General features: G+C 39.9%; 48 protein-coding genes and 8 tRNA genes (1 of these 56 running past the window's edge). 29 read left to right on the forward strand and 27 right to left on the reverse strand.

Annotated features, from left to right (window positions below):
- Nucleotides 1-457: 457 nt before the first annotated feature.
- The 10 genes from ubiE to hemB all read left to right on the forward strand — a co-directional run bounded on the left by ubiE (nucleotide 458) and on the right by hemB (nucleotide 9,008).
- Entirely contained in the window at nucleotides 458-1,213 is a 756-nt protein-coding gene (gene ubiE, locus BT797_RS13820; RefSeq protein ID WP_045108527.1) for a bifunctional demethylmenaquinone methyltransferase/2-methoxy-6-polyprenyl-1,4-benzoquinol methylase UbiE, read from the forward strand.
- Nucleotides 1,214-1,222: 9 nt separating this feature from the next.
- Nucleotides 1,223-1,834, forward strand: coding sequence for a ubiquinone biosynthesis accessory factor UbiJ (locus BT797_RS13825; protein WP_045108528.1), 612 nt, complete (start codon nucleotides 1,223-1,225; stop codon nucleotides 1,832-1,834).
- Entirely contained in the window at nucleotides 1,835-3,475 is a 1,641-nt protein-coding gene (ubiB, locus tag BT797_RS13830) for a ubiquinone biosynthesis regulatory protein kinase UbiB (RefSeq protein WP_075472440.1), read from the forward strand.
- 131 nt (nucleotides 3,476-3,606) lie between these two features.
- Nucleotides 3,607-3,843, forward strand: coding sequence for a twin-arginine translocase TatA/TatE family subunit (tatA, locus tag BT797_RS13835; RefSeq protein ID WP_075472442.1), 237 nt, complete (start codon nucleotides 3,607-3,609; stop codon nucleotides 3,841-3,843).
- 3 nt (nucleotides 3,844-3,846) lie between these two features.
- Nucleotides 3,847-4,224 carry a Sec-independent protein translocase protein TatB gene (gene tatB, locus BT797_RS13840; RefSeq protein WP_075472444.1) on the forward strand — a complete coding sequence of 126 codons (378 nt, stop codon included), beginning with the start codon at nucleotides 3,847-3,849 and terminating at the stop codon, nucleotides 4,222-4,224.
- Nucleotides 4,225-4,980, forward strand: coding sequence for a twin-arginine translocase subunit TatC (gene tatC / locus BT797_RS13845; RefSeq protein WP_045108532.1), 756 nt, complete (start codon nucleotides 4,225-4,227; stop codon nucleotides 4,978-4,980).
- A complete protein-coding gene (locus BT797_RS13850) occupies nucleotides 4,958-5,761 on the forward strand; it encodes a TatD family hydrolase (protein WP_075472446.1) in 804 nt (267 codons plus the stop codon). The genes tatC and BT797_RS13850 overlap by 23 nt, the downstream gene beginning before the upstream one ends.
- A 118-nt stretch (nucleotides 5,762-5,879) precedes the next feature.
- Entirely contained in the window at nucleotides 5,880-7,328 is a 1,449-nt protein-coding gene (locus BT797_RS13855; protein ID WP_075472448.1) for a coniferyl aldehyde dehydrogenase, read from the forward strand.
- A 1-nt stretch (nucleotide 7,329) separates the two neighbouring features.
- Nucleotides 7,330-7,920 carry a TetR/AcrR family transcriptional regulator gene (locus BT797_RS13860; RefSeq protein ID WP_075472450.1) on the forward strand — a complete coding sequence of 197 codons (591 nt, stop codon included), beginning with the start codon at nucleotides 7,330-7,332 and terminating at the stop codon, nucleotides 7,918-7,920.
- Nucleotides 7,921-7,991: 71 nt separating this feature from the next.
- Complete coding sequence (hemB, locus tag BT797_RS13865; RefSeq protein ID WP_075472452.1) at nucleotides 7,992-9,008, forward strand: porphobilinogen synthase; 1,017 nt, start codon at nucleotides 7,992-7,994, stop codon at nucleotides 9,006-9,008.
- A gap of 59 nt (nucleotides 9,009-9,067) precedes the next feature.
- Here hemB and gppA read toward each other — a convergent pair whose 3' ends face one another.
- Together gppA and rhlB are read right to left on the reverse strand one after the other, a co-directional pair.
- Nucleotides 9,068-10,570 (reverse strand): guanosine-5'-triphosphate,3'-diphosphate diphosphatase, encoded by a 1,503-nt coding sequence (gene gppA, locus BT797_RS13870; protein ID WP_045108537.1) that lies wholly within the window; start codon nucleotides 10,568-10,570, stop codon nucleotides 9,068-9,070.
- Nucleotides 10,571-10,603: 33 nt separating this feature from the next.
- Nucleotides 10,604-11,899, reverse strand: a complete 1,296-nt coding sequence (gene rhlB / locus BT797_RS13875; RefSeq protein WP_045108538.1) for an ATP-dependent RNA helicase RhlB — start codon at nucleotides 11,897-11,899, stop codon at nucleotides 10,604-10,606.
- Nucleotides 11,900-12,008: 109 nt separating this feature from the next.
- Here rhlB and trxA point away from each other — a divergent pair, with 109 nt between their 5' ends.
- The 4 genes from trxA to fre all read left to right on the forward strand — a co-directional run bounded on the left by trxA (nucleotide 12,009) and on the right by fre (nucleotide 16,201).
- Nucleotides 12,009-12,335: a thioredoxin TrxA gene (gene trxA / locus BT797_RS13880; protein ID WP_045108539.1), complete on the forward strand. Its 327-nt coding sequence runs from the start codon at nucleotides 12,009-12,011 to the stop codon at nucleotides 12,333-12,335.
- Nucleotides 12,336-12,609: 274 nt separating this feature from the next.
- Nucleotides 12,610-13,875: a transcription termination factor Rho gene (rho, locus tag BT797_RS13885; RefSeq protein WP_045108540.1), complete on the forward strand. Its 1,266-nt coding sequence runs from the start codon at nucleotides 12,610-12,612 to the stop codon at nucleotides 13,873-13,875.
- A 108-nt stretch (nucleotides 13,876-13,983) separates the two neighbouring features.
- Nucleotides 13,984-15,450: a 4-hydroxy-3-polyprenylbenzoate decarboxylase gene (gene ubiD / locus BT797_RS13890; protein ID WP_075472454.1), complete on the forward strand. Its 1,467-nt coding sequence runs from the start codon at nucleotides 13,984-13,986 to the stop codon at nucleotides 15,448-15,450.
- A 61-nt stretch (nucleotides 15,451-15,511) separates the two neighbouring features.
- Nucleotides 15,512-16,201, forward strand: a complete 690-nt coding sequence (fre, locus tag BT797_RS13895; protein WP_045108542.1) for an NAD(P)H-flavin reductase — start codon at nucleotides 15,512-15,514, stop codon at nucleotides 16,199-16,201.
- Between the two features lie 96 nt (nucleotides 16,202-16,297).
- On the opposite strand, the gene BT797_RS13900 is transcribed toward fre, so the two are convergent.
- The 16 genes from BT797_RS13900 to BT797_RS13980 all read right to left on the reverse strand — a co-directional run bounded on the left by BT797_RS13900 (nucleotide 16,298) and on the right by BT797_RS13980 (nucleotide 28,530).
- Nucleotides 16,298-17,470, reverse strand: coding sequence for a heme biosynthesis HemY N-terminal domain-containing protein (locus BT797_RS13900; protein ID WP_075472456.1), 1,173 nt, complete (start codon nucleotides 17,468-17,470; stop codon nucleotides 16,298-16,300).
- A 15-nt stretch (nucleotides 17,471-17,485) separates the two neighbouring features.
- On the reverse strand, nucleotides 17,486-18,625 hold the full coding sequence (locus BT797_RS13905; protein WP_075472458.1) for a uroporphyrinogen-III C-methyltransferase: 1,140 nt from the start codon (nucleotides 18,623-18,625) through the stop codon (nucleotides 17,486-17,488).
- Nucleotides 18,626-19,393, reverse strand: a complete 768-nt coding sequence (locus BT797_RS13910; protein ID WP_045108545.1) for a uroporphyrinogen-III synthase — start codon at nucleotides 19,391-19,393, stop codon at nucleotides 18,626-18,628.
- Nucleotides 19,390-20,328: a hydroxymethylbilane synthase gene (gene hemC, locus BT797_RS13915; protein ID WP_045108546.1), complete on the reverse strand. Its 939-nt coding sequence runs from the start codon at nucleotides 20,326-20,328 to the stop codon at nucleotides 19,390-19,392. The genes BT797_RS13910 and hemC overlap by 4 nt, the downstream gene beginning before the upstream one ends.
- A gap of 256 nt (nucleotides 20,329-20,584) precedes the next feature.
- Nucleotides 20,585-21,067, reverse strand: coding sequence for a copper resistance protein CopA (locus BT797_RS13920; RefSeq protein ID WP_075472460.1), 483 nt, complete (start codon nucleotides 21,065-21,067; stop codon nucleotides 20,585-20,587).
- Nucleotides 21,068-21,093: 26 nt separating this feature from the next.
- Entirely contained in the window at nucleotides 21,094-24,240 is a 3,147-nt protein-coding gene (locus BT797_RS13925) for an efflux RND transporter permease subunit (protein WP_075472462.1), read from the reverse strand.
- Nucleotides 24,240-25,742: an efflux RND transporter periplasmic adaptor subunit gene (locus BT797_RS13930; protein ID WP_075472464.1), complete on the reverse strand. Its 1,503-nt coding sequence runs from the start codon at nucleotides 25,740-25,742 to the stop codon at nucleotides 24,240-24,242. The genes BT797_RS13925 and BT797_RS13930 overlap by 1 nt, the downstream gene beginning before the upstream one ends.
- 8 nt (nucleotides 25,743-25,750) lie before the next feature.
- On the reverse strand, nucleotides 25,751-27,007 hold the full coding sequence (locus BT797_RS13935; RefSeq protein WP_075472466.1) for a TolC family protein: 1,257 nt from the start codon (nucleotides 27,005-27,007) through the stop codon (nucleotides 25,751-25,753).
- A 560-nt stretch (nucleotides 27,008-27,567) separates the two neighbouring features.
- Nucleotides 27,568-27,643 (reverse strand) — tRNA-Lys (locus BT797_RS13945).
- Nucleotides 27,644-27,694: 51 nt separating this feature from the next.
- Nucleotides 27,695-27,770 (reverse strand) — tRNA-Val (locus BT797_RS13950).
- 39 nt (nucleotides 27,771-27,809) lie between these two features.
- Nucleotides 27,810-27,886 (reverse strand) — tRNA-Met (locus BT797_RS13955).
- A 48-nt stretch (nucleotides 27,887-27,934) separates the two neighbouring features.
- Nucleotides 27,935-28,010 (reverse strand) — tRNA-Lys (locus BT797_RS13960).
- Nucleotides 28,011-28,081: 71 nt separating this feature from the next.
- Nucleotides 28,082-28,157, reverse strand: a tRNA-Val gene (locus BT797_RS13965).
- A 40-nt stretch (nucleotides 28,158-28,197) separates the two neighbouring features.
- Nucleotides 28,198-28,274: transfer RNA gene (locus BT797_RS13970), tRNA-Met, on the reverse strand.
- A 39-nt stretch (nucleotides 28,275-28,313) separates the two neighbouring features.
- A tRNA-Lys gene (locus BT797_RS13975) sits at nucleotides 28,314-28,389 on the reverse strand.
- A gap of 65 nt (nucleotides 28,390-28,454) precedes the next feature.
- Nucleotides 28,455-28,530, reverse strand: a tRNA-Val gene (locus BT797_RS13980).
- Nucleotides 28,531-28,938: 408 nt separating this feature from the next.
- Between BT797_RS13980 and BT797_RS13985 the strand changes: the two genes are divergently transcribed.
- Together BT797_RS13985 and BT797_RS13990 are read left to right on the forward strand one after the other, a co-directional pair.
- On the forward strand, nucleotides 28,939-31,425 hold the full coding sequence (locus BT797_RS13985) for a class I adenylate cyclase (protein ID WP_075472469.1): 2,487 nt from the start codon (nucleotides 28,939-28,941) through the stop codon (nucleotides 31,423-31,425).
- A 943-nt stretch (nucleotides 31,426-32,368) separates the two neighbouring features.
- Nucleotides 32,369-33,010 carry a Qnr family pentapeptide repeat protein gene (locus tag BT797_RS13990; RefSeq protein ID WP_075472489.1) on the forward strand — a complete coding sequence of 214 codons (642 nt, stop codon included), beginning with the start codon at nucleotides 32,369-32,371 and terminating at the stop codon, nucleotides 33,008-33,010.
- A 650-nt stretch (nucleotides 33,011-33,660) separates the two neighbouring features.
- Here BT797_RS13990 and cyaY read toward each other — a convergent pair.
- Nucleotides 33,661-33,972, reverse strand: coding sequence for an iron donor protein CyaY (gene cyaY / locus BT797_RS13995; RefSeq protein ID WP_045108554.1), 312 nt, complete (start codon nucleotides 33,970-33,972; stop codon nucleotides 33,661-33,663).
- Between the two features lie 78 nt (nucleotides 33,973-34,050).
- Between cyaY and lptM the strand changes: the two genes are divergently transcribed.
- From lptM to BT797_RS14035, 8 genes are all read left to right on the forward strand, one after another.
- Complete coding sequence (gene lptM / locus BT797_RS14000; RefSeq protein ID WP_045108555.1) at nucleotides 34,051-34,263, forward strand: LPS translocon maturation chaperone LptM; 213 nt, start codon at nucleotides 34,051-34,053, stop codon at nucleotides 34,261-34,263.
- 68 nt (nucleotides 34,264-34,331) lie between these two features.
- Complete coding sequence (lysA, locus tag BT797_RS14005; protein ID WP_075472471.1) at nucleotides 34,332-35,588, forward strand: diaminopimelate decarboxylase; 1,257 nt, start codon at nucleotides 34,332-34,334, stop codon at nucleotides 35,586-35,588.
- A gap of 40 nt (nucleotides 35,589-35,628) precedes the next feature.
- Nucleotides 35,629-36,459, forward strand: a complete 831-nt coding sequence (dapF, locus tag BT797_RS14010) for a diaminopimelate epimerase (protein ID WP_075472473.1) — start codon at nucleotides 35,629-35,631, stop codon at nucleotides 36,457-36,459.
- Nucleotides 36,456-37,178, forward strand: coding sequence for a DUF484 family protein (locus BT797_RS14015; RefSeq protein ID WP_075472475.1), 723 nt, complete (start codon nucleotides 36,456-36,458; stop codon nucleotides 37,176-37,178). The genes dapF and BT797_RS14015 overlap by 4 nt, the downstream gene beginning before the upstream one ends.
- Nucleotides 37,159-38,142 carry a tyrosine recombinase XerC gene (xerC, locus tag BT797_RS14020; RefSeq protein ID WP_045108559.1) on the forward strand — a complete coding sequence of 328 codons (984 nt, stop codon included), beginning with the start codon at nucleotides 37,159-37,161 and terminating at the stop codon, nucleotides 38,140-38,142. Before BT797_RS14015 ends, xerC begins: the two co-directional genes overlap by 20 nt.
- On the forward strand, nucleotides 38,142-38,858 hold the full coding sequence (yigB, locus tag BT797_RS14025) for a 5-amino-6-(5-phospho-D-ribitylamino)uracil phosphatase YigB (RefSeq protein WP_045108560.1): 717 nt from the start codon (nucleotides 38,142-38,144) through the stop codon (nucleotides 38,856-38,858). The genes xerC and yigB overlap by 1 nt, the downstream gene beginning before the upstream one ends.
- Nucleotides 38,859-38,904: 46 nt before the next feature.
- The gene (gene uvrD / locus BT797_RS14030; protein WP_045108561.1) at nucleotides 38,905-41,073 is read left to right on the forward strand and encodes a DNA helicase II; all 2,169 of its coding nucleotides are present in this window, start codon (nucleotides 38,905-38,907) and stop codon (nucleotides 41,071-41,073) included.
- A 110-nt stretch (nucleotides 41,074-41,183) separates the two neighbouring features.
- Complete coding sequence (locus tag BT797_RS14035; RefSeq protein WP_244534197.1) at nucleotides 41,184-41,828, forward strand: chromophore lyase CpcT/CpeT; 645 nt, start codon at nucleotides 41,184-41,186, stop codon at nucleotides 41,826-41,828.
- A 40-nt stretch (nucleotides 41,829-41,868) separates the two neighbouring features.
- Here the strand turns inward: BT797_RS14035 and rarD are convergent, their stop codons facing one another.
- The 6 genes from rarD to BT797_RS14065 all read right to left on the reverse strand — a co-directional run bounded on the left by rarD (nucleotide 41,869) and on the right by BT797_RS14065 (nucleotide 49,673).
- Nucleotides 41,869-42,774, reverse strand: coding sequence for an EamA family transporter RarD (gene rarD, locus BT797_RS14040; RefSeq protein ID WP_075472477.1), 906 nt, complete (start codon nucleotides 42,772-42,774; stop codon nucleotides 41,869-41,871).
- Nucleotides 42,775-42,870: 96 nt separating this feature from the next.
- The gene (locus BT797_RS14045) at nucleotides 42,871-43,365 is read right to left on the reverse strand and encodes a thioesterase family protein (protein ID WP_045108564.1); all 495 of its coding nucleotides are present in this window, start codon (nucleotides 43,363-43,365) and stop codon (nucleotides 42,871-42,873) included.
- A 117-nt stretch (nucleotides 43,366-43,482) separates the two neighbouring features.
- Nucleotides 43,483-45,663 carry a hypothetical protein gene (locus BT797_RS14050; protein WP_075472479.1) on the reverse strand — a complete coding sequence of 727 codons (2,181 nt, stop codon included), beginning with the start codon at nucleotides 45,661-45,663 and terminating at the stop codon, nucleotides 43,483-43,485.
- On the reverse strand, nucleotides 45,656-46,336 hold the full coding sequence (locus BT797_RS14055; RefSeq protein ID WP_045108566.1) for a polyphosphate polymerase domain-containing protein: 681 nt from the start codon (nucleotides 46,334-46,336) through the stop codon (nucleotides 45,656-45,658). Before BT797_RS14055 ends, BT797_RS14050 begins: the two co-directional genes overlap by 8 nt.
- Entirely contained in the window at nucleotides 46,333-48,948 is a 2,616-nt protein-coding gene (locus BT797_RS14060; RefSeq protein ID WP_045108567.1) for a CotH kinase family protein, read from the reverse strand. The genes BT797_RS14055 and BT797_RS14060 overlap by 4 nt, the downstream gene beginning before the upstream one ends.
- 2 nt (nucleotides 48,949-48,950) lie before the next feature.
- Nucleotides 48,951-49,673 carry a DUF4956 domain-containing protein gene (locus tag BT797_RS14065; RefSeq protein ID WP_045108568.1) on the reverse strand — a complete coding sequence of 241 codons (723 nt, stop codon included), beginning with the start codon at nucleotides 49,671-49,673 and terminating at the stop codon, nucleotides 48,951-48,953.
- Nucleotides 49,674-49,895: 222 nt separating this feature from the next.
- Between BT797_RS14065 and recQ the strand changes: the two genes are divergently transcribed.
- Both recQ and BT797_RS14075 read left to right on the forward strand, forming a co-directional pair.
- Nucleotides 49,896-51,716 carry a DNA helicase RecQ gene (gene recQ / locus BT797_RS14070; RefSeq protein ID WP_045108569.1) on the forward strand — a complete coding sequence of 607 codons (1,821 nt, stop codon included), beginning with the start codon at nucleotides 49,896-49,898 and terminating at the stop codon, nucleotides 51,714-51,716.
- 33 nt (nucleotides 51,717-51,749) lie between these two features.
- On the forward strand, nucleotides 51,750-52,037 hold the full coding sequence (locus tag BT797_RS14075; protein WP_075472481.1) for a DUF3630 family protein: 288 nt from the start codon (nucleotides 51,750-51,752) through the stop codon (nucleotides 52,035-52,037).
- Between the two features lie 20 nt (nucleotides 52,038-52,057).
- Here BT797_RS14075 and BT797_RS14080 read toward each other — a convergent pair whose 3' ends face one another.
- Nucleotides 52,058-52,423, reverse strand: a complete 366-nt coding sequence (locus BT797_RS14080; RefSeq protein ID WP_075472483.1) for a SpoIIAA family protein — start codon at nucleotides 52,421-52,423, stop codon at nucleotides 52,058-52,060.
- A gap of 133 nt (nucleotides 52,424-52,556) precedes the next feature.
- Complete coding sequence (locus tag BT797_RS14085; protein WP_075472485.1) at nucleotides 52,557-52,688, reverse strand: DUF3149 domain-containing protein; 132 nt, start codon at nucleotides 52,686-52,688, stop codon at nucleotides 52,557-52,559.
- A gap of 724 nt (nucleotides 52,689-53,412) precedes the next feature.
- Here BT797_RS14085 and BT797_RS14090 point away from each other — a divergent pair.
- From BT797_RS14090 to BT797_RS14100, 3 genes are all read left to right on the forward strand, one after another.
- Nucleotides 53,413-54,348 (forward strand): chemotaxis protein, encoded by a 936-nt coding sequence (locus tag BT797_RS14090; protein WP_045108572.1) that lies wholly within the window; start codon nucleotides 53,413-53,415, stop codon nucleotides 54,346-54,348.
- A 112-nt stretch (nucleotides 54,349-54,460) separates the two neighbouring features.
- Nucleotides 54,461-56,092, forward strand: coding sequence for a methyl-accepting chemotaxis protein (locus BT797_RS14095; protein WP_045108573.1), 1,632 nt, complete (start codon nucleotides 54,461-54,463; stop codon nucleotides 56,090-56,092).
- A gap of 191 nt (nucleotides 56,093-56,283) precedes the next feature.
- On the forward strand, nucleotides 56,284-57,671 hold the 5' portion of the coding sequence (locus tag BT797_RS14100; protein ID WP_075472487.1) for a peptidoglycan-binding protein. 127 nt of this gene lie beyond the right edge of the window; only the first 1,388 of its 1,515 coding nucleotides appear in the window; it begins with the start codon at nucleotides 56,284-56,286; its stop codon lies off the right edge, out of view.

Genomic DNA, 57,671 nt, shown 5'->3' on the forward strand with positions numbered 1-57,671 from the left:
TTTTTGTGCCTGAAATTCAGTGATAAAGTACCGTACAGACTGTGGGGATCCTTTGTTCTTATGAGTAGTACTCAGTTGGTTAGACTCTTTATAAAAAGATAAGCGGCCTATCACGCTACCGAAGGCTTCGAGTCCCCTCCACACCGTTAACAAACAATGAAATCCTGAAATTCAGAGATAAAGTACCGAGCAGATTGTACGGATCGCTTGTTATTATGTGTAGTATTCAGTTGGACTGGAAATGCTCTCGGTATTTATCTGTACTTCTCCATCCCAGATTCTTGTTAGACTCTTGATAAAAGATAAGCGATTTATCACACTGAATACTGGATTTTCTTATGATAACTTATTCTATGTGGTATTTTTTTACCTTTTATAGATTAAATGCTTTGTTTCGTTTCAGTTGGGTCTGAGTTGCAGTAAACTATCCGCTTAAACTGATATTAAGGACAGCTCGATGACAGATAAATCAAATAACACCACTCATTTTGGCTATAAAACTGTAGAGTCAGACCAAAAGGTCGATATGGTTGCGAGTGTGTTTCATTCAGTAGCGGCTAAATATGATGTAATGAATGACCTCATGTCTATGGGAATTCATCGTCTGTGGAAACGTTTTACGATTGATTGCAGTGGTGTAAGACCTGGCCATAAAGTTTTAGATCTTGCCGGTGGTACAGGTGATTTAACTGCTAAGTTTTCGCGTATTGTTGGAGACACAGGTGCAGTAACGCTTGCTGACATTAATGATTCAATGCTAAAAGTTGGTCGTGCTAAATTACGTGATCGTGGGATTGTTGGTAACGTGACTTACGTGCAAGCAAATGCTGAAGAACTGCCTTTTCCTGATAATCATTTCGACCTGATCACGATTGCATTTGGTTTACGTAACGTAACTGATAAAGATAAAGCGCTAGCATCGATGTTCCGTGTATTAAAACCTGGTGGTCGTTTATTAGTTCTTGAATTCTCAAAACCAGATTCTGAAGCATTAAATAAAATTTATGATTTTTATTCATTTAATATTTTACCTAAAATGGGTGAGTTAATTGCTGATGATGGTGATAGTTACCAATATCTAGCAGAATCAATTCGTATGCATCCAAATCAAGAAACATTAAAGGGTATGATGGAAACTGTTGGCTTTGAAAGTGTAGAATATCATAACTTGACTGGTGGTATTGTTGCTCTGCATCGCGGTTACAAATTCTAAGGAATACTCATGCCAATCGAAATGCTAGTTACTGCGGGAATTGAAACATTATTGAATCAATTATTAAAAGCAGATACAAATACCGTAGATAAGATCGCGTCGCTAAAAGGTAAAGTGCTACAGGTAAATATTGCTGAACTACCAAAACCACTTTATTTTATTTTTTCATCTCAGATTGATGTGTTAGCCAAGTTCGATGGCGATGCAGATTGCTGTATGGATATAAAGTTATCGAGCCTTTCTCGATTACAAGATAGTTCACAATTTACTGCTTTGATTAAAGAAGGTGAATTGGATATGAGCGGCGATCCTATGGTAGCAAGCAAATTTAGCATTATCTTAAAAGAATTAGATATTGATTGGGAAGAGCATTTATCTCGTTACACAGGTGATGTTGCTGCACACAAGTTACTGCAAGGCGCAAAGTCGAGCCAAACTTGGTTGCAAAATAATATGATGATCGCACGTCATAATATTGCAGAATATTTAATTGAAGAAATACGTTTAGCACCAGGCGCTTTAGAGATTGCTAATTTTTGTGATGAAGTAAGTGAGTTAGAACAACAATGTAAGCAGTTTGAAATGCGTTTGGCATTATTGTCACGTAAGGAAGATGTATAAATGACATTAGTTGAGCTAAAGCGATTTTATCATATCCAAAAAGTTGTTTTGGAATACGGTATTGATGAGTTGTTACCTGCGCAATTGCAGCCGTTATCAGCACGGTTATTTAGAAAATCTATTTTTTGGATCAAAAATCAACATTCAGAAAAATCACCTGCAGAACGTATCAAACTAGCATTGCAGCAACTCGGTCCTGTTTTTATTAAATTTGGTCAGATGTTATCAACGCGTCGAGATCTATTACCGCAAGAGTTTGCTGAGCAATTGGCTATGTTGCAAGATCAAGTGCCACCATTCGATAGTCAATTAGCTATGCAGCAGATTGAATCTGCGCTTGGTCAATCCATTGATGATGTGTTTGATAATTTTGATCCGGTGCCGTTAGCATCTGCATCTATCGCACAAGTGCACACTGCTAAGTTAAAAAGTAATGGTGAAGACGTTGTTATTAAAATAATTCGACCTGATATAGAACCGATTATTCGTGCCGATACTCAGTTGATGAAACGACTATCGAAAGTATTACTGAAGTTAGTTCCTGAGGTTACACGTTTAAGACCACTGGAAGTGGTTCTCGATTATGAAAAAACGATTCTTGATGAATTGAATTTAGAGCGTGAAGCGGCGAATGCAATCCAATTACGTCGAAATTTCCTTGATTCTAAAGAATTGTATGTGCCAGAGATATACCCTGATTTCAGTCATAAAAATATGATTGTGATGGAACGTATTTATGGTATACCGGTATCCGATATTGCTGCGCTGGAAGCTCAGGGTACCAATATGAAACTCTTGGCTGAGCGAGGTGTTGAAACCTTCTTTACCCAAGTTTTCCGCGACAGTTTTTTCCATGCTGATATGCATCCAGGTAATGTTTTTGTTTCTTATGAAACGCCTGAAGATCCTCGCTGGATTGGGATTGATTGCGGTATTGTTGGTACTTTAAATCGTGAAGACAAGCGTTACTTAGCGGAGAATCTGTTAGCCTTTTTTCATCGCGATTACCGTAAAGTCGCAGAGTTACACGTTGATTCTGGTTGGGTACCATCCTATGTTGATGTCAATGATTTTGAATTTGCGATCCGAACTGTGTGTGATCCTATTTTTGAAAAACCATTAGCTGAAATTTCTTTTGGTCATGTACTAGTTAATTTATTTGCTACTGCACGTAAGTTTGATATGACAGTACAACCACAATTAGTATTATTGCAAAAGACATTATTGTACATTGAGGGATTAGGTCGTCAGCTCTATCCTCAACTAGACTTATGGGATACGGCTAAGCCATTTCTTGAGAATTGGGTTAAAGAACAGATGGGGCCGCAAGCAGTCTTTTCTGCAGTAAAACAACGTGCGCCGTTTTGGGCTGAAAAGTTACCAGAACTGCCTGAGTTGGTATTTGATACACTCACGAAAGCGACGAAGCAGCAAGCTAAATTAGATACATTGTTTACCCAAGCAGAGCGGTTTACTCAGCAGCAAGCGTACGCAAATAAAGGCCGTTATTTATTGAGCTGTGGTGGTGTACTTATGATTTGTGCGGCGATCGTGTACAATCCTGATACCACTTCGCTAGCAACTACGTTAGCCAGTATTGGCTCAGGGCTGTTAATCGTAGGCTGGTGTAAGCTTAAGTAGCTTGTACAACAAAATGAGTTAAGCGAAAAAAATTTATCGTAGATCAGAGTGTAGTAAATGTGTAGCTTATATACTGTATACTGATCGACGTTAACAATAACGTATTCAATTATATAAAATAAGGTTTTATCATGGGCGGAATTAGTGTTACTCAGTTAATTATCATTGCTGTAATTATTCTTTTGTTGTTTGGAACTAAGAAGTTACGTAATGTTGGTGGTGATCTAGGTGCGGCAGTTAAAGGCTTCAAAAAAGCCATGAGTGACGAGCCTAAAGATACGAAAGAAGACAATAAAGTATTAGAAGAAACTACTGCAGCAAAAACAGATGTAAGCAAAGAAACGAAAAAAGATAAAGAACAGGCATAATTTATGTTTGATATCGGATTTTGGGAAATTGTGGTTATTTCAGTGCTGGGCCTATTAGTATTAGGGCCTGAGCGTTTACCTGTCGCGATCAGAACTGTGAGCACCTGGGTGAAAACCATCAAGGGTGCCGCTAATTCTGTGAAAGAGGAATTGTCACATGAATTGAAAATTCAAGAAATGCATGACAATTTAAAAAAAGCGGAGCAGCAAGGAATGAATAATATAAGTCCTGATTTGCAAAGCTCTATTGACTCTTTACGTGATGCTGCAGCGTCGGTGACGCGTCCTTATGCGGATGATAAATCGACGTCAACATCTACGCCGAGTGTTGACCAAGTACCTAAAGTAGCAGAGCAGGTAATTGAACAGGATAAAAAATAAATGGCAGCAGATCCAAATACTCAGCCTTTGATTGCCCATTTAATCGAACTGAGAGACAGGTTATTGCGTGCGAGTGCCGCAATTATCTTAGTTTTTATTTCATTAGTGTATTTTGCTAATGATATTTATCAGTTGATATCAGCGCCACTGATTGCGCAATTACCTACTGGTACAAGTATGATTGCAACAGATGTCGCAACACCTTTTTTTACTCCAATAAAGTTAACACTGGTTGCTTCTTCATTTATTGCCATTCCTTGGGTTTTATATCAAGTTTGGGCTTTTATCGCGCCAGGTTTATATAAACACGAGAAGAAATTGATCGCGCCATTGGTGATAAGTAGTGCTTTACTCTTTTATCTTGGCATTGCTTTTTCTTATTTCGTTGTGTTTCCTTTAGCTTTCGAGTTCTTTGCGGCAGCTGCGCCAGAAGGGGTAACATTTGCGCCTGATATTAGTAGTTATCTTGATTTTGTATTGAAGATATTTTTTGCGTTTGGTCTCGCATTTGAGATTCCCATTGCCACATTAGTATTATGCTGGACTGGTGCAACCACACCTGAAAGTTTACGCCAAAAACGACCTTATATTGTCGTTGCGGCATTTATTATGGGGATGTTATTAACACCGCCAGATATTATTTCACAAACATTATTAGCGATACCTATGTTGCTATTGTTTGAGTTAGGTTTATTATTTTCTCGTTTTTACGTTAAACAGGACGAGACAAAAGATGAAGAAGCAGGAACTGATTGATATAGGCGTTAATTTAACAAACGCTGCTTTTCACAAAGATTTACCTGATGTTATTGAACGCGCCTCTGCCCAAGGGGTGCGTCGTTTAATTGTTACTGGCACGGATATCACCGAAAGCCAGTTAGCTTATCAACTTACTCAAGACTACCCACAACAACTTTATGCAACAGCAGGAATTCACCCGCACGATGCTCGACATGCTACAGATGATAGCTGGCAGCAAATTAAAGCCCTTGCTCAATATGACAGTGTCGTCGCTATTGGTGAATGTGGTTTGGACTTCAACCGTGATTTTTCTCCTCGCGCGATGCAAGAAGCCGCATTTGCAAAGCAGCTAGAGCTTGCTGCCGAATTAAATATGCCAGTTTTCATGCATGAACGCGATGCTAACGAACGTTTTATCGCAATCTTAAAAGACTATCGTTCAGCGTTACCTGCAGCTGTATTACACTGTTTTACTGGTTCTGCGAGTGATTTGGCTGCGTGTTTAGAATTGGATTTACATATTGGCATTACTGGCTGGATCTGTGATGAACGTCGTGGGTCGGAATTATACCAGTTGGTACGAGATATCCCTGCTGATCGGTTAATGTTAGAAACGGATGCGCCGTATTTATTACCGAGAAATTTGAAACCAAAACCTAAATCACGTCGTAATGAACCTTGTTATCTCCCGCATGTTGCACAAACGATTGCTACCGCGCGTAATGAGGATGTTGAGCTATTATTGCGTCGCAGTTTACAGGTGACTGAACAGTTCTTTAGGTTACCTAAGCTGTGACCACTATCACTTTATATTGCTTAGTTAATACTTCCTGTATCGAAGACTAGACAAAACCGACTAACCAGTCTATTTTGATTGACTAACTAGTCGGTTTTTATATTGAGGCATGAAAATTATGAGTGTAGCGACAATCAGAACGAATGATAGCGATAGTATCGATGATATTGTAGAAATGGAACAGATCTTTGCAACGCAAAAAGAAGCTTATTTAACCCAACCAGAATGGGATATGGCTGAGCGTAAGAAACGCTTAATATTATTTAAAGCCGCTTTCTTGGCAAACAAAGAAGCATTAGTGACGGCTGTTTCAGAAGATTATGGTCACCGTTCTCGTCACGATACTTTGTATGCTGATATTTTACCGACGACGGCACAATTTAATTATACTTTGGCGCGTTTAGCTAAGTGGATGAAGCCGACGCGACGTAGCCCTGGTTTGTTGTTAGCACCAGCAAGTGTGACGGTCCATTATCAACCTGTTGGTGTCGTTGGTATTGTCGTACCTTGGAACTTCCCGATTAATCTTGCCGTTATGCCTCTGATTACCAGTATTGCAGCTGGTAATCGTGCGATGCTTAAAATGTCGGAATTCACTCCGAAAACTAATCAAGTACTAAAGCAGATCATTACTTCGGTATTTGATAGTAAAGATGTTTGTATTGTTGAAGGTGAAATGGCCTTGTCTGCAGCGTTTACTAAGCTGCCTTTTGATCACTTATTATTTACAGGTTCAACTGTTGTAGGTAAGCATGTAATGCGTGCTGCTGCGGATAACCTAACGCCAGTGACGCTTGAACTTGGTGGTAAATCACCTGTGGTGGTTGCCCCTGATATTGATATTAAAATGGCGGTTAATCGTATTTTGTTAGGAAAAAGCCTGAATGCTGGCCAGATCTGCATTGCACCTGATTATATTCTTTGCCCGCGTGCAAAAGTTATGGAGTTTGTTAAAGAATATCGTAATGAGTTTAATCGTCGTTACCCTACTGCAATGCAAAATGATGATTATACTAATATTGTTGATGCTCGCCAGTATGCTCGTCTTAAATCATGGCTAGAAGATGCACAGCAAAAGGGGGCTAAGGTTGAAACAATGCAAGATGGTTGCAGTCTTGATGATCAAAGACACCGTATGTTACCGCATTTATTGTTAGATGTGAGTGACGATATGCAGCTAATGCAGGATGAAATATTTGGTCCATTACTACCTATTTTACCTTATGATTCGATTGATGATGCGATTCGATATATTAAAGCGCGTCCACACCCATTAGCGTTATATATCATGAGTTTTGATAGTGATATTCAGAAAAAAATTATACGTGAGACGATTTCCGGTGGTGTCGCGATCAATGATACAATCATGCACTTTGCTGCTGACGATGCCCCATTTGGTGGTGTTGGCCCATCAGGTATGGGACAGTACCATGGTATCGAAGGGTTCCGTACTTTTTCAAAATCAAAAACAATATTGAAACAAGGTAAATTCCATTCTACGCGCTTTATTTATGCACCGTATGGGAGTTTGATACAAAAAATCATTTTGAAATTTTTCTTGAGATAATATGACTAAATCTAAAAAAACATTGATCTTGGATGCCGCGTTAGCGTTGTTCACGGTCAATGGTTTTCATGGTACGACGACGGCGGCGATTGCACGTGAAGCAAAAGTTGCAACGGGAACCTTGTTTCATCACTTTGCCACGAAAGAAGCATTAATCGAAGCCTTGTATCTTGAGGTTAAAAAAGAATTTGCTCAGGCTTTATTGCAGCCGAATGATCATCATGCAGAATCTCGATTAACTGATATCTGGGTTAACGGTGTTCACTGGCTAGTTAATCACCCACAAAAAATGGCGTTTATCTTACTTTGTAGCCATTCTTTGTATTTTGATAAAAAGATCCAATTGGCTATTTGGGAAGAGGTATTAGGCTTCTTTACGCAATTACTTAATACGGGTATTCATAACGGTATAATTAAAGACTTACCGATACCATACCTTTTAACGACATGTGAGAGTTTCTTACTATCAACGGCGACTTATGTGTATGCGCTACCTGAGATAGATCAAAAGGCTGCTATTAATTCGTCAATTAATGTAATTGTTGATGCTATTTCAGTACAAGGTGCTGATATTCATTTACTCACGCGGTAAGATGACTATCTAGCCAAGTACAAAGCGTACTTGGTTTCCCAATTCGCATTCCTACCTCGCAAGGAGATATCGTGAGTAAAACTATTCTAGGTGGCTTCCCAAACCGTCGCCCTCGTCGTAATCGTAAAAATGATTTTTCTCGTCGTTTAGTTGCTGAGCATCAATTAACAGTTAATGATCTTATCTACCCTATGTTTGTACTTGAAGGTACAGGTCGTCGTGAAGCGATCGCATCAATGCCGGGTGTTGAGCGCTTATCGATTGATTTGTTACTCGAAGAGGCGGCTGAATTGGTTGCGTTAGGCATTCCGATGATTGCTATCTTCCCGGTTACCCCATTAGAACAAAAAAGCTTACTTGCTGAAGAAGCGTATAACGCTGATGGCTTAGCACAAAAAGCAGTACGTGCATTAAAATCATCATTTCCAGACCTTGGTGTGATGACTGATGTGGCATTGGACCCGTTCACCACACATGGCCAAGACGGTATCATTGATGACTCGGGTTATATTCTTAACGATATTACCACTGAGATCTTAGTAAAACAGGCGCTTTCTCATGCTGCTGCGGGTGCCGATATTGTTGCCCCTTCAGATATGATGGATGGCCGTATAGGCGCTATCCGTGAAGCGTTAGAAAAGGCGGGTCATGTAAATACGCAAATCATGGCTTACTCTGCAAAATATGCATCTAATTACTACGGACCTTTCCGTGATGCGGTGGGTTCTGCGAGCAATCTAAAAGGTGGCAGTAAGGTTACTTACCAAATGGATCCGGCAAACTCAGATGAAGCGTTACATGAAGTAGCGATGGACATCGAGGAAGGTGCTGATATGGTGATGGTGAAGCCGGGTATGCCTTATCTGGATATCGTACGTCGTGTTAAAGATGAATTTGGCGTACCAACGTTTGCTTATCAAGTGAGTGGGGAGTATGCAATGCACATGGCTGCAATTCAAAATGGTTGGTTGAAAGAACAAGAATGTGTTCTAGAATCATTATTATGCTTTAAACGTGCTGGTGCTGACGGTGTTCTGACATATTTTGCGAAACGCGTAGCGATATGGCTTAAAGAAAATAACGTATAATTATTTTACGGCAATAAAAAACCGAGCATGCGACTCGGTTTTTACTTTCTGATTGTCTATTATTTTTCTTGAACTTGTAACACTAAATTATGCTTAGCTTGTAATTCTAACTCAGATGCTAATGCGGCTGCACGTAATGGATGCCGCGCTAACCATTGTGTTGGCAAGGTGATGGTTAATGTATTTTCTTCAGCGAGAGTAAATGAAAACTCTGGGATTGTACCATCAGTACGTCGTAAGGCTAGTGTGTATGATACCCTTAAGATACGACAAAGCAGCAATGCACTTGCGTAACTGATTGCTGATTGTTGTGCTAACAAAGACAAATTTAATTCATCGCGCTGGTTAATTAATAACGCCGACAATAATTGCTTCTGCGCTTTGGTAAAACCAAGCATATCTGTGTTATCGATAATATAAGCCGCGTGTTGTGGCGCTTTCTTATAATCAATTGATAAGCCGATCTCGTGTAGAGAGCTGACATAAGCAAGTAAAGGTCCTGCTTGGGTATCGCCTTCTGAAATCGTTATTTTTAGTTGGTCAAATGCTTCTAACGCTGTACTTTTAACGCGTTCGGCTTGTCCCAGATCCAGTTGATGTTTTACCATTAAGTTATTTACTGTTTGTTGACGTACATTGTGACTTGCACGCAGCCCAGTCATTTCGTAAATAACGCCTTCTCTTAACGCACCGCCAGCTAAAAACATATTGTTGATTTCTAGGCTTTCAAATAGCGCGGTAAGAATGGCTAAACCGCTTGTAAATACGGGTTTTCTATCAGCTGCTAAGCCTTTGATGTTAAGGTTTTCAATATCACCACAGGCAATTGCTTGCTGTTGGATACAGTGTAATTTCGTCAAGGTTATCTGTTCGTTCTCACCTTGTGCGACCATAATTTCTTGTAGCGCTTGGATCGTACCAGAAGCACCTATACACGTATTCCAACCAATGGTTAAATACTTTTCTAGTTGAGGGGTCAAAACTGCTTTTGCCGCATTAATTGCTTGCGTAAAGTTATGTTGATTAAGCTTACCATCAGCAAAATAGTTATTTAACCAAGTAACACAGCCCATCTTAAAGCTATAAAGTAGTTTTGCTTGTGCTTGTTCACCAATAATGAGTTCAGTACTTGCGCCACCGATATCGACCACTAAACGATTGCCTTGGCCACTGCTGGTATAGGCAACGCCTTTGTAGATAAGTGCAGCTTCTTGTTCACCGGAAATAATGTTTACCGGATGTGCCAATATTTTTTCTGCCGTAGCAAGAAATACAGCTACATTTTTTGCTAAGCGCAATGTAGCAGTACCAACAATCCGAATGTTCTCGGCAGGAATGTCTTGTAGCTGCTCAGCAAACAAACTTAAACAATCCCAACCGCGCAGAAGTGCTGCTTGGTTGAGGTTATTTTCTGCATCAAGGCCAGCAGCAAGTCTTACTTTACGCTTCACTTTAGCAACAGTTTGTAGGCTATTGTTAACTTCACGAACGACCAGCATATGAAAGCTGTTTGAACCGAGGTCAATTACGGCATATAAATTTGACGAACTTTTTTTACTCACACTAATCACTTTATCTATAAACAAACTATTTAATTAATGGGTTTTGTTATGCGTATTATGCTGACGTTGGCCAGTACGACGCGTTTTGTTACGATCATTCATTGATCTTGAATTACCTGGACGAGCACGTTTAGTGTGGATCGGTCGTGGTAAGTCAGTTAATAGCGCTGTTTTATCGTAATGACAAACAGGGATCGTATGTTCAATGTATTCTTCAATCGCGGGTAAATTATAAATGTATTTTTCACAAGCGAAACTAATTGAATGACCTTCTGCACCAGCACGACCGGTACGGCCAATACGGTGTACGTAATCACCACAATTATCGGGTAAATCGTAGTTAAATACATGACTTACAGCTGGAATATGTAGACCACGTGCTGCAACGTCCGTCGCGACAAGAATGTCTAATTTACCTTGGGTGAATTGTTCTAGAATACTGTTACGTTTTTTCTGAGGGATATCACCTGTTAATAAACCAACGCGATGTTTATCTGCTGCCAAGTGGCCCCAGATTTCTTCACATTTATGTTTAGTATTGGCAAATACAATGGCACGTTCTGGCCATTCTTCTTCAATTAACGTTTGTAATAATGCCATTTTGTCATCATTTGATGGGTGAAATAGCTCTTGAGTAATACTGCTACCTGTTACTTTCTCTGCTTCAACAGTTACTTCTTCTGGTTCGTTCATGTGCTGATAAGCTAATTCACGAATATCCCAAGTAAAGGTTGCTGAAAACAGTAAGTTTAGGCGCTGTTTTGGTTCTGGCATTTTACGCATCAGATAACGAATATCTTTAATGAAGCCTTGATCTAGCATACGATCAGCTTCATCTAATACTAATGCTTCAACACCTGATAAATCCATTGTTTTTTGTTTTTCAAAATCAATGATACGACCCACAGTACCGATGATGATATCAACGCCTTTTTCAAGGTTTTCACGTTGAATATCGTAGCTTTCACCACCATAAACAAGACCCATTTTAAGGCCAGTTGTTTTGGCAATAGGTAACGCATCTTTATGAATTTGAATTGCAAGTTCGCGTGTTGGCGCTAAGATAATAGCGCGGGGCTTATTTTTTGGACGATCTTCGGCTGGTTTTGTTTTCAATAAATGATGAAAAATAGCGGCCAAAAATGCGATAGTTTTGCCTGTACCAGTCTGTGCTTGACCGGCTACATCTTTACCTTGGATGGCAAATGGCAAGCTAAGTGCTTGAATTGGTGTACAATATTCGAAGCCTGAAGCTTCTAACCCAGCAAGTACGTCGGCATTAAGGCCAAACTGGGAGAACTTATGTTCTGTAAGATGTTTTTTGCTCATTTATTTAGCATATCAGGTTAAGCTTGCATTAAGAACTTAAATCTATTGAAATAGGGCAATGAGTGCCACATATATGTAGTAACAAAATTATTTTTTATTGGAGTTATAAATGAGCGACAAAATTATTCAGCTAACCGATGCTGCTTTCGATATGGATGTGTTAAATTCAGAATTACCTGTACTAGTTGATTTCTGGGCTGAGTGGTGTGGACCTTGCAAAATGATCGCGCCGATCTTAAGCGAAGTTGCTGAAGAGTACGCAGGTAAAGTAACTATCGGTAAATTAAATATCGATCAAAATTCAGGTACACCACCTAAATTTGGTATCCGTGGTATCCCGACTTTATTGTTATTTAAAAACGGTGCAGTTGCGGCAACTAAAGTTGGCGCATTATCAAAAGCGCAACTTCAAAGTTTTCTAGACGAAAACCTGTAGCATGTAAAATATTGACGAGATTTTGTTTTTTAATCTCGTCAATATGCTATTATTCAGTGGACGAATAAAATTATAAATGCTACTTTCGTTGTTCGTTTATTGTTCTACGTGCCGAACCAGGCATCATAATCAATGATCCAATCATTGATTCAATAACTCAAATTATCGATTCATTACTTAGTTAATGACTCACACACTCGATCATTGATTCAAATACTTTATCCTTGGTTGACATTCCGTTACGCAAAGGTTGCATAAGCTCGAACTCATCATTATGAATTTAACCGAATTAAAAAACACACCAGTTTCTGAACTTGTAAAACTGGGCGAATCTATGGGTCTAGAAAATCTGGCTCGCTTAAGAAAACAAGACATCATTTTTTCTATCTTAAAAGCTCACGCAAAAAGCGGTGAAGACATTTTTGGTAATGGTGTTTTAGAGATTTTGCAGGATGGCTTTGGTTTCTTGCGTTCAGCAGACAGCTCTTATCTTGCCGGCCCTGATGATATTTATGTCTCGCCAAGTCAGATCCGTCGCTTTAACTTGCGAACGGGTGATACCGTTGGTGGTAAAATCCGCCCGCCAAAAGATGGCGAACGATATTTTGCCTTGTTAAAGATTGACCAAGTTAACTTTGACCGCCCTGAAAACTCTCGTAATAAAATCCTCTTTGAAAACCTTACTCCAATCCATCCAAATGAACGTCTTCGTTTAGAACGTGGTAATGGCAGTACCGAAGATATCACTTCGCGTATTCTTGATTTAAGTGCACCGATTGGTAAAGGTCAACGTGGTTTAATTGTGGCACCACCGAAAGCTGGTAAAACAATGCTATTACAAAACATTGCCTCTTCAATTGCGTTAAATCATCCTGACGCGACATTGATGGTTCTGCTTATCGATGAACGTCCGGAAGAAGTAACAGAGATGCAGCGTTTGGTTCGTGGTGAAGTAATTGCTTCAACATTTGATGAACCTGCTAACCGACATGTGCAAGTTGCGGAAATGATGATCGAAAAAGCGAAACGTCTTGTCGAGCACAAGAAAGACGTGATCATCTTACTTGATTCTGTAACGCGTCTAGCACGTGCTTACAATACAGTGACACCGTCATCAGGTAAGATTTTATCTGGTGGTGTTGATGCAAACGCTTTACACCGTCCGAAGCGTTTCTTCGGTGCTGCACGTAATGTTGAAGAAGGTGGTTCTTTAACTATTATCGCAACAGCATTGATTGATACTGGTTCGAAAATGGATGAAGTAATTTACGAAGAATTTAAAGGTACTGGTAACCAAGAGTTACACCTTAATCGTAAAATTGCAGAACGTCGTGTTTATCCTGCGATTGACTTCACTCGTTCAGGTACGCGTCGTGAAGAACTGTTAGCAGATAAAGCTGAGCTACAGAAAATGTGGATCCTACGTAAAATCGTGCACCCAATGGGTGAGATTGATGCGATGGAATTCCTGATTGATAAACTGGCTATGACGAAAACGAATGATCAATTCTTCGAAGCAATGAAGAAGCAAAAATCATAATCGCTTAAGTTAACTGTCTGTGATTAATATTTAAAATAAACGCCATACATTTTGTTTTTATAACAAATGTGTGGCGTTTTTTTTTCAAAAAATAGCGTGGAATTGTTTATGAAATATAAAGATCTGAGAGACTTTATTGCCTTACTTGAAAGCAAAGGCGAATTAAAACGTATTCATCAAGAAATTGACCCGTATTTGGAAATGACGGAAATTTGCGATCGCACATTAAAAGCAGGCGGTCCGGCATTATTATTTGAAAATCCGAAAGGCCATACTATGCCGGTATTGGGTAACCTGTTTGGTACACCCGATCGCGTTGCGATGGGGATGGGTCGTGAAAGTGTCAGTGAACTGCGTGAAGTGGGTGAATGGTTATCCTATTTAAAAGAACCTGAGCCACCGAAAGGTTTTAAAGAGTTAATGGAAAAAGTACCGATATTTAAACAGGTACTGAATATGCCCACCAAAAGGCTGCGTAAAGCACCCTGCCAAGAAATAGTGTTAACAGGTGATGATGTTGATTTAAGTCAGATCCCTATTCAGCATTGCTGGCCGGGAGACGTTGCCCCATTAATTACTTGGGGTTTAACGATCACCCAAGGTCCTTATAAAAAACGTCAGAATTTAGGTATTTATCGTCAGCAAGTACTGAGTAAAAACAAATTAATTATGCGTTGGTTATCTCATCGTGGTGGTGCTCTGGATTTTAAAGAATTTCAAGAACTAAACCCGGGTGAAAACTACCCTGTATCTGTGGCACTAGGTGCTGATCCTGCGACAATTTTAGGTGCCGTAACGCCTGTACCAGATACGTTATCGGAATATGCTTTTGCAGGTTTATTACGTGGTAGTCGTACTGAAGTCGTTAAATCTATTTCTAATGACCTTGAAGTGCCTGCAGGTGCTGAAATTATCTTAGAAGGTTATATCGCGCCGGGCGAGATGGCAGAGGAAGGCCCTTATGGTGATCATACCGGTTACTATAACGAGACTGACTCTTTTCCTGTATTTACGGTGACGCACATTACGATGCGTAAAAATGCCATTTATCATTCTACCTATACAGGTCGCCCTGCAGATGAACCTGCTGTATTGGGTGTGGCGCTAAACGAAGTCTTTGTACCGATTTTACAAAAGCAATATCCTGAAATTGTTGATTTTTATTTACCGCCAGAAGGTTGCTCTTATCGTATGGCGGTAGTGACAATTAAGAAACAATATCCTGGTCATGCAAAGCGCGTGATGCTGGGAGTGTGGTCATTCTTACGTCAGTTCATGTATACCAAATTTGTTATCGTTTGTGATGATGATATTAATGCGCGTGATTGGAATGATGTTATTTGGGCTATTACGACCCGTATGGACCCCGCTCGCGATACGACAATGATTGAACATACGCCAATTGATTATCTCGATTTTGCATCACCGGTATCGGGTCTTGGCTCTAAAATGGGTATGGATGCAACCAATAAATGGCCTGGTGAGACAGATCGTGAATGGGGCGAACCAATTGTGATGGATGAGAAGGTTAAGCAGCGAGTCGATGATTTATGGGACGAATTAGCGATTTTGTGATATAAATGAGCTAGATCATAAAAATTCGTGCTTGTCAGAGATTGAGATTGAAAGGGAATGTATGTTAAGAATTAAGTGTGAAGTGACGTTGTTAGAGTCGTATACAGATACTGTATTTAACGTGAAACTAAAACCAGAGCAGAAGGTTGAGTTCCAGGCTGGACAATATCTAATGGTAGTCATGGCAGAAGACGACAAGCGCCCATTTTCTATTGCTTCAAACCCAAGTAATGATGATGTTTTAGAATTACACATTGGTGCATCAGAGCAAAATTCATATGCAATGCAAGTAGTGGAAAGACTAAAGTCAGGTACTATAGAAGTTGAACTTCCAGGTGGTAATGCTGGTTTAAGGGAAGACTCAGAGCGTCCTTTAGTATTGATTGCTGGCGGTACTGGCTTCTCTTACACTAAGTCTATTCTAGAGCGTGCGGTAGAAGTTAATCAACGTCCTATTTCATTATATTGGGGTGCGCGTGAAGCATCACATTTATATGCATTTTCGTTGGCACAAGAATTAGCTGATGCGCATCCACAGGTGACTTTTATTCCTGTTGTCGAAACGGCTCCAGAGCAATGGTCTGGTAAAGTTGGGCAGGTGCATAAAGTAGTCATGGATGATGTTGCTAATTTAGCTGCATGCGATGTTTATATTGCTGGTCGTTTTGAAATGGCTGGTGCTGCGCGTACTGACTTTGCACCACTAGGCGTTAAAGAACACTTATATGGCGATGCATTTGAATTCATTTAATTGATAATGAATGTGCTCGTATTAAAAAAGCCGTAACGGATGTTACGGCTTTTTATTATTTAAAATATCAGGTTAGCTTAGTTGAGAAGAATATGACTAAGTTTGCTGATGATAACTTAAGCTTTTTTTGTACGTTGCATTTGCATCATTAACTAGGCCTAGTTTTTCGTAAGCGTGTGCTAATGCAGTATATGCAGAGGTCGATGGTGATTGGCTTATGCCTTGACTTAGTTCTTCTACCGCTTCGCTCCAGCGCCCTTCTTTTACCATGAGCTGACCAATGCATACAGCTAATAAACCGGAGCCTTCACGGGTCTTTTGTAGACGCTTAAGACGCTCGATCAGTGCATGGTAATCACTAATATTTAATTTGGGAGTTAAGCTGATTAACTCTGGATATAACTCATTACTTAATGCATCCATCATCAGCAGATAAGCTGACTGGTGGTCGTTACGCCCCATTAATAGATTGACTGTTTCTGCTAGATAACGCCCATCATGCTTAAGTGCTTTTGGTAGTGAACTCCAGGTATCAAGTAATCCAGTGCTGCCTTGTTGTTTTGCTACTTCTCCTAAATGTTCGAAATGACTGTGTTTACGTAGTTCATCAGCTTCACCAGAGGTCAGTAATTTTTGTTTTTGTAATGTTGGAATAAGCGAGAGTAATTGTTCCCATTCTTTTCTTTCAATACAGACAGCTTTGAACATCGTTAGCACAACCTTATGCTTTGGATGTTTATCATGTAATGCGGATAGTGATGCAAATGCTTGTTCAAATTGCTGTTGTTCAATTTGTAATTTAGCTTGCGTTATCTCGACTGCCAGGATGTTTTTATCTGCATTCTTGTGTGCTAATAATAAATATTCATCACGTTTTTCTTCATTGCCAAGACCTTGTGCAGATTGTGCAGCGGCAAGGTAATTTAACACGGGGACTTGTGCTTTCTTGGCTGCTTTTAAGGTTAACGTTTCAGCTTGTTTAAAGTCACCACTGGCTAATGCTAAGATCCCTTTTTCTGTTTGTATTTTAGCGCGAGCTTGATGATAGCGATTAAACCAACCTAGGCTGTGAATCAGTTTATTGATTAATGCTTCAAAGCTTAATAAAGTAAAGTAGAAAGCAATAATCATCACGACGGCACTACTGACCGTAGCATCAATGACATAATCACCAGCTGCAATCATTACATAACCTTTATTGCCCATTAAGTATGGGGCACCAATTGCACCAGCAAGAAGCAGCGCGATTAATACTATAAATCTAACCATTTTATCTGCCTCCGTTTATTTTGTGCTAGTACTGTTAGCTAACTCGTTGATTTTGCGATCTCTGATGGTTGTTTGGATCAGTGCCGCACTGTTTAGTTTTTCTGGATATTTTGTGGTAATAGTTGCTTTACTCAATGTATCAAGACTTGCTAGCATACTTTTCGCTGCGGGTTGGTTTACATCGTAATAACGCTTAATCCAAGTTGTTGCTGTTTTCAGTGCATGCTTAAATTTAGCCTGGTCTTGACGGTATATTGCGAGTTCAGCTTGTAATAGTTGTGTTTTTAAATTTTCAGTTAAATACCAAGCTGCTTGTGGTGATAATAGGGCGTCAACTGAATTATCTTGGCGACGGATAGTGATAAAATTATCGCTGAAAGATTGCCATGACTTAGCGAGATTCGCTTTCCAGTCTGAACTATTACTTGATAATGTATTGTCTGTCTTCACTACATCAGGACGAGTAAAGCCTGCTAATACGAGATTATCGACTTCTTCTACTTGAATCGAGAGTTTCAGTGCTAAACCATCATGATCAATACGCGGTAATTTAGTCAGTGTGGCAATATCTTGCTCAATCACTTTGCGCAGTGGTAATAAGCTCGGATCATTTAATTGCGTTAAACGACGACTGGCAGATGATAATAACGCTAAGCTAGTATCAACATCTTGTTCTAGGGCTATTTTTCGGCCAGCGATACGAATTAAGTATTCCGCTTCTGCGAGCATCCATTCATTGGGATTGCGCATTTTAAGATTCGCGACCGCTAATTGTACGGTTTCGAGTTGTGAAGTGGTTAGTTTTTCACTGTCTTGGATCTGGCTAAGCTGTTGCGTCGTTTGCTTTAATTGGTTGGCTACAGCTTTTTTGTCTTCGCTTAACTGCTGACGTAATGAATGTTGAGTATCTTTTTGATCTTGCAACTGTGCTTGTAGTTTTGTTAGCACTTGTTGCTGCAGCTGGTTTTGCTGATGGCTATGATAATAGAGACCTGCGCTAAGGCCTAGCGTTAACAGGATCGCAACCGCACCAGTGAAAATGCCCGCTTTACTTGCTGGCTTACCTTCCGTTGTAATCGTGTCTGATGAATCAACAATGCCTTTGTTGGTTGTTTTAGTATTGGCATTTTGACTATTTTTTTTCTTGTCTGTCATTTAGCTTATTCCTATCTGCATATCCAATTGCTTAACAGCATTAAATAATGAATTATTTGATGCACCACTAGCAATGGTGACGTGTTCTATTCCTAACCCATGAGCAAGTGCTGCTATTCGTTGGCTAGGAACAATAAAGTGTAAGTTTAGTACCCAAGGTAACGCTGTGTAGGGTATCGTTTTTATTAGGTTACCCAGAATTTCACCGCTAGTGATAATAACACTATTAATGGCGAATTGTTGCCACTTATTAATCAACAATTCAGGTTCGTAATCGGGGGAAGAACGTTGATAAACTTCACAATAGGTCACATTTGCCGAGCGTTGTATTAGATCTTCAGCCATTGTCTCTCGGCCCCCATTACCGCGTAGAATAACGATGTTTTTGTGTTCTACTGCCGTATTAATAAGTAGTTTTAACACCCCTTCGCTATCATGTGTTTGGGGTATTTTGGCGTGATTGATACCGTATTTTTGCCAGCGTAGTGCTGTTGTTGGACCTACGGCAATGTAATTTATATGCTGTGGCCAAGTTTTATTTTCTTGTATTAAACTGCGATTCGCATAATTTATAGCATTATCGCTTATGGCAATAATATAGTCACCAGGCTGTAATTTTTCCAGTAATGAACTGACTTTATTAAATTGCTGTCCTGCGGATATATCGATAAACGGACAACATAAGGCAGCCCCATTAGCTGCCTCAATTTGACGAGCTAGTTGCTCGCCTTTAACGCGTGGGCGAGTGATTAGCGCCCTAATTTTCATGCGTCTGCGTTATTATAAACAGCAGCTAAAATTTCTTTTGCACCTTGCGCCAGTAATTCATCTGCAAGTGTGAGTCCTAGCTGGCGTGCATTTTTACGGTCTCCACGGATTTCTGCGCGAATTACTTCAGTGCCGTCTGGTTTTCCAACCAGTCCACGTAGCCATAATTCATCACCGTCGATTAGTGCGTAACTACCGATTGGTACCTGACAACCACCTTCAAGGGCTAAGTTCATTGCACGTTCGGCAAGCACGCGATCACTGGTTAGGGCATCATTTAATGGCGCTAATAATGCTTTTACACGTTCATCTGTTGTGCGACATTCAATGCCAACAGCACCTTGTCCTACTGCTGGTAGGCTTTGTTCTGGTTCAATGTAGCTGGCAATACGGTATTCCATATCAAGACGTTTTAATCCGGCTGCAGCTAAAATTATTGCATCATAATTTTTATTATCGAGTTTGTTTAAACGTGTATTTACGTTGCCACGTAAGTCCATAATTTTTAGATCCGGACGCGCCTCACTCAACTGGCATTGACGGCGTAAACTACATGTACCAACGATTGCACCTGGTGGCAGTTCTTCAATTTTGCGGTAAGTATTTGAAACAAATGCATCGCGTGGGTCTTCACGCTCACAAATTACTTCTAAGCCTAACCCTTCTGGAAATTCAACTGGTACATCTTTCATTGAATGCACGGCGATATCGGCGCGATCTTCAAGCATTGCTATTTCTAGTTCTTTTACAAAAAGACCTTTACCACCCACTTTTGCTAAAGGCGTATCTAAAATGATGTCACCCTTGGTTACCATTGGGATTAATTCAACGGTAAGGTTTTGATGAATTGCTTCTAGGCGTGCTTTTACATATTCAGCTTGCCACATTGCTAATGGGCTTTTACGGGTTGCAATTCTTAGAGTTTCAGTAGCCATTTTATTTCCAAATTTAACTAGATTAGCTAAATATTAACAGATTTAATTCGTTAATGGTTGATCTAAGGTGGGCTTATTTGTAAAAAACACGCCTTATTTAGGCATGCGATAACATAGATAATTGGGTCTAAACAGCGCGTTATTTAGAGGGCGTTGGTGTGATAGCTAAATAAAGGGGGTTAAGATAATGATTTATATTGTGGGCTATTAGGCTGCAGCGTGTACTACTGCAGCTTAATAAATTAATGACGATTAACTAGTCACAATTAAGGCGGAATACTTTATGACTTTTTTTGATGTATTGTTTAATACTGCCAAGGGCTGTTTTAACTTCACCTTTTGATGTTGCCTTTTGCAACTGGTTAAAAAGGTGCGTTAATTTTTCCATACCTTGCTGATAAGCCATATGTTGCATATGCGTACTATGATTCATCCCTTTCATATTAGTCATATTGCCGTGGTCCATACCTTCCATTGGGGGAGTGTCTTGCTGTAGTTTTAATGGTATTTCATCTTTAGCTTTAGCACTGTTTGCCAGTAATTTTGTTAGCTGCACTTGCATTGCGGCTTGATCACCACGTTTAAAGGCGCTGACATAGGCTTTTAAATCATCACTCATCTCTGACATGACACTGCCTAGTTGGGTATCTTTACAGTGACCATCCTCATCGCCGTGGGCAAAAACCGGTGAACTGATGGCGGTGCTAAGTGCAATTGCTATTGTAATTTTCTTAAACATTATTTTGCTTCCTTAATATATTTATTTTATTTATTCGGGCTTATTACATCTTGATCATCAATCATATGGGATTTTAAGGTGATTGATTTCCACAAGTAGAAAGACGCAGGTAATACTAATAGTGTCAGAATGATCGCTGATGCCATGCCACCAATCATAGGTGCGGCAATGCGTTGCATTACCTGTGAACCAGTGCCGTCACCATACATAATTGGGATTAAACCGATGATCACGGTTGCCACTGTCATCATAATTGGACGGACACGTAAGCCTGCGCCATCCATAACTGCTTGCTGTAATTTAGCTTTAGTGAAGTTACCCGCAGCTTGTACGCTTGCTAACGATTGGTTTAAATAAACGAGCATGATGACGCCTATTTCGACTGAGACACCAGCCAGGGCGATAAAACCAACCCCGACGGCGATCGAGAAATTGTAGTTGAGTAAATATAATAACCAGATACCACCAATCATGGCTAATGGCAGTGTTCCGAGGATCAGCAATACTTCGCCCACACGTCTAAAGGCGAGATACAGTAACAGAACGATAATTGCGAGCGTTGCTGGGATCACCACGGATAGGGTGTCTTTAGCACGTTGCATATATTCGTATTGTCCTGACCAGGAAATTGAATATCCAGCGGGTAATACTAATTGTTCGGCTACCGCTTTTTGGGCATCAACCACATAAGAGCCGAGATCTCGGCCTTCGATATCCACATAAATCCAACCATTAGGGCGTGAATTTTCGGTTTTTATCATAGGTGCACCGTCTTCGACATAGATATTTGCGACATCACTTAAGGCGATTCTTGCACCAAGTGGTGTTATCAGCGGCAATAATTTCATTTGCTCAATACTGTCTCGATAAGACTGAGGGTAACGAATATTTACCGGGTAACGTTCCAATCCTTCAATGGTTTGAGTGACGTTAACGCCACCTACGGCTGTAGATATGACTTCTTGTACATCCGCAATATTCAGTCCATAGCGCGCCGCTTTTTCACGCTCGATATCAATTTTCACATAACGTCCGCCCACAACACGTTCAGCATAAGCGGATGCGGTACCAGGTACGTTAAGTAAGATTTTTTCTATCTGTTTACCGATCTTTTCAATTTCGATGAGCTTTTCACCCGCGATCTTGATACCAATCGGCGTTTTGATACCAGTGGCTAACATATCAATACGGGTTTTGATTGGCATTACCCAAGCGTTGGTTAAGCCTGGAAATTGGACTAATCTATCAAGTTCTTGACGTAAACTCTCAGAGGTAACTCCTTCTCGCCACTGCGCTTTTGGTTTTAAAGTGATGAACGTTTCAATCATGGTTAATGGTGCTGCATCAGTGGCGGTTTCGGCGCGACCTGCTTTACCCCATACGCGTTCTACTTCAGGCACTGTTTTGATTAACTTATTGGTTTGCTGTAATAACTCTCTGGCTTTACCTATGCTGATGCCGGGGTAGGTGGTTGGCATATACATGAGGTCACCTTCATCAAGCGGTGGAATAAATTCACTACCGATCTTATTGACGGGATAAAAACCGACAGCAACAAGGCCAATAACGATACAAAGTAGCAGTACTGGTGCTTTGAGAGAGAATGCCAATACCGGACGGTATAATGCGATTAAACCGCGGTTGATTGGGTTTTTATGTTCAGGTAAAACCTTACCGCGAATAAAGTAGCCCATTAAAATCGGTACTAAGGTGACTGCGAGTCCAGCTGATGCCGCCATCGCATAAGTTTTAGTAAAGGCGAGCGGGGCAAACATTTTACCTTCTTGGCCTTCCAGTACGAATACGGGGACAAAGCTGAAAGTAATGATCAGTAAGGAAAAGAATAATGCTGGCCCGACTTCTGCAGCCGCTTTACTGATGACCTGCCAACGATTCTTATCTGTTAAAGGCGTTTTCTCAATATGTTTATGGACGTTTTCGACCATCACAATAGCTCCATCGACCATAGCGCCAATAGCTATCGCGATCCCACCTAGTGACATGATATTGGCATTGATTCCTTGCCATGACATCACAATGAAGGCAACAAGAATACCTATGGGTAAACTGACTAATACGACTAATGAGCTACGAATATGAAATAGGAATAATGCGCAAACCACAATAACGACAAGGAATTCTTCTAATAACTTTCGGTAAAGATTTTCGACTGCATTATCGATTAATGTTGAACGGTCATAGGTAGGAACAATTTCAACACCTTCTGGTAGTGAAGCTTGTAATGTTTGTAGTTTGTCTTTGACTGAAGCAATAACTTCACGGGCATTTTCACTGTAACGCATGACAATAATGCCACCAACGACTTCACCTTCACCGTTTAGTTCGGAAACGCCACGACGCATTTGTGGGCCTAGGACTATATCAGCGACATCACCTAATAATAATGGTGTACCTGTATTACTGAGTTTTAAGGGGATGTTTTTTAAGTCATCGATTGAGCTGATGTAACCATTCGCACGCACCATGTATTCGGCTTCAGCCATTTCGATGACGCTTGCTCCCGCTTCCTGATTACCCCGTTTAATCGCGTTAGTGATTAATGATAATGGGATCTGGTAACTGCGTAGCTTATCTGGGTTTACACTGATCTGATATTGCTTAACCATACCGCCGACAGTCGCGACTTCCGATACTCCGGGTACGGTCTGTAATTCATATTTTAAAAACCAATCTTGAATACTGCGAAGTTGGCTTAGATCGTGATTACCACTGGTATCGGTTAGTGCGTACGAATATACCCAACCCACACCCGTTGCATCAGGCCCCAGTGCTGGTTTTGCAGTGCTGGGTAGATTCGGAGTCACTTGCGATAAATATTCTAAAACACGCGAGCGAGCCCAGTACATGTCAGTACCATCATCAAAGATAACGTAAACATAAGAGTCACCAAAGAAAGAGTAACCGCGCACTGTTTTGGCGCCAGGCACCGATAACATCGCCGTCGTCAGTGGGTAGGTGACTTGATCTTCAACAACTTGTGGTGCTTGCCCTGGATAACTGGTTTTAATGATAACCTGTACATCAGAGAGATCTGGGATGGCATCAATCGGGGTATTTTTGATCACAAAACTACCGTAGATAAGGACGATCAAAGTAGCCAGTAATACCATGACACGATTGTGTATCGACCATTCAATTATTTTTTTGATCATTACAGCTCTCCTGCGTCATCAAAGTCTAACCAAGCTAAATCATCTTTACCTTGAACTGCGGGTGTGGTTGTTTTTGATATCGCCTTATTGTCCATGCTGTCCATATTCATCGAGCTATGATCCATATCCGCCATTGCACTGTGATCTATTGCTATACTGTTCTTGTTACTTGTTGTTGGCGGACCAATACGGCTGAAATCTGCGGTTAAGCTTGATTCTGAGTCCAACAAGAATTGCGCACTAGTAACCACGTTATCGCCATCTTTAAGCCCGGCTAAAACCTCAACATAACCTGCAGACTCTCTGCCTAAAGTGATTTTGATTGATTGATATTGGCCGTTACCTTTTGCTAGTACGATACGGTCCAAGGTACCTGAGCGGATGATAGCTTCACGTGGCACCTGGATTGCTTTGGTCTGCTGTTGGCTGCTAAGCGTTAACGTTGCAAACATGTTTGGTTTTAATTGCTCATCAGGATTGGCTATTTTTATTCTGACTTTCAGCGTGCGGGTTGCTGCATTTAATTCCGGGTATATATAATCAACTTCACCTAACCAGGTTTTTCCAGGGAAACTATCTACTTGCATTTTAGCCTTGTCACCAACTTGTACTTGACCTGCTTGAGATTCAAAAATTTCGGCTTGTAACCATATTTCTGTTAATAGTCCCGCTTCTATTATCTGCGCTGAAGGCGTGATATAAGCGCCTTCACGGATCGCAAGTTTGGTTATATAACCGGATTCTGGGGCTGATATAGTGACATTTTGGATCACTTTTTTAGCACGCGTGAGCTGCTTAATCTGTGTTTGGTTAATGCCTAATGCGGATAAACGATGTTTTGCTGATGTGATGAGGGTTTTATTGCCGATACGGAGTGTGTTGAGTAACTCTTCTTGTGCTTTAATTAGCTCTGGAGAATATAAGGTTAATAGTGGTTGGCCTTTTGTGACGTACTCACCTGTATTATTGATGTAGAGTTTATCTATCCAACCAGACACACGACTATTAATTTGCCATAACGAATCTTGATTAAACTCCAACATGCCTACGGTATTAATTTGCGTAATGAAAGGGCGACGTTGTGCCATTTGTGTTCGTACGCCTAAATTATTTTCTACACGTGATGAAATTGTCACTAAGCCTGCATCGTTTTCCGTTGAGGCATCTTTGTATACTGGGATTAAATCCATTCCCATCGGTGATTGGCCCGGTTTATCGTGGCGGTAATTGGCATCCATCGGTGCAACCCAGTACAGCGGCTCTTGGGCTGCGGTGTTTTGCGTTGCTGTTGTTTGTGATTTTTTAGCATAAATGGGGACTAAATCCATCCCCATCGGTGATTTACCGGGGTTATCGCGGCGGTAATTAGCATCCATTGGGGCTACCCAATACAGGATCTCTGGTTCTGCGTTAGTTGTATTCGTTGTTGCTTGTGTACTAAACCAAGTACCTGCAGCAAGACCCAATGCTAATGTAATTGAGCTGGTAAGTAATGTTTTCATATCGGCCTCTATAATGCTTGAAAATAACGAATGCGAGCTAAGGTTTTTAAATTTTGAAAGTGCAATTGCTGATATTCAAGCGTGAGTGCTTGTTCATCCATTAATGCTTTGATGACTTGTTCAAAATCATTGGTATTGGCTTGATAACCTTGTATTGCGGCATCACTATTGGCTTTAGCTTGCACTAGAAGGGTGTCTTGGTAGCGCTGCATTCTGGCTTGGGTATTACTGAAATTAGCGATAGCACCATTTAATATGCCATTGAATTTAATCAGTAATAGATCTTTTTCTGCTTGCTTAATCCCCCTACCTTGAGCGGCCGCTATAACTACTTGATCTTGGCGGTTACTCGTGAATAGAGGAATGTTCATTGTGATGGAACCACTGATTAAATCACTACGGCTGGATCCGGACGCCATATCTAGTGCTTCACGATGACCGTAACCAATATCAACTTTAAAGGCTGGTTTATAGGATTCATTAGCGGTGGCTATATTATTTTGAGCTACGTCAATGGCTTGTTGCGCGGCTAATACCTGTGGGTGATCAGCCAGTAACCGATAGTGTTTTAGATTCGCTTGCTGTGCATATTCAAGGCTTTGCGGCCACGTTGGTAGCTGAGAATCAAATTCATCAAACGCTTGAGGCCCAATCCAAGAGACGAGTTGCCCGCGCAGCGCTTGCTCTTGCTGCGCAAATGCGGCAATTTTGTCATCAAACTTGGCGAGTTCTAATTCTGCTTTAATCAAATCTTGGTTTTGACGATAACCTAGCTCAAATTGACGGTAGAGGTTGGTAACATGCTGGCTAAATAATTGCTTATTTTTAGCGAGAATGGTTTGGGCTATTTTGGCAAAGCTAATATCAAACCATAATTCTCGGATCTGTAGTTTTAGTTCTAATTGGCGATTTTCTGCGAATTGTATGCTCTGTTGTGTTTGTAGTGAGAACCCTTTCGCTGTTAACTCCAGGGTATCACCCGCTGAAAACTGTTGTGATAAACCAAGACTAAATTGGGTCATTGGATCATCGGATAATGAGAAATTATCAACAGGCACATTGGATAAACCGAATTTAATCATAGGGTCTGCAAGCTGAGATTGGCTAATGCCTTGTGCTTTTAAACGTGCTTGTTGGGCACTGTATAAGATTGCTGAAGGATCGCGTTGTAGGGCTGTGTCTTCTGCAATCGCGAGCGTTAATTGTTGAGCATTGGCATTTATAGTCAGTAATGCGAATAGCCCCAAATAAATTTTTGATGGCATTATACTTCCTTAATTGATTGATTTTTAAATGTTATTAAAATCAGCTAATCAAAGGAGGTCGATAGAGGCTATCTTGGTGTTGTTTTAGAGGTAGGGTTAATTCGTAACGTAGTGAGTTACTTTGTTTATGGGGGTTTAAGAGCGGCTTATTATTATAATTAATAAATGATGATACGCAGGTCGTATTACAGTCGCTGCAATCATCGTCATTATATTGATTTTTTGAATGTTGAAGCTGCGGATTATCATGCTGCATTTTACTCATACTGCTTTGAGAGTTGCATGGCATGTCTGGCATATCACAAGAAATATTGGCTGGCATCGTACGCATGCTCATAGCCTGAAGCGGTAATGAGAATGTGTTTATTAATATTAATAAAATCAACAACACTATACGCATGAAAAAGACACATCAAAAAGGTAAATAATGAATATGGCAGAGAGCATAATCTTTACCTTAAGGGGAAGGTCAAGTATTGAGATAATTATATTAGCAGGTAAATTTTAGGTATAAAAAAACCTCGATAAACGAGGTTTTTTTATTTGTTCTTGTAAGAAAGTGGTGGGCTGTGAAGGATTTGAACCTTCGACCAATTGATTAAAAGTCAACTGCTCTACCAACTGAGCTAACAGCCCCCGTATTCTTTCTTTTTATAGTTTATGTCTTATGACATAACACCACAATAGTGGTGGGTCCTACTGGGCTTGAACCAGTGACCCTCGCCTTGTAAGGGCGATGCTCTCCCAACTGAGCTAAGGACCCACATTATTTTTTAGCGATAGTTGTGTCTATCGTTTAAACTGGTTGCGGGAGCAGGATTTGAACCTACGACCTTCGGGTTATGAGCCCGACGAGCTACCAAACTGCTCCATCCCGCGACAATGCTGTTGTTCACTGTTTATCTAATAGATAGAACAGTAAGAAAGTGGTGGGCTGTGAAGGATTTGAACCTTCGACCAATTGATTAAAAGTCAACTGCTCTACCAACTGAGCTAACAGCCCTTTACTTTATGCTTCTTTTTACAAAGAAATTTTGTTGTGTATGTCTTATGACATCATCACCACAATAATAGTGGTGGGTCCTACTGGGCTTGAACCAGTGACCCTCGCCTTGTAAGGGCGATGCTCTCCCAACTGAGCTAAGGACCCACGATATTTATTTAGCGATAGTTGTATCTATCGTTATAACTGGTTGCGGGAGCCGGATTTGAACCAACGACCTTCGGGTTATGAGCCCGACGAGCTACCAAACTGCTCCATCCCGCGACAATGCTGTGTGTTCCTTTATAAGAGAACTAAAGAAAGTGGTGGGCTGTGAAGGATTTGAACCTTCGACCAATTGATTAAAAGTCAACTGCTCTACCAACTGAGCTAACAGCCCCAAATTCTTTCTTTATAATAAATCCCGTTACTTATCTTATAAAAGATATAACCAGATTCAATATATGGTGGGTCCTACTGGGCTTGAACCAGTGACCCTCGCCTTGTAAGGGCGATGCTCTCCCAACTGAGCTAAGGACCCCATACTTTCGATTAATGTTGGAAACGTTGTTTTGAAGCAGCGTCCCTAATCGAGGAGGCAGATATTATCCACTTCTAAATGTTTATGCAACCCTTAATTTAATTATTTTATTTAAACTGCTTCGAGCCGATCTTTTTTACTGCGCTTTGTCTATAAAGTGCGCGCAAATAGTTTGTTTACAGCTGATTTTCTAATAGTAATAAGCTAATTAACGAAAGGCGGCAGCAATGTGAATACGAGGTCACCCTAATTCCAACATTAATAATGTGACTATTTTGGCGCTATAAGTTTACCATTATCTATAAAACTGTTAGCATCATCACACTTCTATGCCTGCTGTAATGGCTAAATTTCATTGTAAAAAATCAATAAAATTTAAGCATGGTTTCTCTCATTTAAGGTTTTATTTTGCAGAGTAAAATTGTTGAACTGAAACATAAAGCTAAGTTGTTCAATCAACTTAGACTTGATCGCGCCTTATCCATTATGGATGATAACGGGCGTGAAGTGACAGCTATTTTACCTCTTTTACTGCATTGTAATCACCCAAATCTCCCTGTTTATCTTGATGCTCCAGTTCCACAGGGTATCTGTTTATTTACTCCTGATGAGCAACAACAAGATTATTTAACCTCATTAAATGTAGCACTAGATGATGATAAATGTGCCACTTGTTCACCTATATATAGCTTATATGCAATGGGGAGCACGGGGTCTATTGGTCAAAATTGGCGTAGTGATTTAGATATTTGGGTATGTCATGATCCGGCTATGAGTGATGAGGATGCGCAGTTTTTAGAGCAAAAATGCACATTAATTACGGCGTGGGCAGAAACCCTTAATGTTGAAGTTAACTTTTTCTTGATTGCTGAAGATAAGTTTAGAAAAGTAAATAATGCGGTTATGACGAAAGAGAGTTGCGGCAGTGCCCAACATTTCTTATTACTCGATGAATTTTATCGCAGCGCTTTACGGATCGCGGGTAAGCCAAGTTTATGGCATATTTTACCGGTTGAATTTGATAATCATTATGATGATTATGTTGATCAACTGGTTGCCGATGGTGTCCTTGACCGTAACGAGTGGGTCGATTTAGGTGGTTTTCCTTGCATCCCAGCGGAAGAGTACTTTGGTTCTGCACTTTGGCAGTTATATAAAGGTATCGACTCTCCTTATAAGGCGGTATTGAAAACTTTATTAATGGAAGCTTATTCGGCAGAATACCCAAATAACCATTTGTTATCGCAAATAATGAAAGAAAATTTTCAATTGGCATCTTCACAACATTTGGAATTGTCACACGATACCTATTATCAGATTTTAGTTAAAGTAACCGCTTATCTCGAAAACATAGGTGATACTGCGCGTTTAGATTTACTACGTCGCTGTTTTTATTTGAAAATGTTCAGCGGTAATTGCGCTAATGAGAAACATGCCAGTCCAGAATGGCACCGCACTTCTGTTGCAGATGTTATTCGAGAGTGGGGTTGGCATCCAGACCGTATTGCTCATCTAGATAATCGTGATAATTGGAAGATTGAGCAAGTTCAAGAAGCGCATCCTGAATTACTTGACGCGATGATGAAGGGTTACCGTAATCTGATTGGTTTCGCCCGTCGTAATAATATTAGTGAATCTATTAACCCTGCGGATATTGGTATTTTGTCGCGTAAGTTATATGCTGCATTCGAGTCGTTACCGGGTAAAGTGACTTTTATTAATCCACAGATTTCACCTGATTTGTCCGAAAAACAATTAAGTTTCGTCCAAGTACCTGATGGTCGTTTTAATAATTCGGGTTGGTATTTATATAACTCTTCGTTAGAGCCTATGCAGATTGTTGGTCGTAAGCCTTTGGAACATAACGGCTATTTGAGTAAGTTGGTGGCGTGGAGTTATTTTAATGGATTAATGACTGATAAGACTCAGGTCGAAATTTTTAATCAAGATTCCGATATGAACAGCGATGTATTGAATTCATTCTGTAAAGATCTTAAAAATAAATTCCCAATTCAAGCGAAACCGGCCTCAAATCAGGCGTTGAGTCGTCCTTGTGAAATTCGTGATTTATCTATTTTCCTAAATTTAGAATACGATCCGACTAATCACTGGGGCGGTCGAATTATTGAATTCGATACTAATACCAGTGATGTATTCTCATTTGGTGACTGTAAAGCCTGTTTAGTCGGTAGTATTGATTTGATCTATCGTAATTCGTGGAATGAAGTACGTACGCTACATTTTTCTGGTCAAGAACGTATTGTTGATGCATTAACGACAATCATGGGTAAGATGCATCAAGATGCGACAGAACCAGATTCCATTAAAGTCTTTTGCTATAGCTTACATTTCCGTGGTTTGATTCGTCATAGTTTCGAACGTCTCGTGCGTGATTGTATTAGTACTCGACTACAACGCGATAAAGATCAGATTGTTAAAATGCTGACTATTAGTGATGACCGCTTTGGTATTTATTTTGAGCGTCGTGGTGTGTCTATTCGTAAGCTTGAAACATCACTGGATCTGTATAACCATATCTCTGAGCGTAAGCTAGAACAAATGCCACTACGTATTGATAAAACCACCACGGCAGAAGGCACGCCTTTAGCTGTGGAATCTCATTCGTCAGAAGGTTTAGTACAGTTCTTTTTTGAAAACTATAAAAATGGTTTTAACGTTTATATTGTCGATGAAGCTAATCGCGTGGAAACTTACCAGCATCTTAGTGGTAATAAAGATGAGTTAATCAAAGGTGTTCATCGATTTTATACTAATTCACAAGAAGAATCACGTAACGAAGGTACATTTGCCAATTTCAATTTACCGCAATTTTACGACATCGTTCATTCAGAAAATAAAGAATTAGAAGTCATTCCTTACGTATCCTCTAAATAATTCTATTTTTTTATAAATTATCCTCATCTTTTAGTCTATTTGTCGAAAACGGCAAATTTTATTTTTTTATTTGTTTTTTGTATGTAAGATATTGACCATTTTGTGTGTGGGAATATGCAGAGCAACTGTCGTGGGCATAATCGTTTCAGTCTATGTGATACACGTTGTCGTTGTTTTTAAGGTGTTGATTTTATATTGATTAATTTTCAATGTGACTTAGATCTCCTATTTATTTTCAAAAAAAGGGAATTTCTGTATTGCGGCGGTATTGGATTACTTTATAGTAGGTATTCGAAAGGACGCAGTAAGAAGTTGGTAAGGATTACCGACTTGATAACGGATTATCGAAATAGGATTTACCACAGGATGTGGTCGCAAGGAAAAGTCTTCAGGATGAAGATGCGATGGACACTCAAAGGATTTGAGTTAAAGGACACCTCTAGGATGGAGAGGAAATAAATCGGAATGATTTATTGTACCAGGATGGTAATAACAAAAAACCCGATGGATTGGGAGTTAAACCTAAAGGAAATTAGGTCAGTCAATTTGCAGGGAGCAAAATTAGTTCAAGGATAGGACTACATGACTACTTTAAGGACGGCATTTATGCCGTCCTTTTCTTTATCTACTGTTTTATTTTTATGTCTCTTTTCTTTACTACGCAACACGCTTACTTTGCTTGTTTATTATACAATTACTCCCCGTTGTTGCTTATTTAATACCACCGCCAATTAAAGCTCGTTATTAGACCTCTGTTAACAGTAGAGCAGTATTTTACCGCGCATGAATTATATTCATATTTGTATCTCTATGGTTCAATTACCCTGCTTAAAATGGCAATCTAAACGACCTGTTTTTATTTGGAATTAACACTGTGATAGTGCTAGATCTGATTGGTATATTGGTAGTAACCTGATGCTAATTCGAGCAAGAGAACAAGATGATGAAGACTATCGATAACACATTTATTGAAGAAGATTTTGCTGATCAAGACTTAGAATCTGTGATCTTTACTCGCTGTGATTTCAATCATGCGCAATTAAGTGATGCCGAGTTTATTGATTGTCAGTTTATCGAACGCGGAGATATTACCGGTTGCCGATTTGATTATGCTGATTTAAAAGGTGCGAGTTTTAAAAACTGCGATTTAAGCATGACTAAATTTACTGGCGCAGAGTGTTTTGGTATTGAGTTTCGTAGTTGTAATTTGAAAGGGGTGGATTTTAGTCGTGCTAGCTTTGCCAATTATATTACGGCTAAAACCTTCTTTTGTTCTGCTTATATAACCCAATGTAATTTGAGCTACGCCAATCTTGCCGATCAACGCATAGAAAAATGTGATTTATATGAAAATCGCTGGACGGGATGCAATTTATTGAGGGCTTCTTTACAAGGTTCTGATTTGAGTCGTGGTGAATTTTCGGCAGACATGTGGCCTCAGTTTAATTTACAGCTCTGTAATTTAAGTCATGTTGATTTAACGGGGTTGGACGCAAGGCGGGTTAATTTGCACGGTGTCACTATTTGCAGTTGGCAGCAAGAACAATTATTAGCACCGTTAGGATTAATTATTCATGGTGATTAATAAGACCGAGTGATTAATATCACAGTTTAACTGTGGTTTATTAACATTGTAAAAATGTTGAGTTTATAGGATGTTTTCGAATGTAAGAGATTGACTATTTATGCCGATAGATAAAGTCGTTATATTCAGGAGTTATCCTAGGACCTGCGTGTATTTATTTATTTGACTATAATGCTTAAAGCCTATTCTCACGGTATTTGTAGCGTTTTATACTGAAAAGTTAGTATTTAGACACTAATTAAATTTGTTTTTTATCATTATTTATTGCTTTTAGATTTGTTATATTTGTTTCCAGAGACGCAGGAAGTTCATCAGGATGATGACTTGGCACTCTACATGAAACCGCAAGGATGTGGTGGATGGCAAGGATAGCACTCACGGATTTAGAGTGAATAAAGGACACCTCCAGGATGGAGATGAGAAGCAGGTTAGGATGACTTGTTAGGCTAGGATTGCCAAAGGAACAACTCAAAGGATTGGGGAAAAGTAAATCACCTAATGGATTAGGTAAATGTCTAAGTGCAGGGAGCACAATCAGTTCAAGGATATGAGCTATTACGACAACGTAAAAGGGCTGCACTAGTTACTAGTGTAGCCCTTTTCTTTGTCTAAAATTTAGATTTTATATAAACAAAGCCTATCACTTCACGTTAGAAACTAACGTTTTCACCGCCTTGATTTTTAACTGCTTCGGTTAATACCTGTGATAATTCTTGTTGGGTGCGGTTATCAATCCATGCATCATTGATAAATGCAAAGTGATGGCCATTCGCTTTGGTTGCTACCCATAACTGGTGTAATGGCGCTTGTTTGTTCATAATAATTTGCGAACCATCACGACAGTATAAAGTCAGAATACTGTTGCTGTTTTCATAATCGAGTTCAACATCACTGTTATCAATGATTTCTTCAAAGCTTATTAATAGTTCATCAACCTGTTGGTGGAATTCTGAATCAGTCATTTTTTATTAATCCTATTGCTTTTAATTTTGTCAGTGCGATTATAAGGCATATAGAATTAATTTATCATTGAGTCGGTTATGAGCCAAGTAAGAAAAACAACATTTATTACATTAGCCTTTATGTTTAGCGCTAGTTTACTCAGTGGTTGTGGTATTTCAGGTCCGTTATATGCACCTGGTACGGGACCCGATGTCGAAAAAGCAAAACAAGTTCAGGTAGCAACACCAGTTACAGAAAGTGTAGGTAGTGATGACGCAACTGGCAAGACGCTAAGTAGCGAAGCAGAATAAACATAACATTGTCACATGATGTGCAATGAATGAATTAGTTTACGAATTAAAAGAAAAGGAATAGAGCATTGGATTACTTTAATTATCAGGATGATGGTCAGTTATTTGCGGAGCAATGTGCCGTTGCAGACGTAGCAGACAAATTTGGTACACCGACGTACGTATACAGCAGAGCTACAATTGAACGTCATTGGCATGCATTTAATGATGCTGCTGGTGTGCATCCGCATTTGGTTTGTTATGCCGTAAAAGCTAATTCAAATATTGCAGTATTAAATGTGTTGGCACGCTTGGGTTCGGGTTTTGATATCGTATCTGGTGGCGAGCTATTACGTGTGATTGCGGCCGGTGGTGATCCAAGTAAAGTTGTGTTCTCTGGTGTTGGTAAAACTATAGCTGAAATTAATTTAGCACTCGATCATCATATTCATTGTTTTAATGTCGAATCGACGGCTGAGTTGGAACGTATTAATGACGTTGCCGTGGGCCGTGGAATACAGGCACCTATATCTATTCGAGTGAATCCTAATATTGATGCGGGTACTCATCCTTATATTTCTACCGGTTTAAAAGAAAATAAATTTGGTATCGATATTGATTTAGCTGAAGGCGTTTATCAAGCTGCGAGTAAAATGCCGGGTATTAAATTAAAAGGCGTTGATTGCCATATTGGTTCACAATTAACAGAGTTGTCACCTTTTTTAGATGCTGTTGATAAGCTTCTGCTGTTGATTGATAAATTATCTTCTCTAGGTATTGTACTGGAACATCTTGATGTTGGTGGTGGCTTAGGCGTCCCTTATGATGGCGAAACTCCCCCACAACCTGCCGAATATGCGCAGGCATTAAAAGATAAATTAGCAGGGCGCAAACTGTCACTTATTTTTGAACCGGGTCGTGCCATCATGGCTAATGCTGGTATTTTAGTGAGCAAAGTTGAGTATATTAAACTTACGGAACATAAAAACTTTGCTATCGTTGATGCAGCCATGAACGATCTTATTCGTCCTGCGTTATATAGTGCGTGGCAAGCTATTGCGCCAGTGAATAAATCATTAGAGCGTGAATGTTTAAACTATGATGTTGTTGGTCCTATTTGTGAGACCGGTGATTTCTTAGGTAAGGGCCGTGATTTAACTATCGCAATGGATGATTATATTGTTGTTCGTTCTGCTGGCGCTTATGGATCAACTATGAGTTCTAATTATAATTCTCGTAGTCGACCTGCAGAAGTTATGGTTGACGGTGATGTTGCACATTTAATTCGTCGTCGAGAAGAACTTGCAGAGATCTGGAAAGACGAAGCGATTTTACCAGCTGAATAGTATTTTACCGACTGAATGAAATAGAGGGTTACAGGTTCATATGTTTATACAGTTTTCAAAGATGCACGGTCTGGGTAATGATTTCATGGTCGTTGACTGTGTTACTCAAAATGTATTTTTTAATAATGATAATATCCGTCGTTTGGCGGATAGAAATACCGGTATTGGCTTTGATCAACTTTTAGTGGTTGAAGCGCCTTATGATCCTGATCTTGATTTTCATTATCGTATTTTTAATTCTGACGGTAGCGAAGTGGAACAGTGTGGTAATGGCGCTCGCTGTTTTGCCAGTTTTGTACGTCATAAAGGGTTAACGAACAAGAGCAAGATCGCGGTCAGTACGAGTGCAGGTAAAATTTCTTTACAGGTCGAATACGATGGTCAGATCACGGTAAATATGGGTGTACCTGAATTAGCCCCGGATAAAATTCCGTTCCGTGCTACCAAGCAAGAAAAAACTTATATTTTACGTGCGTTAGACAGCACTGTGTTTTGTGGCGCTGTGTCGATGGGTAACCCGCACTGCGTGACATTAGTGGATGATATTGAGACTGCACCATTGGCCGATCTCGGTCATGCGATCGCACATCATGAACGTTTTCCTAACCGTGTAAATGCGGGGTTCATGCAGGTATTATCACCTGACCACGCCAAATTACGGGTTTATGAACGTGGTGTTGGTGAAACACGAGCTTGTGGTACAGGTGCCTGTGCGGCGGCTGTTATTGGCCAATTACAAGGAAAACTCGGCCAAGATGTGTGTATTGAGCTGCCAGGAGGTAAATTGCAAATTGCATGGCGAGGTCCCGGTACACCGGTATTTATGACTGGTCCTGCTACACATGTTTATGATGGACAGATTAATATATGATCGACGTTGAACCTTTGATGTTGAACGCGGAAACGCCCGTTATCTCAGAGCAAGATGTGATTGCTTTTTTACAGGCAGAACCGGATTTTTTCGTGCGTAATAATGACTTAGTCGATTCCTTACCTATTTCTCATGGCGCTCAAGGTAGTGTGTCTTTAGTGACATTACGGTTAGAACGACAGCGACAACGCATTGCCGATTTAGAGCAACAGTTACAGCTGTTAGTGGCCATTGCCGCTGACAACGATAAATTATTTCGTATCTATGCCGATATTTATACTGCCTTGTTTAATTGCACTTCAGTGATGCAAATGCAACGTATTTTGGTCACTCAGATCCAATCTCAATTACCACTAGCGGCTGTAAATTTACATTTAAATGAAGCTTATTTTCACCTTAAATCACAATATTTACCGTTAGCCATTTCCGCTGGACAGTTAGTGCGTATTCGTCAGAAACAATTTGCTGGCGGTGATCATTACTTTGGTCCTGTCGCTGGCGTGGATAAAGCATTACTGTTTGGTCAAGATGCCTTGGTTAATTCAGTGGCATTAATGGCGTTAGGTGAACGGGGTGAATACGGTTTGCTCGCTATTGGTAGTGCCAATGCCGATCATTATCAGGCGGGCATGGATAACTTGCTGTTAGGTCAGCTTTGTCGCATTATCTCTACCCTGTTACCGCAACTGATGCCTTCACGTGACAACTCCATCAAATAATAATACAGGTGTAGGTAGTGAGCTACCTGCACAATGTGATCTACCTGTACAATTACTTAAACCTATCGAACGTTTTTTACGTTATATCACCAGTGAACGGCAATTAAGCCTACACACAGCCCGTAATTATCGCCGTCACCTGACCTTATTCGCCGAGCAAATGCTGACGTTACCTATCACTGAATGGCGTGGGCTTGATGCTGCCCAGGTGCGTAAGTTAGCGACCTTAAATCATAAGCTAGGTTTATCGCCTCGCAGTCTAGCAACAAAATTATCTGCATTACGCAGTTTCTGTGATTACCTGGTAATGCAAGGTGATCTCACTGCCAACCCTGCGAAAGGGGTATCGGCACCACGCCAACATAAACCTTTGCCTAAGAACCTCGATGTTGATGAAATTAATCAATTATTAGCCGTGTCTAATACTGAAGACGCTGACGACCCGTTTTTAGTGTTGCGTGATAAAGCCATGATGGAGTTAATGTACTCAGCGGGTTTGCGGTTAGACGAACTGGTTAATTTGGATTTAACAGATGTTAAGTTGCGTGAAAAAACCATGCGGGTGATTGGTAAAGGCAATAAACAGCGCCAGTTACCGATTGGTAGTATCGCGATCACCGCGTTACAAGCCTGGCTAGCTGTGCGTGGTGAATATGCTGACAACACGCAACCTGCGTTATTTGTCAGTCAATTACGACGTCGTATATCTCACCGCAGTGTACAAAGCCGGATGGCCAAGTGGGGGCAGCAACAAACATTGACTAGCCATGTTCACCCACATAAATTACGGCATTCCTTTGCTACGCATATGTTGGAATCGAGTGGTGACTTGCGTGCGGTACAGGAACTGTTAGGGCATGCTAATATCAGTACCACACAAATTTATACCAGTTTGGACTTTCAACATCTGGCCAAAGTATATGATGCCGCTCATCCTCGTGCGAAAAAGAAAAGAGAAGACTGATGAAATTCTATCGACGATTACAACAGATTAAGGCCATGAGCTTCGATCTTGACGATACCTTATATGATAACTATCCAGTCGTGCGTCGCGCCGAAGCTTGGATGCACATGCATTTACGCAGTCAATATCCACACATTAGCCATTTAGATGATAATGCTTGGTTACAGTTAAAGCGTCATGTTCTTCATCAACAACCCCATTTGATACACGATGTCAGTGGGATCCGGATTGCCTGTTTAATGACATTATTTTTACGCCATGGCTATAGTGAGCAAGAGGCTGAATCTGTCGCGTATACTATTTTTGAACAAGTACTGGCGGTACGTAGCGATTTTAAAGTGCCGGAACAAACCTTTACGGTATTAGCAACACTTGCCAGTAAAATGCCGTTAATTGCGATCACTAATGGTAATGTTGATACCGATAAAATTGGTTTAACGCCATTTTTTACGGCGGTGATAAAACCGGGTAATGGGCTGAGAATGAAACCGTACCCTGATTTATTTTCATTGGCTGCAGAGAGATTAGCTTTACCACCACAACATATTTTGCATGTTGGCGATCACCTTAAATCTGATGTGGCAGGAGCGGTCACCAATGGCTTCATGTCTGCGTGGTTTAATGACCAACAACAATCGCTTATGACGAGTAATAAAGCCAGTCATTTACCTGATATTGAAATAACGCACTTGGATGAATTAACAAGCCTGTTATAATCCCTCTATTCTACTGATTAAATATACAGTCTAAGGTGACTAAATTATGGATGTATCTCTCTTACTGGACGGCCTCAACGATAAACAGCGTGATGCTGTTGCGGCACCACAATCGAGTATGCTGATTTTAGCGGGTGCTGGCAGTGGTAAAACCAGAGTATTGGTACATCGCTTAGCTTGGTTAATGCAGGTGGAGGAGTGCTCGCCTTATTCTTTATTAGCGGTGACATTTACCAATAAAGCCGCAGCAGAAATGCGTGGCCGTGTTGATAAGTTATTAGAAGGCCGCCAGCAAGGCATGTGGATTGGTACTTTTCATGGTATCGCGCATCGTCTATTACGCGCCCACCATTTAGATGCCGGTTTACCAGCTGAATTCCAAATTATTGACAGTGATGATCAACTGCGATTATTGAAGCGTTTGATCAAAGCCATGAATCTTGATGAGAAGCAGTGGCCGGCAAAACAAGCGATGTGGTATATCGGCGGTAAGAAAGATGAAGGTTTGCGTCCTGAACATTTACAAGCGTATGATCCGATTGAGCGTACCTGGATCAAGATTTATCAAGCTTATCAAGAATCTTGTGATCGTGCTGGCTTAGTCGATTTTGGTGAGTTGTTATTACGATCGCACGAACTTTGGTTACACAAACCACATATTTTAGCCCATTACCAAGATCGTTTTTCTAATATCTTAGTGGACGAATTCCAAGATACCAATAATATCCAATATGCGTGGTTACGCATGTTGACAGGCGATCGCGGTAATTTGATGATCGTGGGTGATGATGATCAGTCTATTTATGGCTGGCGTGGTGCGCAGGTCGCAAATATTCAACGGTTCTTAACCGACTTTACGGGTTCTAAAACCATTAAGCTTGAACAAAACTACCGTTCGAGCAGTAATATTTTGAATGCTGCCAATGCACTCATTGTTAATAACAGTGAGCGTATGGGTAAAGAGTTATGGACTGAAGATAACGAAGGCGAACCGATCTCATTGTATGCAGCATTTAATGAAGTCGATGAAGCGCGCTTTGTCGTCAGCCGAATTAAAGAGTGGCAAGATCAAGGTGGATCACTCAGTGACTGCGCGATCTTATACCGCAGTAATGCTCAGTCTCGTGTGCTCGAGGATGCATTACTGCAAGAGCAACTCGCTTACCGTATCTATGGCGGGTTACGCTTCTTTGATCGTCTTGAAATTAAAGATGCGATGGCGTATATGCGTTTGAAGAATAACCGTGATGATGACGCTGCATTTGAGCGTATTGTTAATAAGCCAACGCGTGGTATTGGTGATCGTGCCTTATCACTATTACGTGATGCTAGCCGTGAGCAAGGCTCAACATTATGGCAAGCTGCGATCTATTTACTTGATAACAATTTGATCGCTGGCCGTGCGGCGAGTTCGATCCGTAAGTTTGTTGAGCTGATTTCGCAGTTGGATAACGATGTTGCCGAACTTGCCCTGCATGAACAAATTGATCATGTGGTTTTATACTCAGGGCTGAAATCCATGTATCAGCTTGAAAAAGGTGAAAAAGCGCAGTCACGTATTGAAAACTTAGAGGAGCTGGTTTCTGCTGCCCGTGGTTTTCAGATCCCCGATGATAGTGAAGAAATGACTGAGTTATCTGCCTTTTTAGCTTTTGCAGTATTAGAGTCTGCAGAGGGGCAAGCTGATGAGTTTGAAGATGCTGTGCAGTTGATGACGTTACACTCGGCTAAAGGTTTAGAATTCCCAGTGGTATTCATGGTTGGTGTCGAAGAAGGTATGTTCCCAAGTCAGCAATCGACAGAAGAAGCAGGGCGTATGGAAGAAGAGCGCCGTCTTTGTTATGTGGGTATTACCCGCGCGATGAAGAAGCTATATATCAGTTATGCGGAGTCGCGTCGCTTATACGGTAAAGAGATGAATCACCGTCCGTCTCGTTTCATTCGAGAAGTACCCGAAAAGTATATTGAAGAGATTCGTTTAAAAACTCAAATTCGCCAACCAACTCAGTTTGGGCGCTTTAGTGCGGGTTCTGAAAAAATGTCATTTGAGTCAACTGGCTATCAGTTAGGTCAACGTGTACTACATGCTAAATTTGGTGAAGGTATTGTGATGAACTATGAAGGCAGTGGTCCGCAATGTCGTATTCAAATTGAGTTTGATCAACTAGGGAGTAAATGGTTGGTAGTATCTTACGCTAGATTGCAGGCTCTATAGTCACATTCAACTTTTTATAGTATAGTTGCGCGATTTTTTAGGATAGTATCACTGCATACTGAACGCTAACTTGGATGTTAGCGCTACCCATGCGGTTACAGGGAGTTATTTTGATATTACGATTTATCGTCGCGCTAATGTGCTTATTCAGTTCATTTGCTTATTCTGCTGTTTTTAAATCTGAACATACGGCGTTATTAAAGCAATGGCTATCTGGCATGCATAGATCGACCAATGATGTGATTCAAGGACGTGAAGTTAACATCGATCTAAATATCTCTCCTATTTGGCAAGACCGTGTTGACGGTGAATGGCTATATATGGAGAGTCGTATTACTCACTCTTCAAATAAACCATTTCGTCAGCGTATTATACAATTAGTCGCCACACCAAATGGCTTGATCCGTTTATACAGTTATTCAATTCCACGTGCCTCTGACTTCGCAGGCGCTTATTATACGCCACAATTGTTAACGAGTTTGACTCAATCTCAACTCAGTATTAGTAATAACTGTGAATTACTGATTGAGTTGAAGGTAACAAATACCTTTGTTGGTGAAACGGCTCCTGATTCTTGTATTACTCATCGAACGAGCACATCATTAATGACGACATTTTTTGCTGTCTCAGAAGTGAATATTTCATTTTTAGATGGCAGTTATGATGAGCTGGGAAAATTAGTACCGGGTCTACTTGATATACCCATTACTTTTTTAAAGATTGAAGATTATGACGTGAGTAAATACGCAAAATAAGCACCTAAGGGTGCTTATTTTATATGTATCGCGAAATGCACTAAGATTTTAATCGCGCACGTTGATGACGGTTATTTTTAAAACCATCGATGCTAAACACGACTAATCCAATCCAAATAAACACAAACGTCAGCAGTGTTTCGGTATTAACGACTTCATCATAGAGCGTGACACCAAGAATAAAGATTAATGTTGGACCTATGTATTGGAAAAAACCTAGCGTTGATAAAGGTAAGCGTACCGCTGCATGATTAAAGCAGAGTAGTGGTATTGTGGTGATAAAGGCGGCACTGAGTAACAGTAAATTCAGGTGCATACTGTTGGCACTTAAATCCGATGTTGCAGAGTCCGCGAAGATAAATAAATAAGTGGCCGCGATAGGTAGCATAATAATGGTTTCAATTAACAGACCAACTAACGCATTGAGGCGTAATTTTTTACGCAGTAATCCATAGAAACCAAAAGTACAACTTAAGACCAAGGCAACCCAAGGCAGATATCCTAGCGTGATAACTTGAATTAAGATCCCTATTACCGCAAGTAAAATAGCAACCCACTGTAATTTACGTAATTTTTCCGACAAAAATACCATGCCAAGAAAAACGTTAATAATCGGGTTAATAAAGTAACCTAAACTGGCATCGAGTAAATGATCATTATTTACCGCCCAAATGTAGGTTAACCAGTTAACACTGATTAATAATGATGTGCAGATCAGTAATAACACATTTTTAGGGACGGATAATACCGACTTTACCATTGGCCATAATTTAAAGAGGCTCAGTAACACCGCAATTAAAATACAAGACCATACCGCGCGATGGGCTAATATTTCATACGCGGGTACTTGGTTTAACTGCTTAAAGTAGAGGGGAGCCATGCCCCACATTACGTAAGCAAGGATTGCGAATATCACTCCTTGCTTAGTCTCATTGTTGGTTGTCATTACTTATACCAGTGGTTTTTATAGGTGTAGATAGATTGGTTAGCATAACAATGATGGATAAACAGGGGTAGTGATATTAATAATCTTTATTGTTGGTTATCCGACTAAATAAGTACCGGTACCAAAAGCAATGTGGATCCCTTCTTGATTGTGTAGTTCCATACGTGTAACTGCGACTTTATTACCTGAGCGAATTACGTGTGCTGTGGCGGTAAATTCATCTCCCCAACCAGGACGTAAATAGTCGACTCGCAAGTCTATCGTACCGAGTGATTTTAGATTTTTATGAAAGTTAGCGGTACTTTTTGTTTCCATGTAGGGAATAGCAGCAGCTGCCACTAGCATACCGCCAGCGACATCAAGCAAACTGGCCGTTACACCGCCATGGAGTATTTTCCGGATAGGATTACCAATCAATTTATCATCCATGTTGATGCGTAATTCTATACTGTCAGTGGTGTAGTTGGTGATACGCATGCCGAGTAGATCGTTAAATGGCATTTGGTTCATAAACATATCACTGATGAAATCCAACATTTGCTGTTCAGTGAGTTCTTGATCAATTACATCTTGCTCTGTCATTGTTTGCATGCGTCCTGCTTAAACTGTATGTGCTATTAAATAGAGGGTTTTAATAATCGAGTTACGTTAAGGTAACTCACTTTCATCGGAAATACACCTTAAATTAATTATTCAGCAGATATTATTTTATGAAGGGCTGGGTTCTGGTATCAATATTATGCCTTGGTAACCGGTTAATGTGATTTTATTTATTCGTTTACTTAGGCTGCCATCAGCTTTAAGACGTCGGTAATATCCGGGTAAGTCTAGGGTTACCTTTGCTTGCTCACTGAAATGTTTATTGCTGCCATGACGGTCGGTATAATAAAGTATTAAGCCATGTTGATAGCGTCGAGCGATGACAGCTGCTGCTGGTGGCTGGGGTTGCTGCCTGGGTAATATGCTGTTGGCTTGACGATAAAGATAAAACCAATGGCTTGGGGTGATTGCTAGCGCTTGATTATTCACTATGAGTTTCGTATCGACGCTGGTCGCCATCATATTATTCCCTTTATCGAAATAGCCGACAGGAGGGTAATTATCGAGAGCTGAAATCGGTTGACCAATGTTATAGCGTAACATTGCAGTGGGTTGGTAAGCGATATTGCTTGGAATGCCAGGTTGGTAATAATTATCGGCATGGGTATTTTTACTCGAGTAATAAAAACTATTATTCCATTGCTGATAAAAATCCAGTAGGGGGTTATTTAGTAAGTAGAAAATAGCTAGATTGGTGCTTTGATCATACTGCCAGTTTGCTTGACTATGGCCTTGCCAACGTACTTTACCGCCTTTACGCATATGTGCCATTAGCACGCTACGCTTACCCTGTGCACTTAATAAGAAGTGCTCCCAGCGTTGTAGTAACCCGTGTCGTTGTGATAATCCGAGACTGGGATGAATGTAATCTTCACGTACAAAAAAATTAAACCCTGCGATTAGTGGTTGTAAGTCGGGTTGGCTAAATAGGTTTAAGTCAGAGATATTGGCACCAATCCAAGCTTGTGGGTCTGTTTGTTGTAAGTGTTGATTAAAGGCACTGAGACTCTGCCAATAAAATTTACCAGCTTGTCGCACTGGGAGTTGTAACTCGAGAATATTCCCTCCTGTAGACGTGGGAAATTGAGTGCTGTTCGGGACTCGGTAAAGTGAGTCATTATAAGCACCTCGATGGCCTTGTTGTTGCCACTGTTGATAAAGATAGTCTGTTAGTAAAGTACGACTGAGTGCAGAGAATAAATTAACGTAGCACAGCGCTGATTTTTCATTCCACATTCTTCCCAACGGTATTAAACGCGCCTGATAAGGTAAGCGAGCACTGGCATTATTATTTAAACGTTGCAGGTATTCACTATCATCAATATAGCCATCTTTATTACTATCGTTAATGGGATCCCAGCCGGGGATGGTGACATAGTACTTTTTTGATTTTTTGGTAAATTGATACCAACTTGGTAAGCTGAGTTTAGTTAACGTTAACCCCGTAACTGGATTATTAATCTCAATTTTCAATACATAAAAACGGGCGTGTTTGACTTTTAATTGGGCACTTAATTGCGAACTGAGTTGTGGCGAAATACTGACTCTGGGCCAACGTTGAGGTGGCTGCCAGCGGCTGTTTAATGTTGATCTCAGAGGTTGAGTTATCAATGGCTGCCAAGCATATTCAAGTGTTTTTTTTGTTATATCTCGTGTTGCATAGGAGATTGTTATGTTGCTACTTTTGAGTTGTTGACCATTAAACTTGATATCTAAACCCATTAATTTTTCTGACGAGAATAAATATAAGGTTTGGTTTTTTTTTAGCGTTAACGGTTGTTGTATTGGCATGTTGAGACGCTTGATGCGGCCTTGTTGCATCAGCGTTGAAGGTTGTTGAATGGCAACAAACTCGGGTGTGCCGTAAAGTGGCGTATGCGCACCATGAGTGTTGTTAGGTATTTCAAATTGGGTGTCATGTTGAAAGTGTAGAAACAGTGATTCATAGTCTTGCTGCTTTAGGGCTATCCAATGCCGCAATTGCTGTTCTTTTTGACCCATCTTCCAATCTAATTTCTGGCTATACATATAACCCAGCTCGGTAATATTGTTGGTATTATATTGTCCATAATGTCCCCCAATACTGATGTCGGCATGGGTATCTTCCCATTGTGATACTGCGGTGGCAGAGTTAAATTGTTGCTGTAGCTGAGGTGCTGTTGCAGCTTGCTGCTGACCAGTGATGACCCAAGCGGTACCTGCAGAAGGGTAAACCTGACTGACTGCGACAGAGGTTAGTGAGATGAACATGAGTAAACTAGCGCTGCCGCCAATAAGATACCTATACATAAATCATGTGTCTCACACCATTCACGTATTTTGAATGTCGTGATGGGTTAAGCGGGCAGTGACTGACTAAGTCACTGAGTAGACGTTCATGTTGTGCTTGGCACTTTAATTCTAAAAGAACATAGTCACCCATTTTACGTGAGCGAGTGGTATTCGGTTTACTCCAATAGCGCTGATCGTATACTTCCATATTACTATCAAGTGTCGCTCGTATTCGCCCACAAAAGCTGATTAGATATTGGCGCTTATAACGGCCTAGTAATATTGGGTACGTTTGGCTGTCCCATTCTGACAGAGCTTGCAGAGATAGCTGAGATTGGCAGTGCTTAATGTGTTCTGACCAACTGATATTGGGATCATCAAAGTTGAGCTGTAAAGGATAAATGACTTTATAGCCTTTACCGCTACGGCGTTGCTTAAACTCAAGCTTTGCTTTGCCTGCGTTAGTAATATCGTGATACCAACGAATACGCATCTTGTTGCGATTGCTAATACCGGTGAGATTCTCGGCAAAGCAAGCCATTTGGTAGCTGTCAAAATAAACACTATTTACATGTTGCTCTGGGTGATGTTGGCGAAACCCCATGGATGATAGTCTCAACCAAGATAACATGTACTCTAAGCGGTTAAGCGGGATCGGTATTTTAATTTCAAAGCGATAGTCTTGAGTCATTTGGGTTTATCCGAGCGCATGGAGCTAGTATAAAGTTTTTTTACATTTAACTTTTTAGCTGTTTGTTGTTGGCCATCTAACGATAAATAGTTATTTTTCTGGAGCATGCTGATGTTACTGCAGTTATCACAGTTAAAGTTCGACGCTTGTAAACGAGCGCCACCAAAGAATGGTTTTTTCATATAAGACATGAAGAGATAATGCTTTATATCGACAGCATTAATATCGGCAGCGATAACTTGTGAGCCATCTTTCGCGACAATACCAAATGCCGCGTTACTCACTTGGATATTCACGGCATCAACACTGCTGTGCTCGCCTGCTGAAATGGCTTTATCACGGATCTGATTAAATTTGCTATTACGTACGATGATGTTTGAACCACTAATATCGATGGCATCGCCACCAGATCTCACCCCGACCGTGTTGAATTGACTGTCACTGATTGTGCCTTTACAAAAATCACAATCAAAGCCATCTGAATAAGCATTTTCGATGATTAACTTCGTCAAATTAAATTTACTATTAATCATGTTTAGAGCATCTTCAGAACGGTTATTTCGCAAGGTGATATTACTGGCATTCAGGTTGACATCGTACATGTATAGCGCCCCTCTTGGTTGCCAATTACCTTGTTTTGGGCTGGCACTGGCTACCATATCCAAATGTTGGATTGTTGATTTACTGCCTGAGCCAAATACCGCAATACCTTGCCAGGTTTTTTTACTACTTGCGGTGAGCGTGACCGGATATTGAGTACTGCCATCAATATCAAGTTGCCCGAAAATAAGCATGCCTGCATTTTTGCTGAAACGTAAATTGGTATTTTCCGGTATATATACTCGGGTATCTTCTGGGGTGATGAGGTAATCATTAATTTGCCAATTGCCGGGTTTGAAATACCAACCATCTTGTTGCACTTGAATAAAGTCATATTTAGCAAGTACATCAGACTCTTGCAGCATAGGCAGAGGCCGAGGTAAAAAGCTCGTGGCAGATGCATTTAATTCAAAGCGATATGTTTGGAGTTTTTTGTTATTTTGGCGACTGAGTAATTTAATATTATACGCTTGATCATTATCGATGATTAAGCTGCTGTCAGATTGGTTGCTGGTTAAGGTAAAAGGTAATTCAGGTGCATCAATTAAACTGATTTCACTGCCCCATTTATCACTGACCACTATGTCAATAATAGAGACAGCTGCTTGATTATTATTACGTAATTGCAGTTGTTTTTCATTGTTGCTATAGCGGAACTGACTCGCCAGATCCCAAGGTAATTCCGCACTGAATGTATCGACATGGCGATGCCAGTCTGTTGGCATGGTGGGGAGTGATTGACAACCGTTTGCTAAACATCGTGCGTGGGCCGTTAAACTATCGAAATTATAGCTTTGCAGTAATGGTGAACCATGCTGCATTTTTTTAATGACTTGCTGCTGTAAAATGTTTAATTGTTCAGGTAATTTTTTGTTGTTAACAAGGGTGATAAGGTGATTGAGCGCTTTATCGTATTGGTCTTTTACTTTGTCATCGTCAAGCATGGCTTGGATCAGTGGGAATTGGGCACTGACGGGCTGTAATAAAATTTTATCCGGTACCGGAGATAATGCTTCATCACTTTGGATTGGTTCAAGTTTGGCGGTATGTGGGTTGTAATAAAAACGTAAGTTGTTCCAACTAAAAGCATGCCACGCTGACCACAGATCGACGGTTGCTATGTATTGGCCAAGTTTACGGCTGTCAAAAACATCGGATGCTTTGCGGCGTTGATTAAGAAAGTCACTAAGTAAGGTTAAAGCGATCTTACGCTGTTTATTTAAACTCGGGTCACTGATCGCGTCACGTTGTTGAAATACTTTGGGACGAAATATTTTGTGTAATTGGCTATTGTCTTCATTTTGTGTGGCTTGCTCTAATTTTAGGATGAGTCCCTCGGTACGGTTATTATTGGCGAGCAACTCTTTGGCGAATACTTCTTCTAATAACATTAATCCCCAAGGTGTGCCGTTAACCGTCAGGTTTACTGGGGTATGCTGAGGTGAAATAATATCAAATCCGGCCACTTCTAAGGTTTTTGTGAATAATAACGGTGCGTGATTACCGCGTACATTTGGGCTGAGCAAAGCAAATCGTTTTACTTTTAATAGACTGCTTTTACCTTTTAATTCGACACGTAATGACCATCGCTGTGGCGCTGCGACATGATCTAATAAATCACCTTGGAGACGTACTTTGGCGCTATATTTGTTTTTTAAGTAACTGACACTGGCTTTGACTTCAGAGCGTTGGGTGGGGATCTGACCTTCCTTTAATGCTTGTTTTCGATCGGCGACCAAGCGCATCCAATCTTGGTATTTAATATCAAGCTGTAAGTTAGGGATATTATTATCGGCGTTGAGGTATTTTAGCGGTGCATTAAGCAGGGCGTTTAATAGTTGTTTATTTTTGGTATTGCTGTCAGTACTGTGTGCAACAAAACCATGCTGGATAAGCCAGTTTTTAACCGTTTTCGGTGATGGGGTGACGAGCAACAATATTAATAACAACCCACCTATCGTGTACCAACGATCGCGTTTTGCAAACCGTGATCTGTTTTCAGATAGGAGCATGGCTACACCCCTGCGATGTTATGTTGTTCGAGTAAAGATAACGCAACTCCTGGATATCGATGCTCTAATGCTTCAAATAAATTATCTAAATGTTCACTGTTGGCAAAAGAGATAAAAAAGGTGGCTTCAACAAGCCGTTGCTCATGATCATAGCGGCGTAAATCACTGCGGGTGGTATGGGTGGTGAAGATTTCTTGCAGTTCACTGATACTCACTCCGCTTTCACCTTCATGCTGGTGGCGTAATGATAAGAAAATGCCTTTTTCGCCATGATGGTCTGTTTTGGAATGTCTAATAAAGCTCACCAGTATTAAGGTGGTAATACACGCTGTGATTGCGGCTGTGGTTTGGCCTGCTCCCAGAGCGACAGCAATACCAATATTTAAAAATAAATATAGCAGTTCTTCAGGTTCTTTGATCGGGGTACGGAAACGTACAATTGATAACGCGCCCACTAGGCCTAGTGCTAGTGCGAGAGATGCTTTGACGATAGAGATAATCAAGATAACTGTCAGCATAAGTAAGGGAAATAAACGAGAGAAGTCTTGACGGTTACAAAATGAAGAGGCGAAATAGCGGAAGTGCGCACCTATAACCCAAGATAAAGCAAAACCTATCACTAAGTTCATCAGTAATGGTGCAAGCATGACACTTGCGAAAGGGAAGAACATGTCCTGAACTTCGTTTGGCAAAAACGCGGCGATAGCAGGGTTAATTTGTTCCACAGTAGACTCTCCTTGTATGTGGGTACGCGTAAATATATAACTATTTTTTATACTGTTACGATCCAGTGTAGGCAATATTCTGTATATTGATGACTACAGTTGAATAATTCACACTAATTTTGTTTTAGTAGCATTTGTTTAGTACATGCATATCCTGCTAAAATTGCCGATTAGGTTATTTACAAAACAACCCAAATTGAATTAAACCGAGAACGAACTATCATGACAGCATCTGTTTCAACTCTTCCCTCTGCTCAGCAAGTACTTGAGAGCGTCTTTGGGTATCAACAATTCCGTATGGGTCAGGAAGACGTGATCGCACATGCTGTCGCAGGACTCGATAGTTTAGTTATTATGCCTACGGGTGGCGGTAAATCATTATGTTATCAAGTCCCCGCATTAGTGCGTGGTGGATTAACGATAGTGTTAAGCCCGTTAATTTCGTTAATGAAAGATCAGGTTGATGCATTACGAGCCAGCGGTGTTTCTGCTGCGTATATGAATTCAACGTTGGCGCGACAAGAGTCTGCGCAAATTTTTAATGATTTAAATAATAACCGTCTACAAGTATTGTATTTATCGCCTGAACGTTTGATGGTTGGCGATTTTTTACAGTATTTACAGCAGTTACCGATCAGTTTATTTGCCATTGATGAAGCCCATTGTATTTCGTCTTGGGGTCATGATTTTAGACCTGAATACAATGAGCTAGGCAAATTGAAACAGCTGTTTCCAAATGTGCCTTTGATGGCATTAACGGCCACGGCAGACGATGCAACACGCTTAGATATACTGAATCAATTGCAAATGAACGATCCGAAAGTGAGTATGTCGAGTTTTGATCGACCTAATATTCGCTATTCGCTGGTGGAAAAATTTAAAGCATTAGATCAGTTAAAACGTTATGTAAAACAACAAGACGGTGTCAGTGGTATTGTTTATTGCACAAGTCGTAAACGTGTTGAAGAGGTGGCGGAAGGGTTAACTCGGGCAGGGTTTGATGCCAAGCCTTATCATGCCGGTTTGTCCCAACAAGAGCGCCAAGATACACAAGAAACCTTTATTCGTGATGAATTGGATATTGTGGTGGCGACAGTCGCATTTGGGATGGGGATCAATAAGCCCAACGTGCGGTTTGTTGTGCACTACGACTTACCAAAAAATATTGAATCATATTATCAAGAGACAGGCCGAGCTGGGCGTGATGGTTTACCCGCAGAAGCGTTATTAATGTTTGATCCCGCCGATATTATGCGGGTACGTTATATGGTTGAACAAACTGAAAACGAACAGCAGCAACGTGTTGAAATGCATAAACTTAATACTATGGTGGCATTTGCCGAAGCGCAAACGTGTCGTCGTCAGGTACTACTGAATTATTTTGGTGAGTTTAATGATAGAGCCTGTGGTAACTGCGATATTTGTTTAGATCCGCCGAAACGTTATGATGGCGCTAAAGATGCACAAATGGCATTGTCGTGTGTTTATCGTGTTGGTCAGGCATTTGGTATGGGGTATGTTGTTGATGTATTAAGAGGTTCGCAAAATCAACGGGTGAAAGAGCGTGGGCACGATAAGTTATCGACATTTGGTATTGGTAAAGATAAATCACAAGAGCATTGGTTGAGTGTGTTACGCCAATTAGTGCATAGCGGATTATTATTACAAAATATTACCCGTAGTTCGGTATTACAGTTAACAGAAGCCGCGCGCCCAGTATTACGTGGTGAGCAAGAACTCGAATTAGCTGAACCTCGATTACAACCGATTACGAATGTTGATAAAGCACCAAAACGCAGTAGTCGTATTGCTAACTTTAATTATGACCGTAAGCTGTTTGCTGCACTGCGTAAGTTACGTAAAGATATTGCCGACAGTGAAAATATCCCACCTTATGTTGTATTTAATGATGCTTCATTAGCTGAAATGGCAGAAATAAAACCACAAAATGAAGCTGAAATGTTGGACATTAACGGTGTTGGTCACGTTAAATTAGAACGTTTTGGACGTCAATTTTTAACTAAAATAGCGTCTTACGATTAACATTACAGATTGATCGTATTTAAGGATAAAACAATGAATTGGACACTGGCAGCACAACAAGCAACAGATAATATTTTGATGTTAGAACATGACGCTGTGAGCTTTGAGAACTTTACTACGCTTGCACCTAAATTAGTTACGTTATTAGATGCGCGAGTATGTGATAAAAATTGGGGGGCAGATCGCCACGCTTGGATGCTGGAATATAAAGATATTAATTTGTTGTTTGAATTTGAAGATTACACATGCAGTGCATGGCTTGCTGTTACCCGTGAAGAAGACCAGGGTATTTTTGCTGAAATAGCAAAAAAGTTAGCGTAGGCACCGAATTATAATATCAATTAAAAATACTCTTCTTCGTTGAACCATAATTCTGCTTGTAATATGGTTGAGAAACTTTCGACAGAAATGGGATTGATCGCTTCAATGGTTGTTGCAATCGAGTGCAGCCATTTGGGTTCAGAAACCAAGGCTATTTTATGCCAATATTGCCAGTATTTTATTCCCATCATGGCATCATCAATTAAGGCATGAAATTCAAAACCTGAAAAGTCATTTGCAAATATTATGCAGACGTTTATCTGACTGTGCTGTTTAAGAATATCGGTTATGACGGGTTCTAATACATTTTCATAATCACTGTGAGTGATGGTTTGAGACAGATTTATAAACAGATTAGCTTCAGAAAGATTGATGATAGTGATCATGGACATCTCCGAGTAATTGAATGTCCTTAGTTAATGGAAGGCAGTAACTTGGGGCGCACAGCGGCTAACATTCATGACGATGCACTAATTATAGTCGCTATTTGCTAATAGTAATTAACCCGTCGTTATTACCTTATCGACTCTTCACAATAAACATACTGATAAGTACACTGACAATAATAAAGGTGAGGGCGATGACACTAAATGAGGCAATGCCGACCGTGTCAGAAAAAAGATCGCTTAAAAGTTTAGTCCAAATTTCCATCGTGTACGTCCTCTCATTTATGCAGTATCAGTTAATAATAATACTTGTATGGGTAAGTAATAATTACTTATTTATGAGTAATACTACCGTTTCCTATGTTTGATAAACTGATCCAGATCAGTGAATCGTTTTGTTATGGTTATGTTATTTTTAAAGTGTGATGACGGCATATGATGACTCGTTTTTTGCATTCTTATCAGGCTTGGAGATAATGTGTATTCGACTAAGTGCGACATAATTTACATTGGTTTCCTCAGTCACACTCAAATGAATGTCTTAGCGTATTCCTGATAATTTATACATTACCTTTGATATGTTTCACACCTGATTAGGTGTGTTTTGTGCCGTCAATTTCCTATAAAAATAGAGTGAAAAATAAACCTTAATTTAATGAGTTTTAGGTCTATTGTTGTGGCTGAATTGATGGGGGAGAGAAACCTTGATGTAGCCATGCTGAGGTTCTTTCGATGAATTAATTTATAGTTCGTTACCTGTAGTGGCTCTGGTCTTTTAGCATGTGCCTAAATCAGCTCTAAAGCTACAATATCAATACCTTATAGCTACATTTAAACTACATTGCAACCACGATAAAAACACTGTTTAACTACAACTTCACTACAATTGCGTTGCACTGCACGCTATGTATATTTAATAGCTAATAATTGATGCATTGTTGAGCTTATTGTTTTATAAAGAGTATTTTAACAATGATGTTTAATATCCTATGAATGATAATAGAAAGGTGTTACTCGAAAGTGGTACTAATGAACTTGAGTTGGCAGAGTTCCAGTTGATCAAGGTTAATTCTGATGGTACTGAAAAAATTAATACTTATGGTATTAATGTCGCTAAAGTCCGAGAGGTCATTCGATTTCCTGATATAACGGATTACCCAAAAAGTATTGAGCACATTGTTGGCGTTTTTAAGTCTCGAGATCAAGTTACCCCTCTTATTAATTTATCTAAGTGGCTGGGAATATCAGAGAGAGAGCCAAAAAAGGAACAATTCGTTATTGTTACCGACTTTAATGGGATCACGAATGGATTTCTGATTGATCATATAACTAGAATTCATCGAGTTTCTTGGAGCAATTTAGAGACAGTAACAAACCTAGCCTCTTCAGACCATGATAATTGTGTGGTTGCCTCTGTAACTATTGAAGACCATCTCGTATTTATATTGGATTTTGAAAAGATCATTAGTGACATAAACCCAACGGTAGATATGGGGCTATATGATTTGAAATTGGATAGTAAGGTCAATTTGTCTGAAGGAACTAAGGCTAAAAGATTTAAGCATACAATCTTACTCGTCGATGATTCTTCTTTTATTTTGGATCAGTTAAGGGCTGTTATATTAGAATCTGGTTACAGTTTGATTACAGCTGTGAATGGCGAAGATGCATGGGGTAAATATAAAGAAAACTTTGATGATATTAGCCTTATTGTAACTGACGTAGAAATGCCCAAAATGGACGGCTTGCATTTATGTAAAAAAGTAACCTCAGAACCTAACGCTGTCCCTGTCGTTATATTTTCCTCAACGATGTCAGATGAAAATAAAATAAAGGCAATGGGTGTTGGAGCAACTGAAACATTAACTAAGCCTGAGATTAATAAATTAATTATTACATTAGACGAATTATTAAATGTGGATTAAATTCGTAATTTTTTAAAACGAATCGTTGCTAACTTCACTTGGTAACAGCCCTGAAAATCTAAAACATCGTTTAATTAAGCCACTATATTCATACTAAACTTAAGGAATTCAAGTGAACAAACTAATGAAATTACCTACTAAATGGTTAATGTCTATGGCTTTTTTAGCTACGCTTATATCATTTTTTGCTATTTTCTTATCTGTTAATTTCTCAAATGTGGAGATTAAAAAAAATAATGATTTAGTAAAAAAAACATATGTTATAAAAAGCCTTGTTCAAGATTCCTTAGAGCAAATAGTTAGTATCGAAACGGGTTTTAGGGGATTTATGCTAACCAAAGAAGAATATTCATTGGTACCCTATAAGCTAGGTATCAAATCCATTGGCCATGATTTCGAAAGACTATCAGACTATTTCTCTAATAATCCAACACAAGAACAAACGACTAGACTAAATAAAGTGATGGCTATTTATTCAGACTGGAAAGAAAATGTGATTGATGAAGGGCTAAGAATCCGTAAATCTAGAAGCCAAGATGAGGCTCTTGAATTTATAAGCAAAGCTAATGGGGGGAAGTATGTTGGTGAAATGAGATTATTATTTGAAGAGATATCTTCGGGGGAAGATAAATTCCTTGTTATACGAGATGAGCTGTTAGATAAAGCGCTAGATAGCTTGATAACTATTACACTTCTTTTGACTGTTGTCGGTTGTTTTGTTTCGGCTGTTTTATTTATGTTGATTAATAGCTCTGTTAATAAAAATATTGAAGAAATATCATCAGGGATATCTCTTTTATCTAGAGGGGTACTAAGGTCTTTACCTATTGCACCTTCTAAAAACGAGTTTTTCAACATTAAGAAAGAGTTCAACCAATCGGTAGAGAAATTATCGGATCTTATTAAAGAATTAACGATGTCTTCTAACTGTACAAGTACGGCTTCTGAAGAGTTAACCTTTGTCATGCAAAATACAGCTAAAAATACTCAAGATGAATTACTGCAGGTGGAAGAGATTTCAACCGCAATTAGTGAACTTTCAAGTACCTCAAAAGAGGTTTCTTCAAATGCCATTCATGCCGAAAGTGAGGCTACGAAGGCTATGGCGCATGTACAAAAAGGTCATAAAGCCTTAGCTAAGTCCATATCACTGACTCAAAGCATTAATATTTCGGTTCAAGACACCGCTCATATGATTGAAGAGTTAAAAAATAATGCGATGAATATTGGTGAAGTTACTAATGTGATAAGTGCTATCTCAGAGCAGACTAACTTATTAGCGTTGAATGCAGCGATTGAAGCCGCTCGAGCCGGAGAGCAAGGGCGTGGTTTTGCTGTTGTGGCGGATGAAGTCCGAAATTTAGCTGCAAAAACGCAAGAGTCGACGAAAAATATTCAAGAAATAATTTCTAATCTGCAAATACAATCAGAAAAAGCGAACGAAAATATGATGGTCAATGTGACTTCAATTCAAGAGTCCGTGTCATTATCTGAAGATGTGAAAGTGTCATTTGATGATATCGTAAATTCAGTTCAAGCTATTTCAGACATTAATACGCTAGTCGCGACAGCTTCAGAAGAGCAATATAATGTGACAGAAGAGATTGCTAGAAATACAACCAGAACGTTTGATTTGGTGAATGAAAATGTCTCTGCGGTAAGTCAAACACAGGCAGCTGCGCAAGAGTTAGCGATGTTGGCTGAAAAACAAAATAAAGAGTTGTCCTTCTTTGACGTGAATTAAGTGTAACTATTTCGTCTATCTGGCCACCTAATTGGAGGCTTTTGATTTGGAAATTTAACATATATTGACCTTTTAGTATGTGGCAACATTCGCTAATCCACTACAATCTCACTCAATATAAATTAAACTTAGCTCTGTAGACAAAGAAAAGTGTTCTTCACATGGGGCTAAAATATAGTTAAGGTAAGCTCATGATAAGTGGAATACAGACGAGTGATGAATTTAAAAGACACACTCGATCAACATCTCGTTTTGGTCGTCGAAAAGGATTATTGGTGGAGATAGATAAGCGTATTGATAAAGCTCATGTCTTACCAGCCGAAGAAGTATTAATGTGCCTTCACGATATAGAAGCAGTTTGTAATGCTTGGATAGATGTTCATCCATTAACAACAGTACTACAAGAAAAAGGTAAAAAGCTTTCTAATCGCCGTAAAGGAATAGAAGCACTTATTGAACAGATTAAAAAGAAAAGGCAAGCGCTTTATAAAATATCAGATAGTGACTTAAAGAAAAAAAAAGATGTAACAGATTTATATGAGAGAAGCTCTAAAGAGTTATCGGTTACTTCTGATAATAAAGACCCTCGAACTTTGAAAAAAAGGGCTGCGTTCCACCAAGAACTTTTGGAGCAAACGATAGAAAAAGCAAAAGCACTTGGTCATCTTAAAAATGATTTTAATACAGAGCAGTTGGGCTTTATTAGTGCTAAATCTTGTTTAAAAGTCGATTATGTGGTCGACAAAAGTAAGCAGCAAGCCTGCTATGTTGAAGCAATTCGTATACTGTCAGCTATGCTAGGAAAAAACCGTGCATTAGCACTGCTCTTCGAATCAACGGGTATTGAAGTTGTTGTTGTTCCGGCAGATAGACCCATGACTGATTTACCTGAATTTTTGTCACTTAAAGGTGTACCTATTTGTCAGTCCAGTAGCACTATAAGCCGCACTTGGGATCAGACACGAGGTACTGGTGGTTTGAGTATTGGTTCAAAAATGTATGTAGCCATTACAGAAGAGAATCTATTAGGGACTAATGTTGATGCTAAAGTAAAAGCGATTGGTGGCGGGTGCTATGCCAGTCACTATTCAACCAGTTCTCATGAGTTTGCTCATAGTCTTCATCTTAGTGATGCAACGACACCTGCGCAAAAACAAGTGATAACGCGTTGCTTTAACAATAAGAAAAAAATTATAATTGATGCTGCAAATACGCGTATTAATATCGATGATCCTATTTTTACTGCGTCGCAACACGCACTGGATGCTTATTTCAATAAAGAATGGACTGATGGACAAAGAAAGCATTTAGTTCGCTTAGCAGCGCCTAAGCAATACTGGGTGTTTAATATGAAAAATTACGCATATGAAACTAAGTCAGATGGTACTTATTTAATGTACGAAAGTTATCATGAGCTTCAAGATTGTTATGCGGCTGTTGATGAACTTGAATACTTTGCACAATGTACTAATGCGTATTTGGGCGCCAATAGTGGGAAAGATCCTTATACAAGTAGACCTCGAAATAATGGCGAGGCTTGGATTAGAAAAAATGAAGACCCTGAAATGGTAAGGCTACT

It is taken from the genome of Moritella viscosa, assembly GCF_900120065.1.
GTDB lineage: Bacteria > Pseudomonadota > Gammaproteobacteria > Enterobacterales > Moritellaceae > Moritella > Moritella viscosa.

Bases quoted from the DNA above. Each gene is read 5' to 3' on its own strand.
- BT797_RS14045 (WP_045108564.1), bottom strand. From the start codon at position 43,365: ATGCAAACAATGACAGAGCAAGATGTAATTGATCAAGAACTCACTGAA.
- recQ (WP_045108569.1), top strand. From the start codon at position 49,896: ATGACAGCATCTGTTTCAACTCTTCCCTCTGCTCAGCAAGTACTTGAG.
- BT797_RS14050 (WP_075472479.1), bottom strand. From the start codon at position 45,663: ATGTATAGGTATCTTATTGGCGGCAGCGCTAGTTTACTCATGTTCATC.
- uvrD (WP_045108561.1), top strand. From the start codon at position 38,905: ATGGATGTATCTCTCTTACTGGACGGCCTCAACGATAAACAGCGTGAT.
- BT797_RS13910 (WP_045108545.1), bottom strand. From the start codon at position 19,393: ATGAAAATTAGGGCGCTAATCACTCGCCCACGCGTTAAAGGCGAGCAA.
- yigB (WP_045108560.1), top strand. From the start codon at position 38,142: ATGAAATTCTATCGACGATTACAACAGATTAAGGCCATGAGCTTCGAT.
- BT797_RS13905 (WP_075472458.1), bottom strand. From the start codon at position 18,625: ATGACAGACAAGAAAAAAAATAGTCAAAATGCCAATACTAAAACAACC.
- tatB (WP_075472444.1), top strand. From the start codon at position 3,847: ATGTTTGATATCGGATTTTGGGAAATTGTGGTTATTTCAGTGCTGGGC.
- BT797_RS14060 (WP_045108567.1), bottom strand. From the start codon at position 48,948: ATGCTCCTATCTGAAAACAGATCACGGTTTGCAAAACGCGATCGTTGG.
- hemC (WP_045108546.1), bottom strand. From the start codon at position 20,328: ATGGCTACTGAAACTCTAAGAATTGCAACCCGTAAAAGCCCATTAGCA.
- trxA (WP_045108539.1), top strand. From the start codon at position 12,009: ATGAGCGACAAAATTATTCAGCTAACCGATGCTGCTTTCGATATGGAT.
- lptM (WP_045108555.1), top strand. From the start codon at position 34,051: ATGAGCCAAGTAAGAAAAACAACATTTATTACATTAGCCTTTATGTTT.
- ubiD (WP_075472454.1), top strand. From the start codon at position 13,984: ATGAAATATAAAGATCTGAGAGACTTTATTGCCTTACTTGAAAGCAAA.
- BT797_RS13990 (WP_075472489.1), top strand. From the start codon at position 32,369: ATGAAGACTATCGATAACACATTTATTGAAGAAGATTTTGCTGATCAA.
- BT797_RS13855 (WP_075472448.1), top strand. From the start codon at position 5,880: ATGAGTGTAGCGACAATCAGAACGAATGATAGCGATAGTATCGATGAT.
- tatA (WP_075472442.1), top strand. From the start codon at position 3,607: ATGGGCGGAATTAGTGTTACTCAGTTAATTATCATTGCTGTAATTATT.
- BT797_RS13930 (WP_075472464.1), bottom strand. From the start codon at position 25,742: ATGAAAACATTACTTACCAGCTCAATTACATTAGCATTGGGTCTTGCT.
- BT797_RS13825 (WP_045108528.1), top strand. From the start codon at position 1,223: ATGCCAATCGAAATGCTAGTTACTGCGGGAATTGAAACATTATTGAAT.
- BT797_RS14090 (WP_045108572.1), top strand. From the start codon at position 53,413: ATGAATGATAATAGAAAGGTGTTACTCGAAAGTGGTACTAATGAACTT.
- BT797_RS13860 (WP_075472450.1), top strand. From the start codon at position 7,330: ATGACTAAATCTAAAAAAACATTGATCTTGGATGCCGCGTTAGCGTTG.
- tatC (WP_045108532.1), top strand. From the start codon at position 4,225: ATGGCAGCAGATCCAAATACTCAGCCTTTGATTGCCCATTTAATCGAA.
- BT797_RS14015 (WP_075472475.1), top strand. From the start codon at position 36,456: ATGATCGACGTTGAACCTTTGATGTTGAACGCGGAAACGCCCGTTATC.
- BT797_RS13850 (WP_075472446.1), top strand. From the start codon at position 4,958: ATGAAGAAGCAGGAACTGATTGATATAGGCGTTAATTTAACAAACGCT.
- rhlB (WP_045108538.1), bottom strand. From the start codon at position 11,899: ATGAGCAAAAAACATCTTACAGAACATAAGTTCTCCCAGTTTGGCCTT.
- BT797_RS13900 (WP_075472456.1), bottom strand. From the start codon at position 17,470: ATGGTTAGATTTATAGTATTAATCGCGCTGCTTCTTGCTGGTGCAATT.
- BT797_RS14085 (WP_075472485.1), bottom strand. From the start codon at position 52,688: ATGGAAATTTGGACTAAACTTTTAAGCGATCTTTTTTCTGACACGGTC.
- rho (WP_045108540.1), top strand. From the start codon at position 12,610: ATGAATTTAACCGAATTAAAAAACACACCAGTTTCTGAACTTGTAAAA.
- BT797_RS13920 (WP_075472460.1), bottom strand. From the start codon at position 21,067: ATGTTTAAGAAAATTACAATAGCAATTGCACTTAGCACCGCCATCAGT.
- dapF (WP_075472473.1), top strand. From the start codon at position 35,629: ATGTTTATACAGTTTTCAAAGATGCACGGTCTGGGTAATGATTTCATG.
- fre (WP_045108542.1), top strand. From the start codon at position 15,512: ATGTTAAGAATTAAGTGTGAAGTGACGTTGTTAGAGTCGTATACAGAT.
- BT797_RS14080 (WP_075472483.1), bottom strand. From the start codon at position 52,423: ATGATCACTATCATCAATCTTTCTGAAGCTAATCTGTTTATAAATCTG.
- ubiE (WP_045108527.1), top strand. From the start codon at position 458: ATGACAGATAAATCAAATAACACCACTCATTTTGGCTATAAAACTGTA.
- ubiB (WP_075472440.1), top strand. From the start codon at position 1,835: ATGACATTAGTTGAGCTAAAGCGATTTTATCATATCCAAAAAGTTGTT.
- BT797_RS14055 (WP_045108566.1), bottom strand. From the start codon at position 46,336: ATGACTCAAGACTATCGCTTTGAAATTAAAATACCGATCCCGCTTAAC.
- rarD (WP_075472477.1), bottom strand. From the start codon at position 42,774: ATGACAACCAACAATGAGACTAAGCAAGGAGTGATATTCGCAATCCTT.
- BT797_RS13925 (WP_075472462.1), bottom strand. From the start codon at position 24,240: ATGATCAAAAAAATAATTGAATGGTCGATACACAATCGTGTCATGGTA.
- BT797_RS13935 (WP_075472466.1), bottom strand. From the start codon at position 27,007: ATGCCATCAAAAATTTATTTGGGGCTATTCGCATTACTGACTATAAAT.
- BT797_RS14075 (WP_075472481.1), top strand. From the start codon at position 51,750: ATGAATTGGACACTGGCAGCACAACAAGCAACAGATAATATTTTGATG.
- cyaY (WP_045108554.1), bottom strand. From the start codon at position 33,972: ATGACTGATTCAGAATTCCACCAACAGGTTGATGAACTATTAATAAGC.